The organism is Streptomyces sp. NPDC050564, assembly GCF_044457265.1.
Taxonomy (GTDB): Bacteria; Actinomycetota; Actinomycetes; order Streptomycetales; family Streptomycetaceae; genus Streptomyces.
The window spans coordinates 1-57,671 of record NZ_JBITGS010000032.1 but is presented as its reverse complement, the minus strand read 5'-3'; the positions used below and the strand labels follow the sequence as shown (position 1 = coordinate 57,671).

At 69.7% G+C, this 57,671-nt stretch carries 48 protein-coding genes and 4 pseudogenes (1 of these 52 running past the window's edge); 26 read left to right on the top strand and 26 right to left on the bottom strand.

Features of this window, described 5'->3' with window-relative positions; translation table 11 throughout:
- Together ACIBK0_RS38365 and ACIBK0_RS38360 are read left to right on the top strand one after the other, a co-directional pair.
- Positions 1-1,974: the 3' portion of an alpha-mannosidase gene (locus tag ACIBK0_RS38365; RefSeq protein ID WP_399090446.1), read on the top strand. It extends 759 nt beyond the left edge of the window; 1,974 of the gene's 2,733 nt are visible here — the last part of the coding sequence; its start codon lies off the left edge, out of view; it ends in the stop codon at positions 1,972-1,974.
- A gap of 83 nt (positions 1,975-2,057) precedes the next feature.
- Complete coding sequence (locus ACIBK0_RS38360) at positions 2,058-5,033, top strand: glycoside hydrolase family 2 TIM barrel-domain containing protein (protein WP_399090443.1); 2,976 nt, start codon at positions 2,058-2,060, stop codon at positions 5,031-5,033.
- 288 nt (positions 5,034-5,321) lie between these two features.
- Here ACIBK0_RS38360 and ACIBK0_RS38355 read toward each other — a convergent pair whose 3' ends face one another.
- Positions 5,322-6,260, bottom strand: a complete 939-nt coding sequence (locus ACIBK0_RS38355) for a DMT family transporter (RefSeq protein WP_399090440.1) — start codon at positions 6,258-6,260, stop codon at positions 5,322-5,324.
- 156 nt (positions 6,261-6,416) lie between these two features.
- Between ACIBK0_RS38355 and ACIBK0_RS38350 the strand changes: the two genes are divergently transcribed.
- The 3 genes from ACIBK0_RS38350 (at position 6,417) to ACIBK0_RS38340 (ending at position 8,622) form a co-directional block, all read left to right on the top strand.
- Positions 6,417-6,869: an Lrp/AsnC family transcriptional regulator gene (locus ACIBK0_RS38350; protein WP_399090437.1), complete on the top strand. Its 453-nt coding sequence runs from the start codon at positions 6,417-6,419 to the stop codon at positions 6,867-6,869.
- A gap of 480 nt (positions 6,870-7,349) precedes the next feature.
- Entirely contained in the window at positions 7,350-7,832 is a 483-nt protein-coding gene (locus ACIBK0_RS38345; RefSeq protein ID WP_399090434.1) for a transposase, read from the top strand.
- The gene (locus ACIBK0_RS38340) at positions 7,822-8,622 is read left to right on the top strand and encodes a PhzF family phenazine biosynthesis protein (protein ID WP_399090431.1); all 801 of its coding nucleotides are present in this window, start codon (positions 7,822-7,824) and stop codon (positions 8,620-8,622) included. Before ACIBK0_RS38345 ends, ACIBK0_RS38340 begins: the two co-directional genes overlap by 11 nt.
- A 969-nt stretch (positions 8,623-9,591) precedes the next feature.
- Here the strand turns inward: ACIBK0_RS38340 and ACIBK0_RS38335 are convergent.
- On the bottom strand, positions 9,592-9,735 hold the full coding sequence (locus ACIBK0_RS38335; protein WP_399090428.1) for a Scr1 family TA system antitoxin-like transcriptional regulator: 144 nt from the start codon (positions 9,733-9,735) through the stop codon (positions 9,592-9,594).
- A 173-nt stretch (positions 9,736-9,908) separates the two neighbouring features.
- Complete coding sequence (locus tag ACIBK0_RS38330) at positions 9,909-10,145, bottom strand: hypothetical protein (RefSeq protein WP_399090425.1); 237 nt, start codon at positions 10,143-10,145, stop codon at positions 9,909-9,911.
- A gap of 1,204 nt (positions 10,146-11,349) precedes the next feature.
- On the opposite strand from ACIBK0_RS38330, the gene ACIBK0_RS38325 reads away from it, so the two are divergent.
- Positions 11,350-11,787, top strand: coding sequence for a phage holin family protein (locus tag ACIBK0_RS38325; protein WP_399090422.1), 438 nt, complete (start codon positions 11,350-11,352; stop codon positions 11,785-11,787).
- Complete coding sequence (locus tag ACIBK0_RS38320) at positions 11,784-12,230, top strand: DUF3618 domain-containing protein (RefSeq protein ID WP_399090419.1); 447 nt, start codon at positions 11,784-11,786, stop codon at positions 12,228-12,230. The genes ACIBK0_RS38325 and ACIBK0_RS38320 overlap by 4 nt, the downstream gene beginning before the upstream one ends.
- A gap of 356 nt (positions 12,231-12,586) precedes the next feature.
- Here ACIBK0_RS38320 and ACIBK0_RS38315 read toward each other — a convergent pair.
- Positions 12,587-12,703, bottom strand: a pseudogene (locus ACIBK0_RS38315) (IS5/IS1182 family transposase); the annotation flags it as partial.
- 117 nt (positions 12,704-12,820) lie between these two features.
- Here ACIBK0_RS38315 and ACIBK0_RS38310 point away from each other — a divergent pair.
- Positions 12,821-13,822 (top strand): zinc-binding dehydrogenase, encoded by a 1,002-nt coding sequence (locus ACIBK0_RS38310; protein WP_399090416.1) that lies wholly within the window; start codon positions 12,821-12,823, stop codon positions 13,820-13,822.
- A gap of 95 nt (positions 13,823-13,917) precedes the next feature.
- On the opposite strand, the pseudogene ACIBK0_RS38305 reads toward ACIBK0_RS38310, so the two are convergent.
- Positions 13,918-14,091 (bottom strand): annotated as a pseudogene (locus ACIBK0_RS38305) (transposase); the annotation flags it as partial.
- 199 nt (positions 14,092-14,290) lie between these two features.
- Between ACIBK0_RS38305 and ACIBK0_RS38300 the strand changes: the two are divergent.
- The 3 genes from ACIBK0_RS38300 (at position 14,291) to ACIBK0_RS38290 (ending at position 23,286) form a co-directional block, all read left to right on the top strand.
- Complete coding sequence (locus tag ACIBK0_RS38300; protein WP_399090413.1) at positions 14,291-18,046, top strand: S8 family serine peptidase; 3,756 nt, start codon at positions 14,291-14,293, stop codon at positions 18,044-18,046.
- A gap of 345 nt (positions 18,047-18,391) precedes the next feature.
- Positions 18,392-22,165 (top strand): S8 family serine peptidase, encoded by a 3,774-nt coding sequence (locus ACIBK0_RS38295; RefSeq protein WP_399090410.1) that lies wholly within the window; start codon positions 18,392-18,394, stop codon positions 22,163-22,165.
- 116 nt (positions 22,166-22,281) lie between these two features.
- On the top strand, positions 22,282-23,286 hold the full coding sequence (locus ACIBK0_RS38290) for a helix-turn-helix domain-containing protein (protein ID WP_399090407.1): 1,005 nt from the start codon (positions 22,282-22,284) through the stop codon (positions 23,284-23,286).
- 277 nt (positions 23,287-23,563) lie between these two features.
- On the opposite strand, the gene ACIBK0_RS38285 is transcribed toward ACIBK0_RS38290, so the two are convergent.
- The gene (locus ACIBK0_RS38285) at positions 23,564-24,223 is read right to left on the bottom strand and encodes a TetR/AcrR family transcriptional regulator (RefSeq protein ID WP_399090404.1); all 660 of its coding nucleotides are present in this window, start codon (positions 24,221-24,223) and stop codon (positions 23,564-23,566) included.
- A 186-nt stretch (positions 24,224-24,409) separates the two neighbouring features.
- On the opposite strand from ACIBK0_RS38285, the gene ACIBK0_RS38280 reads away from it, so the two are divergent.
- Complete coding sequence (locus ACIBK0_RS38280) at positions 24,410-25,528, top strand: serine hydrolase domain-containing protein (protein WP_399090401.1); 1,119 nt, start codon at positions 24,410-24,412, stop codon at positions 25,526-25,528.
- A gap of 338 nt (positions 25,529-25,866) precedes the next feature.
- Positions 25,867-26,433, top strand: coding sequence for a hypothetical protein (locus tag ACIBK0_RS38275; RefSeq protein ID WP_399090398.1), 567 nt, complete (start codon positions 25,867-25,869; stop codon positions 26,431-26,433).
- Positions 26,434-26,586: 153 nt separating this feature from the next.
- Here the strand turns inward: ACIBK0_RS38275 and ACIBK0_RS38270 are convergent, their stop codons facing one another.
- Entirely contained in the window at positions 26,587-27,234 is a 648-nt protein-coding gene (locus tag ACIBK0_RS38270) for a class I SAM-dependent methyltransferase (protein WP_399090395.1), read from the bottom strand.
- A gap of 110 nt (positions 27,235-27,344) precedes the next feature.
- On the opposite strand from ACIBK0_RS38270, the gene ACIBK0_RS38265 reads away from it, so the two are divergent.
- The gene (locus ACIBK0_RS38265; protein ID WP_399090392.1) at positions 27,345-27,587 is read left to right on the top strand and encodes a recombinase; all 243 of its coding nucleotides are present in this window, start codon (positions 27,345-27,347) and stop codon (positions 27,585-27,587) included.
- Positions 27,588-27,862: 275 nt separating this feature from the next.
- On the opposite strand, the pseudogene ACIBK0_RS38260 reads toward ACIBK0_RS38265, so the two are convergent.
- The 3 genes and pseudogenes from ACIBK0_RS38260 to ACIBK0_RS38250 form a co-directional block, all read right to left on the bottom strand.
- A pseudogene (locus tag ACIBK0_RS38260) lies at positions 27,863-27,967 on the bottom strand (IS5/IS1182 family transposase); the annotation flags it as partial.
- A 113-nt stretch (positions 27,968-28,080) separates the two neighbouring features.
- Positions 28,081-28,983 (bottom strand): EamA family transporter, encoded by a 903-nt coding sequence (locus tag ACIBK0_RS38255; protein ID WP_399090618.1) that lies wholly within the window; start codon positions 28,981-28,983, stop codon positions 28,081-28,083.
- 425 nt (positions 28,984-29,408) lie between these two features.
- Positions 29,409-30,161: a helix-turn-helix transcriptional regulator gene (locus ACIBK0_RS38250; RefSeq protein ID WP_399090389.1), complete on the bottom strand. Its 753-nt coding sequence runs from the start codon at positions 30,159-30,161 to the stop codon at positions 29,409-29,411.
- A gap of 120 nt (positions 30,162-30,281) precedes the next feature.
- On the opposite strand from ACIBK0_RS38250, the gene ACIBK0_RS38245 reads away from it, so the two are divergent.
- From ACIBK0_RS38245 to folE, 3 genes are all read left to right on the top strand, one after another.
- A complete protein-coding gene (locus ACIBK0_RS38245; RefSeq protein ID WP_399090386.1) occupies positions 30,282-30,830 on the top strand; it encodes a DUF2231 domain-containing protein in 549 nt (182 codons plus the stop codon).
- Between the two features lie 76 nt (positions 30,831-30,906).
- A complete protein-coding gene (locus ACIBK0_RS38240) occupies positions 30,907-31,365 on the top strand; it encodes a hypothetical protein (RefSeq protein ID WP_399090383.1) in 459 nt (152 codons plus the stop codon).
- Position 31,366: 1 nt separating this feature from the next.
- Positions 31,367-32,023 (top strand): GTP cyclohydrolase I FolE, encoded by a 657-nt coding sequence (gene folE / locus ACIBK0_RS38235; protein ID WP_399090380.1) that lies wholly within the window; start codon positions 31,367-31,369, stop codon positions 32,021-32,023.
- Between the two features lie 487 nt (positions 32,024-32,510).
- On the opposite strand, the gene ACIBK0_RS38230 is transcribed toward folE, so the two are convergent.
- Positions 32,511-34,655, bottom strand: a complete 2,145-nt coding sequence (locus tag ACIBK0_RS38230; RefSeq protein ID WP_399090377.1) for an FG-GAP repeat domain-containing protein — start codon at positions 34,653-34,655, stop codon at positions 32,511-32,513.
- A 177-nt stretch (positions 34,656-34,832) separates the two neighbouring features.
- The gene (locus tag ACIBK0_RS38225; protein WP_399090374.1) at positions 34,833-35,285 is read right to left on the bottom strand and encodes a hypothetical protein; all 453 of its coding nucleotides are present in this window, start codon (positions 35,283-35,285) and stop codon (positions 34,833-34,835) included.
- 483 nt (positions 35,286-35,768) lie between these two features.
- Here ACIBK0_RS38225 and ACIBK0_RS38220 point away from each other — a divergent pair, with 483 nt between their 5' ends.
- Positions 35,769-37,601 carry an AMP-dependent synthetase/ligase gene (locus tag ACIBK0_RS38220; RefSeq protein WP_399090371.1) on the top strand — a complete coding sequence of 611 codons (1,833 nt, stop codon included), beginning with the start codon at positions 35,769-35,771 and terminating at the stop codon, positions 37,599-37,601.
- A gap of 13 nt (positions 37,602-37,614) precedes the next feature.
- Positions 37,615-37,821: pseudogene (locus ACIBK0_RS38215) on the top strand (hypothetical protein); the annotation flags it as partial.
- Here ACIBK0_RS38215 and ACIBK0_RS38210 read toward each other — a convergent pair.
- The 5 genes from ACIBK0_RS38210 to ACIBK0_RS38190 all read right to left on the bottom strand — a co-directional run bounded on the left by ACIBK0_RS38210 (position 37,795) and on the right by ACIBK0_RS38190 (position 44,652).
- Entirely contained in the window at positions 37,795-37,983 is a 189-nt protein-coding gene (locus ACIBK0_RS38210; RefSeq protein ID WP_399090368.1) for a hypothetical protein, read from the bottom strand. The pseudogene ACIBK0_RS38215 and the gene ACIBK0_RS38210 sit on opposite strands and share 27 nt — an antisense overlap.
- Positions 37,984-38,004: 21 nt before the next feature.
- Entirely contained in the window at positions 38,005-38,256 is a 252-nt protein-coding gene (locus ACIBK0_RS38205; RefSeq protein WP_399090365.1) for a hypothetical protein, read from the bottom strand.
- 361 nt (positions 38,257-38,617) lie between these two features.
- Entirely contained in the window at positions 38,618-39,595 is a 978-nt protein-coding gene (locus ACIBK0_RS38200; RefSeq protein ID WP_399090615.1) for a phosphotransferase enzyme family protein, read from the bottom strand.
- Between the two features lie 255 nt (positions 39,596-39,850).
- Positions 39,851-40,198, bottom strand: coding sequence for a hypothetical protein (locus tag ACIBK0_RS38195; protein WP_399090362.1), 348 nt, complete (start codon positions 40,196-40,198; stop codon positions 39,851-39,853).
- A gap of 53 nt (positions 40,199-40,251) precedes the next feature.
- The gene (locus ACIBK0_RS38190) at positions 40,252-44,652 is read right to left on the bottom strand and encodes an HAD-IC family P-type ATPase (RefSeq protein ID WP_399090359.1); all 4,401 of its coding nucleotides are present in this window, start codon (positions 44,650-44,652) and stop codon (positions 40,252-40,254) included.
- Between the two features lie 161 nt (positions 44,653-44,813).
- Between ACIBK0_RS38190 and ACIBK0_RS38185 the strand changes: the two genes are divergently transcribed.
- The gene (locus ACIBK0_RS38185) at positions 44,814-45,131 is read left to right on the top strand and encodes a hypothetical protein (protein WP_399090356.1); all 318 of its coding nucleotides are present in this window, start codon (positions 44,814-44,816) and stop codon (positions 45,129-45,131) included.
- Between the two features lie 103 nt (positions 45,132-45,234).
- Here the strand turns inward: ACIBK0_RS38185 and ACIBK0_RS38180 are convergent, their stop codons facing one another.
- Together ACIBK0_RS38180 and ACIBK0_RS38175 are read right to left on the bottom strand one after the other, a co-directional pair.
- Positions 45,235-45,648 (bottom strand): hypothetical protein, encoded by a 414-nt coding sequence (locus ACIBK0_RS38180; protein WP_399090353.1) that lies wholly within the window; start codon positions 45,646-45,648, stop codon positions 45,235-45,237.
- Positions 45,649-45,701: 53 nt separating this feature from the next.
- Entirely contained in the window at positions 45,702-46,607 is a 906-nt protein-coding gene (locus ACIBK0_RS38175) for a LysR family transcriptional regulator (RefSeq protein WP_399090612.1), read from the bottom strand.
- A gap of 146 nt (positions 46,608-46,753) precedes the next feature.
- On the opposite strand from ACIBK0_RS38175, the gene ACIBK0_RS38170 reads away from it, so the two are divergent.
- From ACIBK0_RS38170 to ACIBK0_RS38145, 6 genes are all read left to right on the top strand, one after another.
- A complete protein-coding gene (locus ACIBK0_RS38170) occupies positions 46,754-47,872 on the top strand; it encodes a PrpF domain-containing protein (RefSeq protein ID WP_399090350.1) in 1,119 nt (372 codons plus the stop codon).
- A complete protein-coding gene (gene dctA / locus ACIBK0_RS38165; RefSeq protein WP_399090347.1) occupies positions 47,869-49,284 on the top strand; it encodes a C4-dicarboxylate transporter DctA in 1,416 nt (471 codons plus the stop codon). Before ACIBK0_RS38170 ends, dctA begins: the two co-directional genes overlap by 4 nt.
- A gap of 248 nt (positions 49,285-49,532) precedes the next feature.
- Entirely contained in the window at positions 49,533-50,144 is a 612-nt protein-coding gene (locus tag ACIBK0_RS38160) for a hypothetical protein (RefSeq protein ID WP_399090344.1), read from the top strand.
- A gap of 587 nt (positions 50,145-50,731) precedes the next feature.
- Positions 50,732-51,331 (top strand): isochorismatase family protein, encoded by a 600-nt coding sequence (locus ACIBK0_RS38155; protein WP_399090342.1) that lies wholly within the window; start codon positions 50,732-50,734, stop codon positions 51,329-51,331.
- 10 nt (positions 51,332-51,341) lie between these two features.
- Positions 51,342-52,259 (top strand): GlxA family transcriptional regulator, encoded by a 918-nt coding sequence (locus ACIBK0_RS38150; RefSeq protein WP_399090339.1) that lies wholly within the window; start codon positions 51,342-51,344, stop codon positions 52,257-52,259.
- A gap of 36 nt (positions 52,260-52,295) precedes the next feature.
- Positions 52,296-52,481, top strand: a complete 186-nt coding sequence (locus ACIBK0_RS38145; protein WP_399090336.1) for a hypothetical protein — start codon at positions 52,296-52,298, stop codon at positions 52,479-52,481.
- 12 nt (positions 52,482-52,493) lie between these two features.
- Here the strand turns inward: ACIBK0_RS38145 and ACIBK0_RS38140 are convergent, their stop codons facing one another.
- From ACIBK0_RS38140 to ACIBK0_RS38110, 7 genes are all read right to left on the bottom strand, one after another.
- Complete coding sequence (locus ACIBK0_RS38140; RefSeq protein ID WP_399090333.1) at positions 52,494-53,108, bottom strand: dihydrofolate reductase family protein; 615 nt, start codon at positions 53,106-53,108, stop codon at positions 52,494-52,496.
- Between the two features lie 62 nt (positions 53,109-53,170).
- Positions 53,171-53,743 carry a dihydrofolate reductase family protein gene (locus ACIBK0_RS38135; protein ID WP_399090330.1) on the bottom strand — a complete coding sequence of 191 codons (573 nt, stop codon included), beginning with the start codon at positions 53,741-53,743 and terminating at the stop codon, positions 53,171-53,173.
- Between the two features lie 303 nt (positions 53,744-54,046).
- Positions 54,047-54,691, bottom strand: a complete 645-nt coding sequence (locus tag ACIBK0_RS38130; protein WP_399090327.1) for an FMN-binding negative transcriptional regulator — start codon at positions 54,689-54,691, stop codon at positions 54,047-54,049.
- A 34-nt stretch (positions 54,692-54,725) separates the two neighbouring features.
- The gene (locus ACIBK0_RS38125) at positions 54,726-55,682 is read right to left on the bottom strand and encodes a MerR family transcriptional regulator (RefSeq protein WP_399090609.1); all 957 of its coding nucleotides are present in this window, start codon (positions 55,680-55,682) and stop codon (positions 54,726-54,728) included.
- 69 nt (positions 55,683-55,751) lie between these two features.
- Complete coding sequence (locus tag ACIBK0_RS38120; protein WP_399090324.1) at positions 55,752-56,156, bottom strand: tautomerase family protein; 405 nt, start codon at positions 56,154-56,156, stop codon at positions 55,752-55,754.
- A gap of 26 nt (positions 56,157-56,182) precedes the next feature.
- Entirely contained in the window at positions 56,183-56,998 is an 816-nt protein-coding gene (locus tag ACIBK0_RS38115) for an MBL fold metallo-hydrolase (RefSeq protein ID WP_399090322.1), read from the bottom strand.
- 53 nt (positions 56,999-57,051) lie between these two features.
- Positions 57,052-57,666 (bottom strand): IS630 family transposase, encoded by a 615-nt coding sequence (locus ACIBK0_RS38110; RefSeq protein WP_399090606.1) that lies wholly within the window; start codon positions 57,664-57,666, stop codon positions 57,052-57,054.
- Positions 57,667-57,671: the final 5 nt, after the last annotated feature.

Sequence of the window (57,671 nt, the reverse complement as noted above, 5' to 3'; positions counted from 1 at the left end):
GATGAGGTGTCCGCCGTGGTCACCGGTGAGCTGCGCAGCCACGTGCGCGGCAACATCCTCCCGGGCGTACTCTCCGTGCGGCTCGGGCTCAAGCAGCGCATGGCCATCGCCGAGCGCACCATCGACCATGCCGAGCGGGTGAACGCCCTGTGGTCCCAGCGCGACGACGCGCCCTTCCTCTCGCTCGCCTGGCACAAGATCATCGAGTCGACCGCGCACGATTCGGTGGTCGGCTCCGGCACCGACGAGACCTGCGACCAGGTCGAAGCACGGCTCGCCGAAGCCGCGCAGACCGCGCGTGCGGTCCGGGACGCAGCACTCGCCGAGCCGGCCGCCCGGGTGCCGAGCGACGGCTACCTGGTCGCCAACCCGCTGCCGTGCCCGCGCATGGCACTGGTCGAGGTGGATGTCGTGGCCCCACCCGAGGGAAGCGCTCTGGTGGCGACCGCCGCCGACGGTTCGGCACATCCCGTGCAGCTGGTCTCCGAAGCCCCCACCGTGCTCAGCGACGAGCACATCGACGCCTCGCAGCTCGAACGCGTGCTGCGCCGCATCCACCGGCGCGAGCTGTTCGGCCGTCTGATCGACCGCTACGAGCTCACCCCGGGCTCGCTCGTCTTCCACCTCGCCGAAGTGCCGACCAGCGGGCCGTTCGACCTGCTGATCCTGCGTCGCGAGGTCGCCGCCGCGGCCGCCGCGCATCCGGGCCGGTGGCGTGTGCTGACGCTGGAGGAAGCCCGGGCCACCGCGCTGGTGCCCGTGCACGTTCCCGCCTGCGGGCTGGCAAGTTTCCGGGTGGCACCGAGCGACCGGGCTCCCGAGCCGTCGACGACGATCACACCCGTGACGGCGACCATCCACGCGCTGTCGAACGGGCTGGTCGAGGTCGCCATCGCGGCCGACGGCACCCTGGACGTGACCGGGGCCGACGGCACCGTGCTGCACCAAGTGGGCCGCCTCGTCGATGGCGGTGACCGCGGCGACAGCTACAACTACGCCCCTCCGGCGCAGGATGCGCTCGTGTCGGAACCGACAGAGGTCACCGTCGAACTCCTCGAGAACGGTTCGCTGCGTTCCCGGATGAGGGTCACCCGCGTCTACGAGTGGCCCGCCGCGCTCTCCTCGGACCGCGATGTGCGCAGCCGCCAGACCGTGCCGACCCCGGTGCAAACCCTCGTGGAGGTGCGCGCAGGTGAGCCGTTCGTGCGCGTGGCCATCTCGTTCCTGAACCAGTCCGCCGACCATCGGCTGCGCTTTCATGTGCCGCTGCCCACGCCTGCTGTCGGGTCCGCATCCGCCGGGCAGTTCGCCGTCACCGAGCGCGGACTCACCGCCGAGGGCGGCTGGGGCGAATATCCGATCCCGACCTTTCCTGCGAGTTCGTTCGTGTCGGCAGGCGACGCGAACGTCCTGCTCGACCACTGCAGTGAGTACGAACTCATCGACGACGGCCGCGAACTCGCGATCACTCTGCTGCGGGCGATCGGCTCGATCAGCGTCAACATCCATCCGCTCAGGGACGAGCCCGCAGCGAGCGAGATCCCCGCACCGGGCGCGCAGGATCTCGGGATGCGGATCGAGAACCGTTTCGCCGTCCTGCCCTCGGCAACCGGCTGGCAGGAGGCGAACGCGGTCGCTCTCGCCGAGGAGTTCCGTAACGACGTATGGGTTGCCCGCGGGACCGCACCCGCCGGGCGTCACCTGCCGCCCGACGCGACCGGCGTGCAAGTCGCCGGCAAGGACGTCTTCGTCTCGAGTATCCGCCGTATCGCCGACGGCGATCGAGGTGCCGGTACCGAGATGCGGCTGGTCGCGATGAACGATGCGGGAGCGACCGTCCGCGTGACCGGCGCGTTCACGCAGGCCACCACGGTCGACCTGCTCGGCCAGCCGATTTCCGAGTCGACACTGGTCGCGGACGGGCTCGAACTCGCCCTCGGCCCATGGGAGATACGCACGGTCGTCATCCGGTAATCGGCCCGGCCGCAGGCCAGCAAGACGCTCACGGCTACAGAATCCGGCCCCCCCTTTTGCTACCACGAAAGAGTTGTGACCTCTTGCCCTCCGAGCTTTCCTCCTATGTTTCCGACACCACGCCAGGGCACGGAGCGCTGCGCCCCGCACGCGCGTGGCTGCATTCCGACGCCCCCTCGCTGTCACTGAACGGTCCCTGGGGTTTCCGTCTGTCGCCGACGGTGCCGGCGGTCGAGGATTTCGCGGCCGAAGCCTTCGACGACAACGGCTGGGACAGCATTCCGGTGCCTTCCCACTGGGTGCTGCAGGGCGATGGCGCCTACGGCCGGCCGATCTACACGAACGTGCAGTATCCGTTCCCGATCGACCCGCCCCATGTTCCGGATGAGAACCCCACCGGCGACTACCGCCGCCACTTCCGCATACCTGCCGACTGGTCGCAGGCCGAGCGCATTGTGCTCCGGTTCGACGGTGTCGAGTCGCTGTTCAAGGTGTGGGTCAACGGCGTCGAGATCGGCAGCGCAGGCGGAAGCCGGCTCGCCCACGAATTCGACGTGACGGCGTCGGTACGCACGGGCGACAACGTCATGGCCGTACGGGTGCACCAGTGGTCGGCGGCCAGCTACGTCGAAGACCAGGACCAGTGGTGGCTCCCGGGCATCTTCCGCGATGTCACTCTCATCGCACGCCCGGCCGGAGGCATCGATGACCTCTGGCTGCGCACCGGCTTCGACAACGGTCACGGACGGGTCGAGCCGGAGATCACGGCCGATGCGGCAGCATTCCCGGTCATCCTGCGCATTCCTGAACTCGGCATCGAGCAGATCTGGGCCACAGCGGCCGACGTGGCTCCGCTCTGCGTCGATGGCGTGGAGCCCTGGTCGGCCGAGCAGCCTCGCCTGTACGACGCCACCGTCTCGACGGCCGCTGAGAGCATCGCCCTGCGGGTGGGTTTCCGCACGGTCGAGGTCCGCGGCGACCAGTTCCTGGTCAACGGCCGCCGCGTCGTCTTCCATGGCGTCAACCGCCATGAAACCCACCCCGAGCGCGGCCGCGTCTTCGACGAGGAACATGCCCGCCAGGATCTGGCCCGCATGAAGCGGTTCAACGTGAACGCCATCCGCACCAGTCACTACCCGCCGCATCCACGGCTGCTCGACCTTGCCGACGAACTCGGATTCTGGGTGATCCTCGAATGCGACCTCGAGACGCACGGTTTCGACAAACTCAACTGGATCGGCAATCCCAGCGACGACCCGGCCTGGCGGGGCGCGTATCTCGACCGGATCGAGCGCACCGTCGAACGGGACAAGAACCATCCCAGCATCGTGATCTGGTCGCTCGGCAACGAAGCGGGAACCGGCGCCAACCTCGCCGCGATGTCGGCGTGGGTCCACGCCCGCGACACCGGACGGCCGGTGCACTACGAAGGCGACCACACCGGCGACTACACCGACATCTACTCGCGCATGTACGCCTCGGTCCTCGAGGCCGAACAGATCGGCACCGACGGCTCACGCTCGACGCTGCTGAACTGCACTCCCGCGCAGAGCGCCCGGCAGCGCACCAAGCCGTTCCTGCTGTGCGAGTACGCCCACGCGATGGGCAACGGGCCGGGCGCACTCGACCAGTACGAGGCGCTGGTGCACGCGTATCCACGGCTGCACGGCGGCTTCGTCTGGGAATGGCGCGATCACGGCATCCTCACTACGGCCCCGGACGGGACGCCGTACTACGCGTACGGCGGCGACTTCGGCGAGGTGGTGCACGACGGCAACTTCGTGATGGACGGGATGCTGTTGAGCAACGACGTGCCGACGCCCAGCCTTTATGAGTTCAAGGCCGTCGTACAGCCCGTCCGCTTCACCTTCGACGGCGACAAGGTCGCGATCACGAACCTGCGGCACTCGGCCGACACATCCGACCTGCGTTTCCGCTGGCGCGTCGAGCACGACGGAACACCCGTGGACGCCGGGGACCTGGAAGTCCCCGTCGTCGCGGCAGGCGATTCGGGATGGGTGCCGCTGCCCCCGATCCCGGTATCGCCGGACTCGGAAACGTGGCTGACGCTCGACGCGGCACTGGCGGACAACACCGCTTGGGCAAGCGCAGGGCATGTCATCGCAACGGCCCAGCTGGACCGCTCGATCCGCCGCTCCCTTCCTGCCATCCAGCCCCGCACCGACTGGCGGCCGGACGCCGGAACATCGACGCTCGGAATCGCCGAGTTCATCGACGGCTCCCTCGTACGCCTCGCCGGCCGCGCCGTGACGGGCCCGCGGCTGGAACTGTTCCGTGCGCCGACCGACAACGACGAGAGCGCGTCCGACGAAGTAGCCGAGAGCGACGCCGACATCGCCGGGATGTCCAACGCCGACCTGTGGCGTCGCGACGGTCTGGACCGGCTCACCACACGACGCGTGTCCGTGGAACACACCGCGGAGGCACTGCGCACGATCGACAAGGTCTCCGCAGCGAACTCCGCCCTGTCGGTAACCGTGGAGTCCCTCTGGTCACTCGAAGGTGACGAACTGGAACTGCGGATGGAGATCGAGCCCTCACGCGGGTGGCAGACGGTGTGGCCACGGATCGGCATTCGCTTCGATCTGCCCGATGACGCGGCCGGCGTCGACGGCGCCGAGTGGTTCGGCCTCGGCCCGCTCGAGTCCTATCCCGACAGCCTCCGCGCAGCGCGCATCGGCCGATTCTCCGCCACCGTCCACGACCTCTCCGTGAACTACGCGCGCCCCCAGGAGACCGGACACCGCTCCCAGTTGCGGCACTTGGTACTGACGAGTGCCGGCACCGCGGTGCTCAGCATCACGACGATCCCCGACACGCAGGGGCGTCGCCCCGGCTTCACGCTCAGCCGCCACACCCCACAGCAGATCGCACGCGCTGGACACCCATTCGAGCTCGCCAACTCGACAACGAGTCACCTGATACTCGATGCGGCCCAGCACGGGCTGGGCTCGCGGTCCTGCGGACCGGATGTGTCGCCCGAGTTCGCGCTGCGCCCTGAATCCCGCACGATCAGGCTGCGCATCGCCGCAGGCTAGCGGCGCCGTCCACCGTGTCGGCAACGCTGCATCGCTGACGCTCTGTCAAAGGCGAGCTGTATCTGGGGCACTGGACGCAACGGTCCGACGCTTGCTGACGGAGGCCGAGAGGGCATCTTGTCTGGGGAGCTGCCTCCGTCAGCCGAGCTCGCGACCGTTCCGACGTGGATGGTGGGGCTACCGGGCTGGGAATGGCGCCTTGTCGACGGCGGTCTGCCGGTCGCTGGATGGTTCCCGGTGAAGCATGGTCGACCTCTCGGAGCTGGTACGCCCTGAGGACGGACTCCTTCAGACGCGCTCGCCGACCGGGGTCGGCTCGGGAACTGCGGCTTCCTCGACGGCCGTTCGGCGCTCGACCATCCCGAGTGCCACACCGACGATGATGATCACGCCGCCGAAGACCTGTGCGAGCCGGACTCTCTCTCCGTTGATCACCACGGCACCGAGCACACCGAAGACCGGTACCAGGTTGAGGATGTTGACCGCGACGCTCGAGGTCATCCGGCGCAGGCCGTAGTTGTAGAGGAGGAAGCCGCCGACGGAACACGCCACGGCCAGATAGGCCAGCAGCGCTGAGGCCGTGACGTCCGGCACCCGCCAGTCCCCGATCTCCAGGAGCGAGGCGAGCAGGAAGCCGGCGGCGCCCGCCACGGTCTGGTAGTAGGTGAGGTTCACCGCGTCCTGCCCGCGGCCCGCATACTTGCCCAGCACGTTGTACCCGGCCCACACCAGCCCGCCGAGCAGCAGCAGGACATCACCGAACCAGCGTGCACCGCCACCGACTTGCGCCCCGTTGCGTACGACCAGGAAGGATCCCCCAGTGGCGAGCAGCACACCACCGACCCGGAACAGCGGCATCCTGGTCCGGAAGAGCACCAGTTCCAGAAGCATGGTCATCAGCGGATAGGAGGCCACGATCAGAGAGGCGTCGGAGGCGGTCGACAGCTCGACGCCGATGTTCTCCAGCACGAAGTAGACCGTGATGCCGAGCAGGCCGCTCAGGTAGATCATCCGCCGTTGGCGGGCATCCGGCTGGGCGACAGAATTGCGGCGCATGCGCGCCATGATCCCGAGCAGCACGGCGGCGATCGTGAAGCGGATGGCCCCGATCGTCAGTGGCCCGACGTCCGCCAGCACCTCCTTGGTCACCGCGTACGAGCTGCTCCAGAACAGTGCGGCCGCCACGACCGAACAGATCGCCAAGACCCTCGTCTTCCGCTCGTCCACCCCTGATGCCCTCCCGTCCGAACTCCCCGACTCCGTCCGGACCGCACAGTGGAGAAGCGAATCATGAACGGGATTACTGCGGGCACGCTAGCAATGAGTCCGAGATGATGGCACGCTGACCGAATAGAATTCGGATCTCTGGGAGTGTGACGAAATATGGACGAACTAGATTCGGCGTTGCTGCGGCTTCTGCAGCAAGACGGTCGGCGCACCAACCGGGACTTGGCACAGGAGTTGGGCATCGCCCCCTCCACCTGCCTGGAGCGGGTGCGCTCCCTCCGTGAGCGCGGCGTGCTGCTCGGATTCCACGCCGAGGTGGACCTCCCCTCGCTCGGCCGGGGGCTGCAGGCGATGATCGCCGTGCGGGTACGGCCGCCGACGCGTGCGGTCATCGAGCAGTTCCAGGCCTTCGTGGCGCGGATGCCCGAGGTGATCGCGGTCTTCGTACTCACGGGCACCGACGACTTCCTCCTCCATGTGGCGGTTCGCGACACCGACCATCTGCATGCGGTCGTCCTGGACAAGCTGACCGAGCGACAGGAGCTCGCGGACGTACGCACCTCGGTGGTCTACGGGCACCTGCGGAAGAACGTCATCGAGCCGATTTGAGGCCCTCCAAGGTCGATCAGCAAGCGTTCGCCTCCAGGCTCCAGGCTGCCGACCATGATCCGCAGTCCGGCACCGGATACGTTGCGAACCACCGGCCCGCGCTGCTCAAGTGCAGCAGCGAGCGTGCCGGAGTCCTCGCCGAGCGGCATCGAGCGGCATGCAGAGGAAGTTGAAGTCGAACTGCTCGACGATACGGTCCATGAACTGCAGGTTCCCGCGGCTCGCCGACGACCAGGGGGTCGATCAGGCGGCGTCGTCGAGACCCATAGGGCATCCAAACGCTCGTGATCGAGGACCTGACCGTCCGCAACATGGGTCCGGATACTGCACCGTCCCCTGCACGGCTGACACCAGCCCTACCGCATCGTGCAAAGCCGCCCGCGTTGGGACGCCCGCACGCAGGGTCTTTTCGCACACGGGACAACTCGCTTCGTGCCAGGGAGCTCGGGTCGTCGAGGCAAGCCCCCGAAGATCAGCCGGGTGCTGGCGCTGCCCTACCTCCACGGCCTGCCTGCCGGTGACTACGTGCCTGCGCTGGAGCAGTTCCTGGGCAGTTCGGCCAGGCTCTCACCCGCGACGGTCACCTGTCTCACACAGCAGTGGCAGACCGACCACGCCGCCTTTCTGGACCGTGACCTGGCGGAGGTCGACTACGTGTACATGTGGGCCGACGGTATCCACCTCAACGTCCACCTGGAGGAGGCTAAAGCCTACGAGCTCGTCCTCGTCGGCGTGCGCGCCGACGGCTCGAAAGAGCTCGTTGCGCTGAAGGACGACCACACCGCGCCGGGGCCCCTTCGAACGCGGTCAGCTCGTCGAGCGCCCCGGGCCCGGCGCCGTCTGAGTCTGTCCGACGGATCTGCTTCCTTGCTAGCCTCCCGGTTCCATGAGTCTCCAAGTTGCGGTCGTCTACGCCTGTCAGCGTGCTGGGCAGGGCGGGAGCCCGACCGCGGTGGTCGATGACACGCTGCTGAGTGACGCCGAGCGTTGCGCGGTCCCGGTCGCGGCGGGCACGTCGCATGCCGTGTTCATCTCGGCCGAGGAGCACACGTCCGGCCGTCCGGTCGTGTCGCTGCGCTTCTTCACCGCTGCCGGAGAGCTGCCCGCCTGCGGGCATGGCACCGTGGCTGCGCTCGCGGTGCTCGCCGAACGCGCCCAGGCGCGGGAGCGGGAGTACGAGGCGGTTCTGCGCTCGGGGAGCCGGACCTTCCTCGGCCGCGCCACCGGCGGCGACAACCGGTACGAGGCCGTATTCGATCCCGGCCCTGTCGAGCTAAGCGACCCCGCCGCCGGGGACGGCGAATTGGTCCTTGCCGCCCTGGGCATTGATTCGTTGGAGGCGTCGGCACGATGTCGTATTGCTTCGGTGGGACGGCCCCGGATGCTGGTTCGAGTCGTTGATCGTCAGGCCCTGGCGGATCTGGCGCCCGACATGTCCCGCCTTCGGGAAGCTTGCGACCGGCTGGGACTGCTGGGCTGCTACGTGTACAGCATGCCATTTCCCGATGGCCGCGCCGCAGCCCGCATGTTTGCCCCCTCCATCGGTGTCCCCGAAGACATCGCCAACGCCAACAGCACCGCCTGCTTGGCTGCAGACCTCGCCGACCACGGCTTCTCCGCACTGGACGTCGACATGGGCGACTCGCTCGGCGAACCCTCAACCATCGCTGCGAGTATGCGTCGCGATGCCTCAGGTCCGCTGGTTCGAGTTGGCGGCACCGCGACGATCGCCTCGGGCATCTCCCTCATCTGATCGATTCGCGGCACCGGCCGGGCATTCCCCCGGGCGGACCGGTCCCGGAATTCTACGATGGCCGAGGGCCCGACTCATCCACAGGCAGCGACAATTCCTCGCATGAAGGCTCCATCGGTGTCATCGCTGCTGACGCAGAAGCGCAAGAGTGTCGGCGGCCATGGCCGTCAGCATGCACGTGGAGTGGGCATGGGCCTGCGCCACATCGCCCGCCACCTGGGCTGGGGCCGACACACTGTCCAGCGGTGCGCCCGCGCCGCCCGTCGGCAGGACATGGTCATGGGTCGCAAGGCGCCAACTCCCAGCAAACTCAGCCCTCTCAGGCCCTACCTGGCCTCGCGCTGGGCCGAAACCGCAAGGAGGTGGCCATCCTCGATCTCCACCAAGAGATCACCGCACGCGGCTTCCGCGGCCACTACTCCACCGCCCGCGTCTAGACCCAGTGCGACCTGCCGCAACAGGAAGGTTTCACCCCCGCCACCGCCGTGGGTACGGCAGATGACCGGCCGCCCCGCGGCCTTTGCCGGCCGCTGGGAACGCGGGTCCCTGGCGGTCCACACCTGGTCCACCGGCTCCGGGTCCGCGGTCACGGTGCGGCAGATGACGCGGCGGGCTAACCGTCTCACCCACACCCCAACCACCCACCCCCAGCTGCGCAGCTGTGGCAATGGCTCGAGACGACCAGCGGCAGCGGCCAGTCCCTCTCCTGGTCGGCGACGTCGCGCCGAAGCAACGACGCCCGGACCGCTGGGGGTTGAGGACTAGCTCTTGCTTCACGAACGGCACGCCCTTGGCGCCTTCGTAGAGGGCGCGCCGCGATGAAAGAGCGCGACCTACTCATCCACGACATCCGCCCAGCCTCGGGCTCCAGCGTGCGCTTGCGTCCCCGCCTCGCCATCAACACACCCCTAATGATCAGGGAACGCTGCGACAAGTGTTGGAACCCAAGCGTCGCTACTGGTCCACTTTTTAGCCGTCGCCGACGCACCAGGACTGTGGGGTTGAACGCCGCCCGTACATGATCTGCACCTCTACGTTGTCCCGAGAGCTGAGGTGGACGATTTCCGCGTGCTGTGCGCGCATCACCTCGGGCGATCCGATGAGAGTGCGCAACGTGTTCTCGAACGAACGTCACCGGGAGCCTCACCGCGCCCAGCTGGGTGATTTCCCCCAGCCTGGCCACATACGGATGATCGTGCCGCCACGGACTCGAGGAACCTCCTCGCTACGTTCCCTTAGGGTCGGCGGAATGGTCGGCCGTAATCTGTTCACCCGTGAGGAGCTGGTCATTCATGGCCGTTTGCGAGGTCTGCAACAACGACTACGAGATGGCGTTCGAGATGCACGTCGCAGGAGGAGCCGTCCACACATTCGACAGCATCGAGTGTGCCGCCCAGAAGATGGCACCGACCTGCGGCAACTGCCAATGCCGCATCCTCGGCCATGGCCTTCAAGCGGGGGGCCAGTTCTTCTGCTGTGGACACTGTGCGCGCCAGAAAGGCTTTGCAGAACTCGTGGATCACGCTTGAAAGCCACGTCCCGCAGTGCCACCCACCATACTGTTGACGTCAGCCGGACCCGGATGGCTGGTCGGTGATGTCGGCACGCAGGTGGCGCCCTGGCGCGGCAATTCGCACTGGACGAGGGCATGCGGCATGGCACGTGGGCCGCTATCTGCTTGAGTGACCAGTGCCGCGCAGACGCCCGCCGCAGGGTCATGCCCATCGCGATGGGCATGACCCTGGACCAGGAGTGCGCGACCTCCCACAGCCGGTCTGCCTCCGCGAGTAGCAAACCGGCTTGTTCACGAGCCACCCCGACCACTCCTGCCTTGGGGCATCAGCAACCTCCAGCCCGCCTGCCATTGCACGGCAGGCGGGAGAGCCGCTTCCAGGGTGAGACTGCGTCTGGCGGCGTCCGGGCGCACCGGACCGGGCCCGTCAGGACTCGGTGATTTCGACCGCATCGAGGACCGGTTGTCGGCCAGGTCGCGGACGGCCCCCACGCCCGGGGACGTCACCTGCCCCTGGTCCTCAACGCCGGCCTGTCCGGCTCCGAGCGCAGTCCGGCTGGGCTGACCGCGACGCCTCGATGCAGCGTGACGCTGCCGCATGGCAGCTCACGATCCGAGTTACCCGCCCCGGCGCGGGGTTCGGAAGACAGCCCAGTCGAGCGCTCCGGCACCGCTCCGGGTTGCCCGAGCGGTCCGACGCGAGGGCGGGGGTTCAGGCGGGAACTGCCCGAACGACCAGGAACGCATCGACGCCGAAGGCGTCGAGGAAGGCGACCGGCGCGGCCCGTGACAGGGCGTCTGCATCGCGGACGCGGGCCGACCCGCTCGAAACTGCTGAGCGGGCCGACGCTGTGTGCCCGCAGCCTCAGACCGCCGGGCACACACGGAAAACCAGCCGGGGGCCGCTGCCGCGGCTCCCCAGAGGCCGCACCGGGCGGGTAACCCGAATCCCAAGGTGTAACCCGGCTGTGCCGTGGCTCGTGAGGCTGCCGGGGCAGACCCAGTGCGGTGCCGCAGGGTCTGCATCCCAAGGTGTGCAAGTCGGTCTGATGGCGGTTGTCGAGTGCTCCGTGCACCCCATGACGCTGCCGCGCTGATAGACGACTTCTGCGCCGGCTGCACCACTGCCCTGAACCGCGGCGTTCGGGGTACTCGCGGGCCATGTGAAGGGGTCGGACTGCCCGGCCCGCAGGAAGGGACGGGAGGTGACCGCCATGACGGGCACGCAGCCGTACGCGTCCGGGCCCGACCGCAGCCCGCACCACTCCGGCCAGGAGCCGGTGAGCGAGCTGGTGCAGCGAGCCTCGCAACAGCTGACGGAGCTGGTGCGCGGTGAAATGCGCCTGGCGCAGGCGGAGATGAAGCAGAAGGCCAAACGCTACGGCAAGGGCGGCGGGCTGTTCGGCGGCGCCGGAGTGATCGGCTTCCTGATGCTGCAGGCCCTGGTGGCCGCCGTCATCGCGGCGCTGGCCGTGCCGCTGCCCGTGTGGGCTGCGGCGCTGATCGTGACCGCCGTGCTGGGGGTGATCGCCACGGTGATGGCCGTCAGCGGTAGGAAGCAGGTCAGCCAGGCTGCGCCGCCCACCCCGGAACAGACGATCGAGAACGTGAAGGCCGACGTGGCCGAGATCAAGGAGAGCGCACGGCGATGACCCAGCGACCCCACGACGAACCCACCGCCTCCAGCCCTGAGGAGCTGCGCGAGCAGGTCGAGCAGACCCGCGCCGAGCTCGGCGAAACCCTCGAGGCGCTCGCTGCCAAAACCGATGTCAAAACACGCACCCAGGAAAAGGCCACCGCGGTCACGGAACAAGCCACGGTCAAGGTCCGTGAGCTGAAGACCAAGGCCGCCGACCTGGCCAAGCAGGTGCAGGACAAGCTGCCCGAGCCGGTCCAGGGCACGGCGGCCCACGCCGCCGAGCAGGCCCGCGCGAAGGCGGCCCAGGCCGGCCAGCTGTGGCACGACAAGGCCCCCGAACCAGTACAGCAGAAGACCGCCCAGGGTGCGCGGATGGCGCGGGACCACCGCACCGTGATGCTGGCGGCCGCCGGTGCGGTCGTGCTGGTGTGGCTGGCCTGCCGCCGGAAGGGGTGAACCGGATGAAGGCATCGAAGCTCGCGCCGCTGCCGTGGGCACCGGCCAAGTCCTGGCCGGCTGCGCGGCCGTGGTGGTCCTGGCCACCACGGCAGCCCTGTTGTCACCGCACGTACGGAGTTTCCCTGCCCGGGCCGGTCAGGGCGCCCTCCTTTCCGTAGTGCCGGACGGTGTTCGCCGAGTTCCAGTTCCCCATGGCTTGGAGCCCGCCGTGGATCTCCCGGCGCAGGCCGGGCCAGGTGAGGCGGTCAGGACTGTGACGGTGCCTGTCGCGAAGGCGCTATCGGGACACGCCCACCGGTCCGGCGGCAGCACGCACCGCCTCGAACAGTGGTCGGCAGATCAAGCAAGCGGAAACCGCGCGGCAGCTGGTGCCTGGCTTGGTCGCGCTTTTCCGGGATGGTGAGCGGGATCCGGCGGCGTCGCAGGTAGGCGCGGATGCGGCGGGAGGAGTAGGCGCGGTCGGCAAGGACATGATGGGAGGTGAATCTCAACAGGCGGAAATCCGGGGCGAGTCGGGAATGAACCCGCCGCGGCTGCATGTTGACCACCGCCGACCGACTCTCCTGCCCCGGGAAGAAAGCAGGCTCATGACGTCCTCGCCGACCACTATGCGCGCCGTCCGGCTCTCCGCTCCCGGCCCCGTGGACAACCTCCGGCTGACCACGCTCCCGCTCCCGCCCGAGAGGGACGGCTGGGTGCGCATCCGCGTCGAGGCGTTCGGCCTCAACCGCTCGGAGCTGAAGCTTCGGCTGGGTCTCAGCGTGGGCGTCAGCTTTCCCCGGGTGCCGGGTATCGAGGCCGCCGGCATCGTCGACGCGGCCCCGGCCGGCAGCGGGCTGGCTCCCGGGCAGAAGGTCGTCGCGATGATGGGGGACATGGGGCGCACCTACGACGGCGGCTATGCCGAGTACACGTCGGCGCCGCTGTCCCAGGTCATCCCTGTCGACACCGACCTGCCTTGGGAGGTGCTGGGCGCCTTGCCGGAGATGGTGCAGACCGCCTACGGCTCGCTCACCATCGGCCTGGACCTGAAGCCCGGTCAGTCCGTACTGATCCGCGGCGGCACATCCTCGGTTGGCCTGGCAGCCGCCGCGCTGGCCACATGGCGCGGCGCCACGGTGCTGTCCACCACACGGCAGGCCGGCCGCCTCGCTCTGCTGAAGGAGCACGGTGTCGACCACCCCCTGCTCGACACCGGTGAGGTCGCGCGCGCCGTGCGCGAGCTGTACCCGCACGGCGTCGACGCCGCCCTTGATCTCGTCGGCACACCGACCCTGCCCGACACTCTGCGCGCGGTGCGCGTGCACGGCACGGCCTGCTTCGGCGGCAGCCTCTCCAACCAGTGGACGGTGCGGGACTTCTCCCCGAACGAGTACCTGCCGAAGGGTGTGCGCCTGGCGGGCTACTTCGGCGACGCCGCCGACCTGCCGCGGGAGGCCTTCCAGGAGATCGTCGACGCGGTCGCGGCCGGCCGGCTGGACTTCCCTGTGGACCGCGTCTACGACGGCCTGGAGCAGGTGCCGCAGGCCCACGACGACATGGAGCACGACCGCGCCACCGGCAAGCTCGTCGTCCGCGTCCAACATTAGGACCCGTTGAAATGTTGATCAAGGTCGTGGAACGAGATCGATGTGGTCGTGGGGATCTGACAGACCAACAGTGGGAACGGCTGGAGCCGCTGTTGCTTCTTGAGGAGCACGGCGTGCAAGCGATCCCAGCCGCCGGCCTCGTGCCAGGCGGTCGGCCGTCGCCAGCAGGTCATGCCCGAACCTAAGCCCAGTTCCTGCGGCAGGTACTCCCATTGAATGCCGGTGTGCAAGACGAACAGGATCCCGCGCAGGGCCTGCCGGTCCGGCACTCAAGGTCTGCCCTCGACCAGCTTGGGCCCGGGCTGCGGCGGATGGGGCCGATCACCAGGAAGGGCGGACCGACGACCGCGCGCTCCACCGGCGGCCCCATCCCCTGCCATGTACCGCCTCCGCCCCGGTGGTAGCGCAGTTGTGCCATGACGCAGCCGCGCCAGCGGGAATCCATTGCCGTAGGCCGAGGGTGCCTCCATGATCCAGATCAACTCCCGTTCCCGGTTCCCCTGGAGGCTCTCCTTGCCCGAAATCCCCTTTGCCAGACCCAGGTTGATCGCGCTCGGCGCGGTCGCCGCCCTGGTACTCGGAGTCGTACCGGCCACCGCCGCTGTGTCCGCGAACCCGGTCACCCCTGTGCCCGCCGAAGCCGCACAGCGGTCACCCGCCAACAGCGGCACACACACCGTCACTCTGATCACCGGTGACAAAGTCACGATCGGCACCGCCGCCGACGGCACCGTCGTCCGGTCCTTCGAAGCCGCGAACGGAGCCACGGCGGGCTTCCACCGTGCCGTCATCGACGGGGCGACGTACGTGTATCCCGACGCCGTCCTGCCGTATGTCGGTACCGGAAAGCTGGACAAGCAGCTGTTCAACGTGACCCGGCTCATCGCCGACGGCTACGACGACGCGCGCGCCTCCCGGTTGCCGCTCATCGTGAGCTACACCGACGCCGCCACCAGGTCCCGCACCCGGCCGAAGGTGGCCGGTTCGAGCGTCGTCCGCCGGCTGGACATCATCCAGAGTGCCGCCCTCGCGCAGAACCGTAAGCAGGCCCCGGCGTTCTGGTCCGCGCTCACCGGCGGTCCCGGCGCGGCGGCCCGGACGGCGAAGCCGGCCTTCGCCGGAGGCATCGCCAAGGTCTGGCTCGACGGCAAGGTGAAGGCCGACCTGGCCGACTCGACTGCTCAGATCGGCGCGCAGCAAGTCTGGGCGGAGGGGAATTCCGGCAAGGGCGTGAAGGTCGCGGTGCTCGACAGCGGCGTGGACGCCGAACACCCGGACCTGACCGGCCAGGTCGACACCAGCGCCAGCTTCGTCCCCTACGAGGAGGACACCGCCGACTACAACGGTCACGGCACCCACGTCGCCTCGACCATCGCCGGCACCGGCGGCGCCTCGGACGGCAAGGAGCGGGGCGTTGCCTCCGGTGCCCGGCTGGCCATCGGCAAGGTGTTGGACTCCGACGGCAGGGGCCAGGAGTCCTGGATCATCGCGGGCATGGAGTGGGCCGCCCGGGACCAGCGGGCCAGGATCATCAGCATGAGCCTGGGCGGTGGCGGCGACGCCACCGACCCGATGAGCCGGACGGTCGACACGCTCAGCCGCGAGACCGGCGCGCTGTTCGTCGTCGCGGCCGGCAACGGCGGCCCGCACGCCATCAGCAGCCCCGGTGCCGCGGACGCCGCGCTGACCGTCGGCGCCGTCGACTCCGCGGACCAGCTGGCCGACTTCTCCAGCCAGGGCCCGCGTGACGGCGATGCCGGGCTGAAGCCCGAACTCACCGCACCCGGCGTCGACATCGTCGCGGCGCGCTCGCACTACAAGCGGGGGTCCGGCTACTACACCACGATGAGCGGCACGTCGATGGCGACGCCGCACGTCGCCGGCGCCGCAGCGTTGCTCGCCTCCGAGCACCCCGACTGGACCGGTTCGCAGCTGAAGGAGGCGCTGGTCAGCAGTGCCAAGGCGACCCCGTCGTACACGCCGTACCAGGCGGGCGCCGGTCGGCTCGACGCGCTGGCGGCGGTGCACGCCTCGGTCTTCGCGACCGCCGAAGCCTACTCCGGCTTCCACACCTGGCCGCAGAAGCCGGGAGAGACCGACGTCCAGAAGGTGACGTACACCAATGTCGGCGACGCCCCGGTCAGCCTCGGCCTGACGGTCGACGGCACCGTCCCGGCGGGGTTGTTCTCCCTCTCCGAGGACCGGATCACCGTTCCCGCGCACGGCACCACAACGGTCGACCTGACCGCGCGACTGGACCGGCTGACGGCCGACCAGCCGGTCAGCGCCATGGTCACCGGTACGGACGGCACCGGCACGGTGCGGGCCCGGACCCTGATCGGCGGCGCCCGCGAGGGCCAACGTCAGAATCTGACCGTCGTCGCGAAGGACCGGTCGGGCCATCCGCTGGCGGGCAGGGTCGTCCTCACCGCCGAGCACCTCTTCACGGTGATCGACCTCGACGACTCCGGCACCGGTACGGTGCGGCTGCCCGTCGGCAGCTACAGCGGCTGGCTCACCGCCGACGTGCGGGGGGCCAACGGGCCGCACTCGCGGGGCATGGCACTGCTCGCCTTCAACGACGTGCAGCTGGACCAGGATCGCACCGTCACCCTGGACGGCCGGAAGACCCGTCAGATCCTGGCACGCGTGCCGCAGCAGACCACGGCTGTCGCACCGCGCCTGGACGTCCACCGGTCGTTCACCGACAGCCTGGTCGAATCGTCCATGCTGCCCGATCCGTCCTACGACAGCATCTGGGCGCTGCCGACCGGCAAGAAGGTCACCGACGGCGAGTTCGAGTTCGGTGCCCGCTTCCGCCTGGAGCAGCCGGCGCTGACCCTGGGCACGACCTCGAAGACCTACGCCGACCCGCTGGTCAAGCGCGCGGCCGAGCCGCTGCCGGCCGGCACCCGGACGCTCACGGCGGTCTATGCCGGCGAGGGCACGGCCGAGGAGTTCGCGCGCCAGAACGTGCGCGGCAAGGCCGTCGTGGTCCGGGGCAGCGACCCGGCCGGGATCGAGGCACAGGCGAAGGCCGCCGCGGCCGCGGGCGCGCAGGTACTCGTGGTCGTCAACGACGGAATCGGCCGGCTGCAGCCCTGGGACGAGACTCCTTGGAGCCCGCAGAGCCCGGCCCCGCTGACGGTGGCAACCCTCAACGCCGACCAGGGCGCCGACCTGATCGGTGCGCTCCGGCACGGAGCGGTCAAGCTGAAGGTCACCTCGCACCCCACCACCGACTACGTCTACGACGTGGTGCATCACTGGTCCGGCGCCGTCCCGGCGGATCCCACCTGGCAAGAGGAGCCGAGGGACCTGGGCAGGGTGGATGTCTCGTTCCGCAACTACCGGCCGGGCAAGGCGATGGAGTTCCGCCCCGATGTCTGGCGCGGCTGGGCCGTCGGCAACCAGCTCACCACTCCCGCCCAGGGTGAGCGGACCGACTGGGTGACCTCCGCCGCCACCTGGCTGGACGACGCCTTCATCCAGGGCGAGACCGGGCAGCACTCGATCGGCGTCCTCCGCTACCCGGCACGGAAGACCGGCAAGGTCAGCTGGTTCGGGCCGATCCAGCGGCCCCGGATGGGCCCGATGGGCTACCAGCCGGTGCGCTACCTCGACACGATGTACATCACCGCGCCCGGCTGGGGTGACTCCGGCGCCGGCCATGTGGGCGAAGCCGGGGCCAATTTCGACGTCAAGGACTGGATGTCGCTGTACCAGGGCGACCAGCAGCTCGACTGGGGCAACGCCGAGTGGCTGCAGGTTCCCGCGCTCGCCGCGGAGCGGCTGCCCTACCGGTTGGTGCTCGACAACGACCGAGGTGCCTGGGCCAACCCGTACTCGACGCACACGCTCACCGAGTGGGACTTCACCTCCGCGGCCACCGGGACCGAGTCGACGCAGGCCCTCCCGCTGATCCAACTCGACTACGGCGTCGACACCGACAAGGCCGGCCGGGCCGATCGCCATGCCAATGTGACGGTGACCCCCTCGCACCTGCCCGGTACCACGACCGCCATAGTCAAGCCCTCCTTCGAGGTCTCCTATGACGACGGCAAGACCTGGCTCCGGAGCGACCTGACCCGCACCGGCGACGGATGGCGGACGAGCCTGCGCGCACCGAAGTCGGCGGACTTCGCCACCCTCCGGGTGACCGCCCGGGACAACGCCGGCAACGCCGTCTCCCAGACGATCACCCGGGCGTTCGGCCTGCGCTGACGTCGGCGAGCAGCACGAACCGGGCGGGGCTGCGATCGGCGGCCCCGCCCGGCAGCATTAACACCACGTTGTTCCGGTGCAAGTCCGCACCAGCCGGGCCACGGTGGCGGCGGCCGACGTTCCTCGTGGCCGAGCGGGGCAATCCGTGGCACGGCTCGCGAAATCCCGGCCAGAGCCGGCCTGCGGTTGCCGCGGACGCCTCCCGGCCGCCCGGCGCCGAGCGGTGGCACCGTTGCGACATGTCCCACCTGTGCCACCGGAATCGAGTGACACCTCATCCGCCTCCAGCTGATCCTTTCCAGCGCATGAACACCACACTGCGGGCCGAGGGAAGGCACAGGACTGATGAGACGGATCCGCCTAGTGGCGGCGATATCGACAGGCTTTGCGCTGGTTGCCGGAGCGGCGGCCCCCGTGTCCGCGGGCGCAAGTAGCCCGCGTGGAGGCGCCGTTGCGAGCACCTCGGCCGACGCCACGGCGACGGTGCGACTGATCACGGGTGACCGCGTGACGGTCACCAGGGCCTCGAACGGCCGGCAGATCGCCTCCGTCACCCCGGGCGACGGGCGACGGGGTGTCCTCTTCCGGACCCAGGAGCAGGACGGGCATCTGACGGTGCTTCCGTCCGACGCCGGCACCCTGGTCGCGTCCGGCCGCCTGGACCGGCAGTTGTTCGACGTGACGGCGCTCGTCGCGCAGAAGTACGACGAGGCCCACACCGACGCGCTGCCGCTCATCGTGGGCCGGGCGGACGGGGTGGCGGCAGCTGCCGTCAAGGACCTCACCGCTCTGGCGGCGAAGGAGTCCCCCGTCCGCAGGCTCGCCAGCATCGACGCACGGGCGATGCGCGTGTCCGACAGCGACCTCGGCCGGTTCTGGAAGGAACTGGTCCCCGCCGACGGGCAGTTGAGGGCGACCGAGGTCGCCGCCACCCCGCGGGTGTGGCTGGACGGCCGGGTGGGCGCGTCCCTCGACCGCAGCACGGCACAGATCGGTGCCCCGGACGTGTGGCAGGCCGGTTACCGGGGCGACGGGGTGAAGGTCGCCGTCCTGGACACCGGTGTGGACCAAACCCACCCCGACCTGGCCGGGCGGGTCGCCGAGGCCAGGGATTTCTCCAACAGTTCCGGTACCGGGGACGTCTTCGGGCACGGAACCCACGTCGCCTCCATCGTCGGCGGCAGCGGCGCCGCGTCCGGCGGCAGCCGCAAGGGAGTCGCGCCCGCCGCGGAGCTGCTCGTCGGCAAGGTCCTCGGCGACGACGGCTACGGCAGCGCCTCGCAGGTGATCGCCGGCATGGAGTGGGCGGCATCGCAGGGAGCCAAGGTCGTCAACATGAGCCTGGGTTCTGAGGAAGCCTCCGACGGCACCGATCCCATGAGCGAGGCGCTCAACGACCTGAGCCGGACCACCGGCACCCTGTTCGTCGTGGCGGCGGGCAACAGCGGGCAGCAGGGCGCGAGCACGGTCGGCTCGCCGGGGGCGGCGGACGCCGCGCTCACGGTCGGAGCCGTCGACCGGGACGACTCGCTCGCCCCGTTCTCCAGCCGCGGACCACGCCTCGGCGACGACGCGGTCAAGCCCGATGTGACGGCACCCGGTGTCGGTATCGTGGCGGCCCGCGCGGCCGGGACCACGATGGGCGATCCGGTGGACGAGCACTACGTCGCCGCCTCCGGCACGTCCATGGCGACCCCGCATGTGGCGGGTGCCGCCGCTCTGCTCGCCCAGCGCCACCCCGACTGGTCCGCCGCGCAGTTGAAGGACGCACTGGTCAGCACGGCACGTACGGTTCCCGGTCAGGAGGTCACCGAGCAGGGTGGCGGCCGGATCGACGTGCGCGCCGCGGCCCTGGGGTCGGTCACCGCCACCGGCACCCTCGCCCTCGGCCCGTTCTCGACCGGCGGCGGTGCGGGCGGCACGTCGACGCTGCGGTACACGAACACCTCCGACCAGGACCTCACCCTCGCGCTCACCGTCAAGCTGGCCACCGCGGGCGGCAAGACGCCCGCCGACGGCACGGTGCGCCTCGGCTCCGGGTCGGTGCGCGTCCCCCCCGGAGCGACGGCGGAGGTCCCGGTGACCGTCGACCCGGCCCGCGCCGGACAGGGCAAGTTCTACGGCTATGTGACGGCCGCGTCGACGGACGGGAAGACCAGTGTGCACACCACGCTCAGCCTCGTGGTGCACGGGCCGACCCACCGGATCACGGTGAAGACGATCGACAAGGACGGCAAGCCGGTCCCGGCCCTGCCGACCATCTGGGGAGCCGACGGGTTCGTGGGCTACACGAGCACCGAACCGGCCGTCGCCGAGGTCGAGGAGGGCGTCTACCAGCTGAACACCAGCTGGCTGGACACGGCCGGCGACGGACAGGAACTGCGCGAGGTGGTGCTGCCCGAGGTGAAGGTCACCAAGGACACGACCGTCACCCTCGACGCCCGCAAGACGGTCCCGGTGGACATCCGCACGCCCCGGCCCGCGGAACAGCGCGGTGTCCTCAACTACCAGACGTACCGCAAGCTCGACGGCCACAGCCTGCTCCAGGGCACCATGTACTTCGACGTCGCCAAGCGTCTGCTGGTGAGTCCGACCGCCAAGGTCACCGAGGGAACCTTCGAGTTCGCCTCGCGCTGGCAGCTCGTCGCCCCGCTCCTGCAGACCCGGGTGCCCGGCGCCGACCTGGATCTCAACGCCTACTACATGCCCGACTCGCCGCTCTTCGGGGACCGCGGGGCCACCCTGACCGCGGTCGACGCCGGTGATGCCGCCAGCCCCGACTTCCGGCACGCCCGCGGCCGGCTCGCGGTCGTCAACGACCCGACCGGCGCCTACGAGAAGGACCTCGTCGCACAGGCGGCCGCGGCAGGCGCGCGCGCCGTCATGCTCGTCCACTTCAGCGACATCGCATGGACCCGCTGGAACCCGCAGGGTGAGCGCTGGGCCGTGCCGACCGTGAGGATCGGCGCCAAGGCCGGAGCCGAACTGCTGGCACGCCTCGCCGACCGCACCACCACGGTGAAGTTCTCCGGCACCGCCCGCAGCCCGTACCTGTACGACGTGATGCAGGTGTCCGCACAGCAGATCCCCCGGCATGTCGTGCACACCGTGTCCGACCGCAACAGCGCGGTCGTCCCGAGCACGTACGCCGACAACGGTGGCACCGGCTGGGCGAGCGAGCAGCGCTTCGGCTGGCGGCCGTACCAGGACACGGCCTGGCTCCAGTACACCCGGTTCGTGCCCACAGGCGTCGCCCGGATCGAGTACGTCAGTGCCGGTGACACCATGTGGCAGCACCTGGTGCACCACACCACGACGTTCGACGTCGACATGCCGCTCGCCGTCGGCATGCGCGACAACCCGCGGACCTACCGACCCGGTGCACAGCCGCACGAGACCTGGCAGGGCGCTGTCGTACGGCCGTCGATTCCGGCCGGCACCCCCACCGCGACGGTGCGCGACGGCAACGTGCTGCGACTGCGCATCCCGGAGTTCACGGACTCGCAGGCCGGGCACTGGTCGCGGGCCGTGGCCGGCGACGGCGGCGGTGTCGGCACGTCCGCCGCGGACCCGGTCGGTGACGCCACCGCCGCCGTCCTGTATCGCGACGGCCAGAAGATCGAGGAGATGAACGGCGCCTGGTCGGACGTGGAGGTGCCCGCCGGCCCGGCCCAGTACCGGCTGGATCTGACAACCTCGCGGAATGCGCAGGACTGGAAGTCGGGCGTCGCCACCAGCACCTCCTGGTCCTTCCCGTCGGGCCGGACGGACACCGCCACGCCGTTGTCGCTGCTCCAACTCGACTACGACGTACCGGTCGACGCGCACAATGCGATACGCGCCGGGCGTGCACACACCATCGGTGTGCGGGTCCGCCTCCAGGACGGGCTGTCCGTTCCACGCGGGGTGACGGTCCGCGTCGAGGCCTCCTACGACGACGGCCGCACCTGGCACCGGACGGAGGTGAGCGACCGTGGTCACAACGCCTTCCGGGCCGGGATCGAGGGGCCGTCGCGGAGCCGACCCGACTCCTGGGTGACCCTCCGCGTCACGGCGCGTGACGCGGCCGGCAACTCGGTCCGGCAGACCGTGCAGCGTGCCTACGCCCTGCACCCGTAGCGCCCCGCCGGGGGGCGTACGGTTCGCCGTACGCCCCCCGACTCCTCCCCCTGGTGTAGTACGGTCTTCAATCACCAAGTTCAACCATTGAATCCAGGGGCCGGGGAGGGACATTCGTGGTGCTGGAGGCCGCAGGAGTCTCCCCCGAGGAGGAGTCCGTCTATGGGCTGCTCGTGACGTCCGGCCGCGCTACGACGGCGGACCTCGTCCAGCGGGCCGGTCTGACGGAGCTGGAGGCCGAGCGGATCCTGACGTCACTGACGTCCAAGGGTCTCGCCAGCCATACAGACGCGACCCCGAGGGTGTTCCGGGCGGTCCCCCCGGACGTGGCGCTGCTGCCCCGGCTGAGGCGCAGCGCCGACGCACTGGACCTGGCCCGGGTCGAGGCCGCTCGTCTGGTCGAGTCCTACCGGGAGACGATGCGCCGGCACGACGCCGGCCAGTTGCTGGAGGTCATCACCGGGGCCGAAGCCCTGCGCCAGCACCTCCGGCAGATCCAGACCAGCACACAGGACGAGATGCTGTGGTTCTGCAAGGCCCAGTACGTGGCCATGCCGTCGGGCAGCAACGCCGAGGAGTTCCAGGCACTGACCCGGGGCGTACGGTACCGGGTGCTGTACGAGAAGGCGTTCTTCGACGACGAGGGTGCCGTGGACAACGTTGTCGCCGGCGTCCGGGCCGGCGAGGTCGCCCGCGCCGTACCGCACTTGCCACTGCGCCTGGCGATCGCGGACCGTTCTGTCGCGATTTTCCCCCTCGTGGCCGGCGGACCCCACGGCAGCCCGGAGGAGCCCACCACCGCGCTGGTCAGGGACAGCAATCTGCTCGCCGCCCTGATCGCCCTGTTCGAGCGCTACTGGGAGGACGCCGTCCCCCTGCACGTCGACGACGCCGGCGCGGTCTCGAGCACCGACGGCGTCGGCGGGGCCAACTCCCTCTCCCCCACCGACCACAAGCTGCTGTCCCTGCTGGTGGCGGGCGTCGCCGACAAAGCGATCGCCTCGCAGATGGGGCTGAGCCGACGGACCGTCCAGCGCCGTATCCAGAGCATGATGGAGCACGCCGGCGCGACGACCCGTATGCAACTCGCCTGGCAGGCGGCACGCCGCGGTTGGCTGTGAACCGGCGCCCTCCGCAACGTTCGCTCCGGGTCCGGGCCGCGCACGCTGCGCCGCCATGGCACGCGGCGGCCGCCGCCGGGTGAGGTGGGGGGCAGTACACAGCGGCCGCCGTCGCCGCATCCCTCGACGACACCGCCGACGCACGGCCCGTCAGCGAGCTGTGGGCCCACCTCGACGGGCGGCGCAGCGCCACGTGAGCCGATGGACCGTCCTCGTACCGCCCAGGCTGTACGAGGAGTTCGCGCACCTCATTTGTCGACACTCCCGAGCCGGTCGGCTAGCCCGGGGAGATTGCGGCCTCGATGTGGGCGAGTTGGGCGGCGAGGATCTCTTCGAATGCGGCGCGGCGGTCTGCCCCGAGGGGGCGGACGTCACGGGCGAAGTAGGCCAGTGCGGGGAAGCGTTCGGGGTCGGCGCCCAGTACCGCAACGCGGAACAGCTCCATGCCCTGTTCGTTCTCCTTGGGGGTGATGGCGCTGACCCCGGCCTCGGAGGTGATCAATGCGGTGAGGAGGACCGCGATCCGGTGGTAGTGCGTCGGGATCTCCTCGTCGGGCAGCCCCGACGCTCGCAGGGCCTGCAGCACCTCTTCCATGACCAACCGGGAACCGGCGCCACTTGACGCGTAGCGTCCCCAGACCGCTGCGAGCTGGGGCTGCTGGCCGAAGGCCTCTCTCACGCGCAGGGCCAGGGTGGTGATGCGCTGCTTCCAGGCACCCTCGGGGCGGTAGCCGTCCATGGCGGCCAGGAGGATCCGGTCGGCGACCGCGCGCAGCAGTTCCGTCTTGCTGCGGAAGTGCCGGTAGAGGCTGGACGAGTCGGTCCCGAGGGCTACGGCGAGCTTGCGCAGGCTGAATGACTCGGCGTCGCTCGTGCGCAGCATCTCCGCTGCCGCATCCAGGATTTCCTCGGTCGACCAGCGCCTTCGGCCTGCCATATGACTCCTTTCGCCGGGTCTCAGCCTAACCTATGCACTTGGCGTTGCACGCACCGCGTGCATAATGGTGGCATGGCGTGCCGAGCGGCCCGGCAGGAGGCGGGTCGGCGTGCCACTTGTGCCCTGTTACCTGGGTCAGGCGACCGATGTGTCGCTCACCCCGGGGAATACGAAAGGACGCTTGTTGTGAGGAACCCACTGGATTCCGCGGAGCTGAACGCCGCCATGGAAAACGTCCACCGCGCCGGGATGCCGGGCCTGTTCGCCGAAGTGCGTGACGGCGACCAAATCTGGCGCGGCGCCGCCGGGGTCGCCGATGTCACCACCGGTCGCCCCGTCACCGCCGACATGCGGCACCGCGTCGGCAGCATCACCAAGACCTTCACCGCTGCCGCGGTTCTGCAGCAGGTCGAGAGCGGTCAGATCGGTCTCGACACGCCGATCGGCCGGTACCTTCCGAGGCTGGTTCCGGGAGAACGTGGTGACGCGATCACAGTCCGGATGTTGATCAACCACACCAGCGGCCTCGCCGAGTACCTCCCTTATGCCTACCCCTCCCTCAAGGCGTTCCCCGCCCTCGCGGAGACCGGGCCCCAGAGCCTGGACGACAACCGGCTCACGCGGTTTCACCCCACCGAACTGATCGAGATGGGGGTCACCGCACCCGCCGTCGGCTCCCCGGGCGGCAATCCGGGGGTGTACTCCAACACCAACTACCTGCTCCTCGGCGAACTCCTGGAACAGGTAACCGGCACTACGGCCGAGCGGTACATCACCCGGAACGTCATCGAGCGCGCCGGGCTCCGAGACACCGAACTCCCCACCGAGCCGTACGTCAACGGGCCGCACTCGCGGATCTACGAGGCGTGGTTCGGCATGATCGACCCGCCGCGCGACTACAGCGTCTACGACATGTCATGGGTGGGCCCGGCGGCCTCGCTGATATCGACCGTCACGGACCTCAACCGCTTCTACGGCATGCTGCTTGCCGGCGAGATCGTCAGCCCGTCGTCGCTGGCGCAGATGCAACGCACCGTCCCGGTCATCTCCCAAGAGGGAAAGACGATCGACTACGGCCTCGGCCTGCACCCGATGGAGGCTCCCGGTCAGGGCACTTTCTGGGGCCATGGCGGCTCGGCCTGGGGTGCTGGGGCGCTAGCCATGACCAGTGCCGACGGCAAGCGGCAGATGTCCGTCGCGGTGAACCTGCAGAGGTGGAACAGGCTCGACTCCTCGGGCAAGCCGCAGCCCCATCCCATCGACGACGCGCTTGCGGCTCTGTACCGCGTGGCGATGTACGGCTGACCGGGCTGGAGAGACGACCCTGCGGATCGCCCGGTGAAGGCCCGGTGCAGCCCGTGAGCCCTCCATGCCGCCTCGTTCCCCCGAGGGCCGGTAGCCCTGGAAGTCGTGGAAGTGTGGTGATGCAGGAGACCTACAACGCCGAGGACCGCGGGCAAACCGAGGACCGCGGCCACGCGGAGAAGGCGGTCGAAGCGTTCACGAAGACCTACGGGACGAAGTGACCGGAGGCCGTCGCGAACATCACCGACGATGCGGAGCTGCTGGCGTTCGACGACTCCCCGGCCGAGCACTGGATCCGCCTGCGGACCACGAACCCCATCGAGTCGACCTCCTCGACCGTGAAGCCTCGAACCAAGATCACCTGCAGTGCGGGCAGCCCGGCTGCCGCCCTGGCAATGGTGTTCAAGCTGGTCGAGTCCGCCCAGGAACGCAGGCGGGCGATCACCGGGGCCCACCTGGTCGCGCTGGTCCGCTCCGGCGCGAGGTTCGAGAACGGCGCCCTGGCCGAGCCCACAGAGGAGGTCAACCGACCTGACCGACGCCGACGGCGAGCCCCTCACCTTCTCGCCCCACGACCTCCGGCGGATCTTCGTCACCGACGCATCATGAACGGCCTGCCGCCACACATCGCCCAGCTGATCTGCGAACACAGGCGCATCGACACCACGATGGGGCACAAAGCGGTCCACCCCGCCGAGACGATCGAGGCCCACCGAGCGTTCATCGCCCGCCGCCGGGCAACCCGCCCCAGCGAGGAGTACCGAACCCCGACCGAGGAGGAGTGGGACGCTTTCCTCGCCCATTTCGAGAGCTCGGAGAAGTCGAAGGACGACAGGTCAGCCTGGTCGCAGCAGAAGAGAAGATCGCCCAGCTCGATGCCCGCCAGGAGCGCAGGTCATCGATGATGTTCCTCGAAGTCCCCTCGTTCGGCCAAAGAAGTCCCCTCGTTCGACCAAAGCGAGCTCGAACGGGCGGTGAGCCATGATCACGAGTCGACGCCTGGAGCCTGACGGCTCCCCGTTCCGATGCGGTCATGTGCTCGGGCAGACAGCTCCTGCCTAGGCTTTGCGGGCGAGCAGTTGAACCTCCTGGAACTGCCGTCGGTCGGTGCGCTGAGGCTCGCGAACCATCCGGGCCACCTCGACCAACTCGGACTTGCGCAGCATCGCTGCGAGGTGATCCGGCGACCACCGATAGGCCGGCGCGACTGTGTGATCGAAGACCTGCGTGGGGTGAGATGGATCATCGCTGGCAGAAAAGCCGACCAGGAGGTGGCCGCCAGGCGCCAGCACACGGTGGAACTCCGCCAAGATGACGGGGAGTTCTTGCGGTGGAGTGTGAATGATGGACCAACGTGAGAGTACGCCGCCCAGCACGCCGTCAGCGATGTTCAACGCGGCCATCGAGCCCACGTCGAACCGCAGACCCGGATAGGTCTCTCGAGCCAACTTGATCATCGCAGGAGAGGCGTCAACGCCGAACGCCACCAGCCCTAACTCGTCCAGATAGGAAGTGATATGGCCAGGTCCACATCCCAGGTCCGCGACCTGACCGTCGCCACTCGCGCTTACAACCTCGGCGAAGGCACTCAAGATGGCGCGGTCGAGAGGCCTGTCACGCAGCTCGCCGCGGAACAGCTGCGCATACACGGGGGCAGCAGCGTCGTAGGCCTCGCGGGTGGCACTGAGGGCATCGTGTTCGACCATGCTCGCGACAGTAGTTCCTGGCGCTGAGACGAGCCGGGAGAATCGCGATCTTCACTCCCTCCCGTTCGCCTGGCTGTCGCTGGTTCAGAGAAGCCTGCATCCGCTGCCCGATGCTGTCGATCAACCCCAAGATGTTGCCCCGCCTCGACGAACTGGAGGCAGACCTGCTGGCCCGCCGACTACGAGCGATCGACGAGGGCCGGCGTGGTGAGGTCGAAGGACTCGACCTCACCCTGAAGTTCCTGCGCACCAAGCGAGCCCGAAGCCACCGCACCGCCAGGATGGGCCGGGTGGACCTGGGCATGCCCACCCTGCCCCGGCAGCAGGCCGGCTCGGGGCGGCCCACTGGCTGATTGCTCGAGGTCGCCAGTTCCGGCTTCTTCGCAGTTGGTCGGGGAAGATCGCCCGGCCCCTACCAATTCCCCTAACGGGTCGAGAGAGGCGTCCTTGATGCCATCGGTGAACTTCCGGGTCTTGCTCGCGCAGCGAGGCGGCGTAGACCGCTCCCGGAACGGCCACGTCGAGCAGGCGGCACACACGCCTTGGCGCTCTCAACCTGGCGAGCAGTCTCGCCGGACAGCTCGGCGCTGAGCGTGCGCTGCTGCGAGCTCTGACCGGGTCCTCGCCCAGGGCGGATCCACAGGCGGACAGCGGCGGCGGTTGCCGTGCCATGAAAGACGCAGGCTCTCTTGTCGGAACGAGTTGCCATCGCGCGGAAGATCTTCAGCCCGATCCGCCGCAAGCGGTCGGTCCTTCGGGAGTGGGCTTCCTCATGACGCCCATGATGCTTCAGCTGCCTGCCTTACGTCTCGTCAGGGCGGCCAACCCGTGGAGCACGGGGCTTAGTTAGAGGTCTGCGCGGGCACCGCGTGTGGCGCCCGCCGATGCGGCCACCACGCACAGCACCGCGATCCATTGCGACCAGTGCAGCGACTCCTGGAGCACGACGAGGCCGATGAGGGCCGCCATCGCTGGTTCGAGGCTCATCAGGATGCCGAACACGCGCGGTGGGATCTTGCGTAGTGCTTCCAGATCCAGCGAGTACGGGATCACCGACGACAACAGTGCCACGCCGAGCCCCGCAACCAGGACCCACGGCTGCATCAGTGCCGTTCCGCTGTCGGATACGCCGAATGGCACAGCCACCAGTGCCGCGACGGCCATTCCCAGAGCCAGACCATTGCCTTCCGTGGTGTGGCGGCCCAGCGCCGCGCCGACCAGGATGTACAGGCCCCAGCACGTTCCTGCGGCGAGGGCGAACAGAAAACCGGCAAGGTTGAGGTCGCCGCGTCCCTCCATCAGCAGGACCACACCGCCTGCCGCGAGCACGGCCCAGAAAGCGTCCAGCCATCGCCTCGACCCGGCCAGGGCCACCGCCAGCGGCCCGAGGAACTCGATGGTTACCGCGATCCCGAGCGGGAGCCGGGCCAGCGCCAGGTAGAAGCACAGGTTCATCAAGCCGAGAATCACGCCGTAGCCGAGCACTACCGTCCAGGTGCGACGATTCATGCGCAGTGACGGCCGCCACAACGGCATCAGCACCGCCGCCGCGAAGAACAGTCGCAACGCGACTGTGCCGAAGCTGCCCACCGCGCTGAACAGGTGCTTGGCCAATGCCGAGCCCACCTGAACGCTGACGATGCCAAGCATTACCAGTGCCGTTGGCGGGATCGCGCCGAAGGTACGTTCGGCCGACGCGGTCAGGGAGGATCGGGGGGACGGGCCGCGTTCAGTCCTGTCCACGTTCATGGTGGCCACGCGTGGATTCTCGACGATCGGGCGCCGCACGTCATGTGATTTTTCTTCACCCGGAATGTGCCTCCGACGGGGCGGGAACAAGGGCCTGGACAATCCTCTTTCTCGCCGGTCAGAGGCACCTCTGCTGAGTTGACCACTTGTCGGACAGCCCGCCTCATGGAAGCCCGAGGTGAGTTCGGAGAAGATCCCGTCTGGACGACTGCGACCTCGACCGGACCGACATCGATACCGGATACGTCCTGACCTGCCGCTCCCGCCCCCAGGACGACACCGCCGTCATCGACTTCGATCAGAACTGAGACTGCCGTTACCCGCGTCGTAACGGTGTCAGTGCGGTGAAGTCCACGCTGTTGCTCGGCGTCCCCGCGGCCATATGAGTAGCCCGCGCACCCCCTGGCACGACCGTGCGGCCGACGTCAGTCGTCGTGAGCCGCCCGGTCGTCGCGATCGGTGTCGCCCGGGCGCAGGCGCACACAGCATTCCTCGGGCTCGGGGGCCAGGACGGCCTGGACTCCGTTGACCTCAAGGCCGTTGAGGTAGCCGCTGAGGAAAGCCTGGTTCATGCCGCACACCAGATCCGGAGCCCTCGCCGCCAGCGGGTGGAAGGGGCAGTTGCGCAGCCGCAACTGGGTGGGACCCTCCCGGACGGGTTCATAGCCGTACCGGTCCAGCAGGCGCTCGCAGACGGTCAGCCCACGCTCGGCACCCAGACGGCCCGGGCGGGTCTCGTCCCGCGCGGCCTCGCCCATCTGCCGGCCGCGCTGCTCCGCAGTCCGCAGGGCTGCCTGCGCGGCGCTCTCGTCGGATCCCTCGCTCAGGACGGCATCCAGGAGAAGGTCCGCCAGCAGTTCGTGACGGCGGTCGGGAATGCTCACGGTGATCTGTACGTCGGTGGGTTCGTACACCTTCGGCTGCCTGCCGACCTTGCGGATACCGCCGGGCGTCTCGTAGCGGGTGCGCAGCAGGCCGGCGTCGACGAGCTTGTCGAGGTGGAAGGCGGCGAGCTTACGGGAGATGCCCACGCTGGCGGCGGCCTCGTCGCGGGTGACGGCGCGGCGGGCACGCCGGATGAAGGCGAACATGCGCCGCCGCGAGTCCTCACTCAGAACGCTGACGGAGTCGATCGCGGTGTCGGCCGCGTCGGCCGGCGGGGTCGGGTCGGAAGCCACCAGGCCACGGTAACTCCAACCTGTGTAGGCGCAAGTGTTCTTTGGCGTTGTGTACTGGCCATCTTGACGCCACTCCCGAATAAGACCAAGATTTGTTGGTGAAACTACTGGGAGGTTGCGATGGCCAATAAGTCACAGTTTCGGGCGAAGCGTCCGGTCAGCGCCTCGCTCGCCGGCCCGTACGGGCACCCGTTCCACCCGATTCTGGTCACCGTGCCGATCGGCGCCTGGGTGACCAGCCTGGTGTTCGACATCGCCTCGCACGTCGTGCACCACCCGGGATTCCTGACCCAGTCCTCGGAGTGGCTGATCGCCGTCGGGGTGATCGGTGCGCTGCTGGCAGCCATGGTCGGATTCCTCGACCTGTTCGCGATTTCCTCCGGCACCCCGGCCTTCCGCACCGCCCTGGTCCACATGACGCTGAACCTGCTGGTGACCGCCGCGTACGCGGTCAACTTCCTGTGGCGCTACAGCACCTACACGGACGGCGGAAGCGTCGGCCTCGGACGGCTCGCCCTGTCCGCGCTCAGCGTGGCGGCCCTGGGCGTGTCCGGATTCCTGGGCGGCAAACTCGCCTACCGCTACGGCGTCCGCGTCGCCGACGAGAACACCCAGGCCGAGGGATACACGTCCCACGGCAGCACGAGGCGCGCCCGCTCCGCCGTGTGACCCCACCCGCGCACCCGCCACGGCGGCCGGTGTCCTCCGGCCGCCTTCACCACCGTCATCCCCTTGGGAGTCCCCCATGGACATCGCCGCTCTGATCACCTGGGTGGTCACCGCCCTCGGCGGCTTCTACATGCTCGGCACCTGGATCCAACGCGGCGGAATCCGCCAGCAGGAATCCGGCACCAGCCGCCTGCCCGCACCCGCCGTCTTCGGGCACTTCGCTCTGGCCGCGATCGGGCTGGTGGTGTGGATCATCTATGTCGTCGCCGACAAGACCGCCCTGGCCTGGACCTCGTTCGGCCTGCTGCTACCCGTTGCCCTGCTGGGATTCGTGATGCTGGCCCGCTGGATCCCCGTCTACCGCGACCGCGCCACCGCCGGAGCGCCACCGGCCGCCGCAACGGTTCAGACAGGCGAAGCGACCGTCCCTGCCGAACGGCACTTCCCGCTTGCCGTGGTGCTGGCACACGGTCTGCTCGCCGTGGCCTCCCTCGTCCTGGTCCTGCTCACCGCCCTGGGCATCGGGGGCAGCTGACATGACCGAGCGCCCACGCCGCACCGCCGCCCCGATACATCTCCATGCCGAGGAAGGGACGGCACCCGCAGGACCTACCCTGCGGGTGGTCCACGAGCCCGGCGGTATCGACCTGGTGGCCGCGGAAGCCGCGGCCGGCCAGTTCCTCACCGCACTTGGCATCTCCACCGCCTCGGAGAGTCTGCGCGGCACACCGGGCCGGATGGCCCGCGCGTATGCCGAACTGTTCAGCCCACGCCCCTTCGACCTGACCACCTTCCCCAACGACGAGAACTACGACGAACTCGTCCTGGCCCGCCGCATCCCCGTCCGGTCGGTCTGCGAGCACCATCTGCTGCCGTTCGTCGGCACCGCCCACGTCGGCTACCTGCCCGGTGCCCGCATCCTGGGCCTGTCCAAGCTGGCCCGGGTCGTCGAGCACTTCGCCTGCCGCCCCCAAGTGCAAGAACGTCTGACCAAACAGGTCGCCGACTGGCTGCAGACCCACCTGGAGCCCAAGGGTGTCGGCGTGGTCATCGAGGCCGAACACTCCTGCATGACCCTGCGCGGGGTTCAGGCCACCGGCTCCAGCACCATGACCTCCACCCTGCTCGGCCTGCTCCGGTCCGACGCCCGCTCCCGCAGCGAATTCCTCGCCCTGACCGGCGCAGCCACCTGACTGCGCACCCAGGGGCCGGCGCAGCGATTCACGCGCTTTCAGGAGGCCGAGGTCCCGTGGTCATCAGGGAAGAGGCGGCGAGAAGCGACAGTCAGCACCTGTAGGCGAGTCGACGGGTGGGGTAGCGGGAAGAAACTGGCCCGGCTGCGCCACCACCTCGGCGAGGCCGGACTGAGCCAGGATGCCTGGCGCAAGCGGTGGCGGGCGGCGCGGATGTTCCTGGCCGCGAACGGGGAGTCCGCCCAGGCCGCAGCGGAGACCCGCGGGCGTGAGGGACTTGATCACGCTGTCGGAGGTGACGACGTCGAATCGTGTCCGCGGGCAGCGGCCCACGCCCGACCGGTGCGTGAGTGCCCGTGAGTGCGAGTACGTAGGACGGGCCCGCCCGATCCACCCGCCCTTTCGGGGCGCCGTGGTCCGGGCGGACCGGCCGGAACCGGACGCCCCCGGGACCCCTTGGTCCCAAGTGGCCCCCGGACCGGCGCCGTTAGGAGATGCGGATGTCCGACCAGTTCGTGGCCTTGCCGACCTGCGACCGGTTGTCGAAGCCGCCCTGGCCGTTGCCCCGGTTCAGCCAGGCGCGGCCGTCCTTGTCGAGCGAGATCAGGTCGGCCCGGCCGTCCCCGGACAGGTCGAGCCCGCCGACCACGTCCTTGTAGGAGGTGCCCCAATCCTTGAAGACCAGCGACCGAGGCTTGAAGGTGCCGGCGCCGGTCCCGCTGAACCGCCACAGCTCGTTCGACGCGTCGAGGGCCAACAGGTCGTTCTTACCGTCTTCGTCGAGGTCCCCCGCGGCGATCAGCCTCTTGTAGCCGCCGAAGCCGGACCCGGCGAGCGTGCGGGCCTTGAAGCCGCCCGCGCCGTTGTTCGCGTACACATACAGCTTCCCGGTCGAGGCGGACCGGGTCACCAGGTCGGCCAGGGCGTCGCCCGTCACGTCGCCGGGCGAGACGACCGCGTCGTACCCGCTCCAGTCCGAGGAGACCTTGACGTGGAACGACTGCTGGTCGGGCAGCCCGCCGCAGATCGTCGGGTAGACGCGGGCCTCGCCGTTCGGGTAGCGGACGAACACGTCGTTGCAGCCGTCGCCGTCGAGATCGCCGAACGGCAGCACCAGTGTGCCCGTCGGCCAGCTGCTCGTGCGCTGCCCCGCGGACAGTTTCGTTGCGTCGCCCGCGTACACCTTCAGACCGGCGCTGTCCCGGCCGAACAGGTCGGCCTTGCCGTCGTCCGTGTAGTCACGCCACTTGGGCAGCGCGCGGCTGGTGGTACTGGCCTGGTAGACGCCTTCCAGGGCGATGCTGTTCGTCTCCGTCAGCCTGTACTCGTCCCACAGCACGACGGGCCGGCCGAGCGCGTCGGCGGCCACTTGGGGCGCCCCGGTGGACTGGGCACTCGTCGCGCTCAGCCGCCGTGCGGCGGACCAGGTGCCGCCCTTGAAGACAGCGGCCATCGCGTATTCCTGGCCCGAGTAGCCCTCCCGCCATGTCACCGTGACCGTGCCGCCCGAGGTGGCGGCCGCGCCGACCGCGCGCACCTTCTTGTGCGTGGAGAAGCCCTGCGTGTACGGCTGCCAGACGCCGGTGGCCGCGGAGCGCACCGCGTACCAGGGGCCGGTCGAGTAGCCCGGCCCACCGGCGACGAAGAGGTCGCCGTTGGGCAGGTAGACGGGCGCCGTCATCCCGTACGTGCTGCCATAGTTGGCGGCGGACCGCGGGGTGCTCCACTGGGTGGCGCCGGCGGGTCGGCGCGTGTGCATGAGCTGCGCGAGGTTGTCGTAAAACACGTCGAAGCCGCCCTGCGGACTGGCGAACACCTTCGGGCGCGCCAGGTCCACGGCCGGGACCGGAAAGCCCTGGACCGCGGTCCAGGCGGCCGCGCCGGGAGCCTTCTCCAGGGCGACCACGGCCTTGCTCGCCTGCCACTGCCACACCAGCAGGGCGGTACCGTCCTTGGCGAGGGCCAGGTCCATGTTGGAGATGTCCCGGCTGCCGGACGGCGGCTGCTCGTTGAGGTCGGCCGGAGCGGTCCACGCGGCCTGCGGGCCGGACTTCTCGGCGGCCCTCACGACACCGGAGACCGACCACACAGCCATCAGCCGGCCGTCGGGGGCCGCCACCAGGTGGTGGTAGCCCTTCTCGGGGACCGCGGCAACGTACTCGGGCTCGGAGAAGGCGGTCGCGCCGGGCGTGAGGGTGGCCACCTTCAGCCAGTAGTTGTTGTGATCGTCGGCGCGCTTGGCCCGCCAGACCAGGCGCACCGAGCCGTCGCCGAGCGAGACCAGCTCGGTGTTGTACCCGCCGGCGTCCGGCCAGGTCTGCGGGGCGAGCCAACGGGTGCTCTCGGCGGGCCGGATCCGGGTGGAACGCGAGAGCCCGTCGCCGGTGAGGGAGACGAGCGCGCCGTTCCCGGCCGACACCAGGGCGTTCAGCCCGCCCGAGGCGGAGGCGGGGTTGGGGTTCGGGGCGTGCAGGGCGCGGGTGCCCCACGGGCCCGGCGCACGCGTCCCGACGGTGGCCGGAGCGGTGTCGGCGGCCGTGGCGGTGGTATGGGCGGCAGCCGGGGCCGCGGCCGCCAGGGTGAGAACGGGAGCGAGCGCGATGCCGAGCACCGCGCGGGACTGCGAAGTCATGGGAATGCCCCCCCGGGCAGAGCGAATCCGGTGGCACAGATTCGCCGGTCTGTTCGAGCAAGTCAGGCGCAGCGTATATCAACCAAGATCGTCCCGCGTGGGAGATTTCCCTCCCCCTTCCCAGAGAAGTTCGGCCGGCGCGTCCAGCACGCGCAGCACCTCGCGCCCGGACCGCTCCTAGAGGGCGCTAGGGGGTAGCAGGTGCGGGGCGCGGACGCGGAGGATGCCGAAGACCTCGTTCTTCGCCGGGCCCCGCAGCTCCGCCACGAAAGCCTGGTCCACATGGCCGGTCCTGGCCCAGATACCGCCAAGGGACTCCGCGCAGTGCTGGGCCAGCACGCTGGTGAAGTCCTCGGCGCGGATGATCCGGGCCAGGCTCGATTCGACGAGCGGGCCGGAGAAGACCTCCAGGTACATCGCCGCGCCGTACTTCTCGTTCTCGCGTGCCGTGGGGTCGTCGACGATTCCGACGAGCAGAGCCGCCCGCTCCTCCGGCGAGATCTCCGGCGGGGTCTCCGCCCGGCCCTCCGGCGGGGTCTCATCCGTGGTGCGGGCCGTCCCTTCCCGAACAGCCCCTCCAGCCAGATCCTCATCCGGAACAGCTCCTCGGTCCCGTCCACAATCCCTCACCGATGCCGCTGCCGACCACGCCGCCGATCACAGTCCCGACACGGCCGGCGACGGCGCGATCTCCGCCCCGAACTCGGCGCCGTGGCCCTCACCCGCGAGGCCGCCCGCCAGGCTGGCACCGTCACGGTTGGCCGTCTGGGTGCTCACCGCTCGGTGCGGTCGCCACATGGTGGACGTCGTGGGCGACGGCCGCGGCGATCAGCAGCCTGCCGCCGACCTTGGCGGTCGACTTGGCCAGGTCGATGGCTCCGGGCGTCGCCCACAGCTCGTCGAAGGGGAGTTCGAGGTTCGCGCCGGGCGCGCTCGACTACGGCAGCAGGTCGATCTTGGCTCCCTTGTTCCCCATGAAGGGGGCAGCTGCGGTGCCCGGTCGTGACGATTTTTAGCATGGTCAAGCCCCTAGGCAGCCACATCAGTGGCCGGTATTTTTCGCCTCTGGCCGTCGCGGGACGGGGTACGGCGGTGGTTCAACGAGGGGGTACCGTGCGCGACTTCAGCCTTCCGCCGATCGTGGGGCCCCTGCCAACGGGTGGTCTTGCGGACTCGGTGTACGACGTGGCCGAAGCCGACCCGAAACTGTTACAGCTGTCCCGGCGCAGCAGCGGACCGGACGGTGACGAGTGGCTTCCGGTGACCGCGGCCGAGTTCCGTGACGAGACCATGGGGCTGGCGAAGGGGCTGTTGGCCGACGGTGTGCGGTTCGGAGAGCGGGTCGCCGTGATGTCCCGGACGCGCTATGAGTGGACGCTGTTCTGCTATGCGCTGTGGTCGATCGGCGCGCAGGTCGTGCCCGTCTACCCCACCTCCTCCGCCGACCAGGTCCGGTGGATCCTGTCGAACGCGCAGGCGGTGGCCGTCGTGGTCGAGCACGAGGACCACGCCATGACCGTGGGTGCGGCCTGCGACGGGCTGCCGCTGCTTCGCTCGATCTGGCAGCTCGACGCCGACTGCGTAAGGCGGCTGACGGACCGAGGAGAGGACGTCCCGGACACCGTGGTGCACCGTCACCGCCGGGCGGTGGAGCCGCAGTCGGTCGCCACCATCGCGTACACCTCGGGCACCACCGGACTGCGGCCCAGGGGCTGCGTGATCACCCACGCCAATCTCGCGGCCGAGTGCGACACCCTGTACGAGGGCTGGCAGGGGATCCTCGCCGAGCCGGGGGAACAGCCGTCCGTCCTCGCGTTTCTGCCGCTGTCCCACATCTACGGCCTGATGGTGCAAGTGGTCTGCATGCGGGGCGGCATACAACTGGGACACCAGCCCGACCTCGCGCCCGCCGCGCTGCTACCCGCCCTCGCGTCCTTCCGGCCGACCTACGTCTTCGCCGTGCCGTACATCTTCGAGAAAATCTTCCACAAGGCGCGTCGTACGGCCGAGGAAGCGGGGCGGGGGGATCTGTTCCGCCGGGCTGTTGACGTCGCGGTGCGCCATGCCGAGGAAGTCCAGCTTCGGGACAAAGGCCAGGGCCCGGGGCCGGGGCCGATGCTCAGGGCCGCGCACGCGGTCTTCGACCGTCTGGTGTACGGGCGGCTGCGGGACGTGCTCGGCGGCCGAGTCCGCCATGCCACCTCCGGCGGGTCGACCCTCGACCGGGAACTCGGCCTGTTCTTCGCCGGGGCCGGCATCACCATCCACGACGGATACGGGCTCACGGAGACCACCGCCGCGGTGACCAGCCAGCCGCCGGGCCGCCCCCGGTTCGGCACTGTGGGCAGGCCGCTGCCGGGCTGCGCCGTCCACATCGCACGGGACGGGGAGATCTGGGTCCGGGGCGATGTCGTCTTCTCCGGCTATCACGACGATCCCGAGGCCACCGAGGCGGTGCTGCGCGGCGGCTGGCTCGCGACGGGCGACATGGGCTGTCTCGACGACGGCCATCTCGTGATCACCGGACGCAAGAAGGACATCATCGTCACCAGCGGTGGGAAGAGCGTCAGCCCACAGATCCTGGAAGAGCGGCTGCGCCGACATCCCCTGATCTCCCAGTGCCTCGTGGTCGGCGACAACCGCCCCTTCATCGCGGCCCTGATCACCTTGGACCCTGAAGCGTCGGAGCACTGGCACCGATTGCGCGGGAGGCAGTCGCCGCCCGTGCAGGGGGTGACTGCCGACGACGAACTGCACGCGGAGATCCAGCGGGCCGTGTCCGTGGCGAACAGCGCGGTGTCGCGGGCCGAGTCCATTCGGGCGTTCCGGATTCTTCCGGCCGAGTTCAGCATGGCCGACGGCCTCATGACACCGTCGCTCAAGTTGCGGCGGGGCGCGATCGTGCGGGCGTACGCGTCGGACATCGAGGAGCTCTACGCGCCCTAAAAGAGGGTTTCCCCCCAACAACACCGTGCAGCCCCAGGCAGTGGACGCGCGCCGACGCAACGCCCCCGCCCGCCACCGCGACGTCCTGGCCGCCGAAAGCAAGGAACGCGCCCGCATCCGCGGCGAGCAAGGCATCCGCTGGGGAGGACGGCCTCTCAAAACCGCAACCCGGCGAACCTGCGCGGTCACGCCACTAGAGGTGGATAAGGATCTGTCGTAGGGGATGCCCGAGCGCGTCCGTGACGGAGGCCAGTTCCTCGTCGGTCAGCCATGCCCGGTTCGGATACAGGACCTCGATCCTGAACTGCGCGAACCCCATCGGCCAGTCGTACACCAGCTCGTTGAGCGACGTCTCGGCGTCACAACAGGGAACCGTAACCATGAGCGTCGAAAAGCTTTCCCTTTAGCGCTCCGAGACGACCTCCCCCCACCAGCCAGGTGCGAACTCCGCACTGCAGTGTGGGCAGGAAATCTTCGCCAGGGTGGCGCCGCAGAAGACCACCTCAACGCTGTCATGCCACTTGGCTTCCATGCCACGGCGGGCATCGTCGTCGGGAAGCATCCCGTACAGCACGGCCTCAGCACGATCCGCCGCATCCTGACTGGGCTGCCAGTACGGATCAGTCGGGATCACCGTCAGATAATTGACACTCATCGCCCGCCTTCCCGCGCCGGCCAGGGTCGCTCCTTGTCCGCCAACCCGGCACACCTATCCGGTCAGAGCACCAGCCGATGGTGGGAGCTCAACGAGCGGGCTGCACAACGAGTCAGCGGATCCTGCCGGATGACATTGCTGCGCCGCTCGATGCTGTCGCCGCCAAGTCGGACGAGCTGAGCCTCCCGAGGGAGGCCAAGCATATGTGGCCGCCCTCAGCACCATCTCGCCATCGTGTGCAGCGTCATTGCCCTGCTCATCCGTGCGATGCCGGAGGCTCGGGGTGGATCTGCTCGACGCGGTCGCGCTTGGTGAACATGTCCCAGTAGTGCAGCTGGGCCGAGGCCTAGCGGATACGCGGTCAGACCCCCTCAAGCAAGGCGGTCAACCGGGAGACGGCTGCTAGGTCCGGCACGCGGCGCAAGGAAGCGACGACCTGGTTGCTCGCGAACTCGCGTTGCGCGGCGGTCACGGTGGCGTCGACGGCACACTCGGCCTGTACGTGAATGAAGTTCAAGGCCGTCGCGAAAAGCATCGAGAACGACTGCGGACCCGTGATGGCGGCGCGGCCTCCGGCGCTGCGATAGGCCCGCGCCAATCGCCGGGCGGAATCAGTGTTCACCTGGTTGCCGCCCGACCATACGTACACAGCACGTGCGAGCTCTCGTTCCGCCGAAATGGGCCCGGCATTGTCCCAGTCGAGCAGCACCGGTCCGTTCGGGGCTACGAGAACGTTCTGGGGTTGCAGGTCGAGATGTGACGTCACCAGATCGCCGGGGTCGGACGCGGTCACCCAGTGCGCCAGCTCTGCCGCGGATGTGTCGATGAACCGGCCCAGCGTGTCCGACCACGGCAGGCCGGCCTGGTGAACCTTCTTGTACAGGTCTTTCCAGTCAGCTTCCTGAGGGCACTGCTCGTACCAGGAGTCCGGTGTCTCGCTCGCGCCCTCTCCCGCCGTGTGGAGGAGAGCCATGGTCCGGCCGAACCAGTCCAGGATGTCCGGGTCGGATGCATCCGCCTGGGTGCCGTCGATCCAGTCGTACAGCTTTACGTAGGACCCGGCTGAAGAGGGGGTGAGCTGTGAGACGTGTGCGCCGTGGCGATTGGGGATGAGCCGTGGTGACGCGATTCCCAGGTGCTCCGTGGCATGCCGTAATGCGGCTTCCCGACGGACCTGCTCTTCGTCGCAGCCGAAGAGGAGTTCCTTTATCGCCCATGAGGAGCCGTTTCCCGACAACTTCCAGATCCGGCCCAATGCGCCCCGGGTGATGGGTGTCATCGTCCACGGCCCGGCGCCGAGCGCGTAGGTCTCCGCAATGAATGCGACTGTGTCGTGCATCAGGTACCTCTCCGGAGGCTGATGGCCAACGGTGACTATTGCATGCCGAGCCTTGGGGCAGCGCCAGAAGTGCAAGACCGTTCCGTCAGGGGAACTCTCTGTCATTCAGGTGAAGACGTTCGAGGGTGTCCTGTCGCCGGCGTCGAACATCAAGGTGCGGCAGCTCATCGCAGCCGACGGCCACTTGGTGGTGGATGCGGCGGCATGCGGCACGCCGGGCAGGTGTCCGCAGTGCGAGCAACCCGCCACGCGTGTTCACAGCCGAACCTGGCGTTTCCTGGGGCTGGGCAGCATGTCCCGCTCGTGGAACAGCGCCAGCCCACGGGCGGCGGCCGCGACCTGGACCAGCAGATCGAAGGCCGTGTCCGGGGTGGGGCTGACACGGCTCGTGACCGGCGTCAGATCGTCGTGCAACGCGCTCCCCGCCGCGGCGAGTTCGGGGTGCCGACTCTTCTCGAGCCCGGCCAGGAAGGTGATGTGGAAGAGCGCGCCCTCTTCCGCGGCGAACCACACGTAGGCGAGGGCGAACTCAGCCAACTGCTCCGCCGGGTCCGTGTGGGCGGCCAGTGCGGTGCGGTAGCCGCGCTGGCTGCTCCTGGTCACCCTTCAGGGCCACAGGAGCCAGCACTTACCGCACGACGGTCATCGGCAATCGGCTACGACTGGGATAGGGCCGATCGCTGGTCACGAAGCGCTGTGTGGACGCGCGCGATCAGCGGTGGAAGGAACAGTGAGCTGACCGTTGCCCCGGCCGCGGCGGACAGGGCGATGCTCCAGGCGATGGGACCGAGGGGTGTGCAGCCGAAGAAGTGGCTGAGGACGGGGGTCTGGACGACGGCCGCCAGTGCCGCCAGGGAGCCGAGCGAGGAGATGACGATCGCTCTGCTGCGGCCCCCGACCAGGAGGGTCTGGCCGAGCTGCGCGCCGACGAGCGCAACCAGGGCGACGGTGCGGGCGCGGGTGGCGCGGCCGGTGAACCGCGCGGCGAGCCAGCCGGCCGTGGCGCCCAGGGTGGTGGCAACGGCGCGGCACACCATCTCCTCGCTCAGAGCCGTGCCGAGCGAGACTTCGGGTCCTTCGTGGAGCATGCGTTCGGCGGCCTCGGGCTTCGGAGGGCGCAGGGCGACGGCCATGGCCGGGGCCAGGTCGGTGAAGAGGTTGACGAGCAGGAGCTGGCGGGCGGTCAGGGGCGAGGTCCCGGTGGCGGCCGCGCCGAGGAGGGTGAAGGCGATCTCGCCGAGGTTGCCGCCGACCAGGATCGCCAGGGCCTGCCGTACGGAGGCCCACATCGCGCGGCCTTCCACCAGCGCGGCGAGCACCGTCTCCAGCCGGTCGTCCGTGACGACGAGGTCGGCCGCCGCACGCGCGGCCGGCGTGGCCCGTGTTCCGAAGGCGATCCCGATGTCGGCGAGCCGGATGGCGGGCGCGTCGTTGGCGCCGTCGCCGGTCATCGCGACCGTACGGCCCAGGCGTTGGAACGCCTGCACCACGCGGACCTTGTGCACGGGGGTGCCGCGGGCGACGACACCGACGTCGGACAGCAGCCTGTCGAGGGCGCGGTCGTCCAGGTCGTCGAGTTCGGTTCCTGTCACCACCCGTCTGCCGTCCAGGACACCCAGCTCGCGGGCCATCGACTCGGCGGTGCCCGGGTGGTCTCCCGTGATCATCACGATGTGCACCCCGGCGTCCGCGAGTCGGCGCACCGCGTCGCGGGCGGTGCCGCGCACCCGGTCGGCGAAGGCGAGGAAGCCGAGGAAGTCGAGGCCGTCCACTGCCTCGTCGGTGAGCTTGCCGCCGGGCGCGTCCGGGAGTTCGGCGACCGCGAGGATCCGGTGGCCCTTGGCCGCCAGCTTCTCGCCGGCTGCGAGGATGGCCTTCCTGCCCTTGCGGTCCAGGGGTCGGCCGTCGTGGGTGGCACAGCGCTCCACGACCTCCTCCGGTGCCCCTTTCACCGACAGGATCCGCCGCTCGCCACAGCGGCCCCGCGTGGCGTGGAAGCCACGACTGGGTTCGAACGGCAGGCTGGAGGTGCGTCGCCAGCCCGGTGCGGCCGTAGTCCGGCTCGCTCCCGCCTCCTGAGCGCCCTCGGTGACCGCGCCGTCGGTGGCGTGTTCCAGTTCTCCGCCGTTGTGCGGGCGTGGTGTCGCCCGCAGCGCCGCGGCAAGGACGGCGCGCTGCTCGTCCTCGAGCCTTTCGAGGGGGCGGCTGTCGCCGTCGGCGGCAACGGCGACGAGGGAGATCCGCCCCTGGGTGAGGGTTCCCGTCTTGTCGAAGCACAGGACGTCGGCGCGGCCGGCTGCCTCGATGGTGCGGGGATGCCTGAGCAGGGCTCCGCGCGCGGAAAGCCTTCTGGCGGAGGCGAGTTGGGCGGCAGAGACCAGAAACGGCAGTCCCTCGGGCACGCTGGCGACCGCCAGCCCCACACCCGCCCCGACGGTGTCCCGGGTGGGGCGCCCGCGCAGCATGCCCGCCGCCACCACGGCAGCCGCCGAACCGAGGGCCACCGGCAGCGTGGTACGGGTGATCCGGGCGAGTCGGCGCTCGACCCCGGCGGGGGGCGCCGCGCCCCGCCCGCCCACCGCGGCACGGCCCGCCTCGGTGGCCGTGCCGGTCGCGATGACGACCGCGCGGCCGCGGCCGGCCGCCACGGTGGTGCCCTCGTAGAGCATGGACGTACGGTCCCCGAGGTCCGAGGCCAGAACGGGCGCCACGTCCTTGGCCACCGGCAGCGACTCGCCGGTCAGCGCGGATTCGTCGACCTCCAGGTGATGCGCCTCGAGCAGGCGGCCGTCCGCCGGCACCACGTCACCCGGGTTCAGGTTCACCACGTCGCCCACGGCCAGCTCCTCGGCGGGGGCAATGGTCTCCTCCCCGTCCCGCACCACGTTGGCCATGACGGCCGACTCCCGCCGCAGCTGACCGACCGCGCGGTCGGTACGGTACCGCTGGAAGCCGCCGAGGAGCCCGGACAGAGCGGTGACGGCCACGATGACCACGGCGTCGAGGACGGCGCCCACCGACGCCGACATGGCCGCCCCGGCGCCGAGGACAGGCGTCAGCGGGTTCACCATCTCGGACAGGTAGGCCCGGCCGAGCGACGGCGTCGGTGCCTGCTCACCGGTGGTGGTGGCCCGCGCCCCTGCCTCCTCGGCCGTCAGCCCGCCCTCGCTGCCACCGGTCCTGGCAAGCACGGTGGCCGGGTCCATGGCATGCCACGGGTGCCGCGAGGTGGTCAGCGGCGGGGGCCGCCGCAGCAGCCGTACCGCCGCCCAAACACCGATCGCGGTGCCCAGTGCAGCCGCCGCATTGAACGCCGTCACGCCCCGAGCGGCCGGCCGCCGCGCCCGCCCCGCCAGCACCGCCGTCGCGCCGACCACGGCCGCGGCCTGGGCGAGCCGCACGCCCCGGCGCGCGGTGTCCCGCGCGGTGCGGCAGGCCTCCACGATCACCACGGCCGACGCGGGATCGCCGTCCAGGTACAGGTCCGCGCCCCAGGGCGGCGTCCCTTGCGGGTCGTCAAAGCCCACGCCGACATCGGCGGCCAGGAGCGCGTGCCGGTCGTGCGAGAGCAGCAGCACGCCGTCGCCGTCGCGCTGCAGAGCGCGTACGGACTCGAGCAACCGATCGCCGCCTCCCGCACTGACCGCGTCGGCCTCCCGCACGGACGCGTCGGCGGTGTGCGTACCCGCCGCCACGACCTTGAGCCCGGCCGCATGCGCGGCCGGGACGAAGGAGCTCGCGGCGTCGTGCATCTCGGGCAGCACGCTGATCACGGCGAGCAGGCGCTCTCCCTGCGCCAGTCCCAGCACGAGCCGCGCACCCTCCTGCCGCAGACGCTCCCGGGCTCGCTTCCCGTTTCGCCCCTGCAACGCCAGCCGGTCGACCGGCCCCAGCGCCCACTCCCCGTCCCGCTGTACGCGTTCCGGGTCGGAGCCGTCGAAGAGCCGGTGGGCCGTCGCGGCGAGTTCACCCGCGGGCGCGTCATCGTCGAGGGCGACCAGATCGGCCGGCCGATGGGAACCGGTGGTCAGTGCGTCCGTGTCCAGCAATAGGGTGCCGATCCTGTCCAGCCTCCGCAGCGCCCCAGGGTCGGCCACGACGATTCCCCGGCGGGCCAGCCCCCGGCCGAAAGCGCACGCGAAGCCCTCGCGCGCCAGGAGCGGCGCCTTCGGGATCGCCGCCAGCGCCGCACCGGCGGCCCGCCCGGGGCTCCGGGTGACCAGCAGCGATCCGGCGTACGACGCCGCCGCCACGGCGAGTGCCTGGTCGGCGTAGCGCTCGATGGGCCCGGGCTTCAGCCGCGTCTCGCGGGGAGGCGGCGCGGGCGCCGTGCGATGGGCCCCGGCGGCGGCGCTGCCCGCGAGGCGCGGCTCGGCCGCAGCCCAGGCGGCGGCCTCCGCGTCGGCCTCCATCGCGCTCAGGGCATGCCGGAGAGTGTCCACGCCGACCCCGGCGAGACCGCCGGAGCCGGCCTGGCCCAGCGCGGCGAGCGAGGCCAGAAGCGCTCCGGCGTTGTGGTGGCCGACCGCCTGCTCCACGAGACACCGCAGTCGGGGGTGGGCGTCGACGAGCGGGGCAAGCGCCGCGATGCCCGCAGGGATGGGGGTGCGGCCCGTCAGGCCGGCCAACGCCGCCAAGGGTGCGGCCGCCAGGTGCAGGGCCATGGCCGAGGCTGACCGGCGGACCGCCCCACCCGACACGGGATGCTCGGACAGCGGATGCGTGACACCGTGGGCTTCTTCGACTGCCTCGACCGCCTCGACCAGTGCATCCGCGATCGTTTCGGTCTCGAACCCGGCCTCGGTGCCGACGACGGCGTGACCGAGCACGGTGTTCACCACGGCCCAGTCCACCGAGGGCAGGGCGGCGAGGCACCGCTCGACGTCCTCGGCCAGCTTCGTCGCCGCGGCCTCGGGCAGGTCACCGGGGCGCAAACCTCGTACGGCGACGTGCGCACGCCTTCCGAAGACGCGTACGCGTGCCCGGGCCTCGTCCTCCAGCGCACGGGCCGCGGACGACACCACGGCCCGCAGCAGTCCGCGTCCCGTCAGCGCCACAGCGCATCACCAGCTCCCTGCGGCCCGACACTCCCTCCGCGTGCACGGGTAGACCGGACCCCCTCTTTCCATCGCAACCCCTCCAACGCGCACACGCCACCGGAAGCGCGCGAGAATTGAAGAGGCACACCACACCGACTCCGATGAAGGGAGGAGGGGGGATGGCCAAGTCAGTGGAGAACACCCCACAGGAAACCCATGCGCGCGATGGCGCGGGTCTGCACCTGCACATGCGCACACTGCATCCTCCGGTGCCGATTCCGTACTTCACCAAGGAAGAAGTGACGACCTCGGCCCAGGCTGCGACGAACCGTATGCCCGCCATGCCGCCCGCCAAGGATCTCGCGTTCTACGGAGGCCTCGGAGCAATGGCCGTGGCCGGGGCTCTGGAATGGCCGGTCGCCCTGGCGGTCGGCGGAGCCACCTGGCTGGTACGCAGTGGGCGAAAGGAGAAGCACGGCGGAGGCGACCAGGCATAAGGGTCCAGTGGCGCCTGGGGCGGTCGCTCAGCAAGGGAGGCCGCCGGACGAAGCCACAACCCAATGGCGCGCGGTAGCGTGAGCGCTGCCGGGCGTCGGGCCGTTATGCGGCGGCCGGTATGAAGGCCGGACGCAGAGAGCGTGAGTAAGCGGCCCACAGCTCCCACGCGAGGCGCAGGATGATCGCCTCGGCGAGCGCAACGGCGATCTTCGTTGCCACAGCTGCAAGGATCTCGACCATGTTGGCTGACTTTCTGTGCTGGGATACGGGTGCCTGAAACCAGACAATGCAGCCTTTTCCTCCGCTGCAAGTGCTTCTCAGGCGTACTTCTGATGTCGCTTGGATGAACAAACGGGGGTTGACCCACCGCTCGGAGCGCCGTTTGCGACACACCAAAGCCGGTTCTGCGTCGCCCTTCACCGCAGCCGCCTCCGGCCACGTCGCTTGCACACCCCGCTCACGTTCGGGCGCGGCGCCGGGTTGCGTGGCGACCAGGCCCTCCTCGAAGGCGCGCACGAGGTGCTCGTCGTGCGGCGCACATGCGGGTGGTGGGCCCAAGTGGTTCGGTGTCAGAGGGTTCGGGCCGCAGCGGCGTCGCGGAGGAGTCCGGCGAAGGTCAGGGCGGCGGGGGTGAGCGAGTGGTCGGCCATGCGAACCAGGAGGATGCGGCGGATGGGGGCCGGCGGCTGGAGAGGCTGGACTTTGACTCCGGGTCGGATGCCCTCCAGGGCCAGGGTGGGGGCGAGGGCGACGCCGATGCCGGCGGCGACCATGGCCTGGGCTTCCTGGTAATCGTGCGCCTCGTAGGCGATCTGGGGCTCGAAGCCGACGGCGCGGCAGCCGCGGACGAGGGCTTCGGCCACCGGGTGATGTTCGGCGCGGGTGATCCAGGGGTCGTGTGCGAAGTCGGCGAGTGAGGCGGCGTCGCGGCCGGCGAGTGGATGGTGGTCGCTGACGAGAAGGGCCGGCGGGTCATCGAGGAGAGGGGTGACGACGATGTCCTCCCTGTCGATTCGGCTCCAGCCGTAGTCCCACATCAGCGACATTTCGATCTCCCGGTTCTCCAGCATCGTCCGGAGTCCGGCAATGCGGGCACTGCGGACGGTCAGCCGTACGTCAGGGTGGGCGTCCCGGAAGGCGATCACGGCCTGCGGAAGGAGCGAGGCGCCGACGGTGGGGAAGGTGCCGATGCGCAGGGTGCCCGCGCGCAGGCCGGCATAGTCGGCGAGTTCGTTTTCCGCGGCCTGCAGTTCGCGTGCGATCCGTTGCCCTCGCTCGGCCAGCGCCCGTCCGGCGTCGGTGAGGGTGACACCCCGGGCGTGGCGTTCCAGCAGGGGCTGGCCTGCCTCCGTTTCCAGGCGGCTGATCTGCTGCGATACCGCTGACGGGGTGTAGTTGAGGGCGCGGGCCGTCGCGGTCACCGAGCCACGCCGGGCGACCTCCGTGAACAACAGGATGCGCCGGACGTCGAGCATGCCGCCACCTCCAGCGTTCACTTCACCTTAATAGCCATGCAGATTTCCGAGATTGTACTTCACGCTGCCGTAACCCACCGTGGAGGACACCACGCACGGCGAGACCGTCGGTGGACTTCCCCTTCCATGGCTGTGAGGAGTCAGTTGTGCTGCGTCTGCAGGGCGAGATGATCCGCGGAGGAACCAGCAAATGCTGGATCTTCGACCACCGCGACGTGGCCGCCACGGGCGTGGACGTCGATGCCCTCCTGCTCGCTGCCTTCAACGCCGCCGACCCCCGCCAGATCGACGGCGTGGGCGGCGCCTCCTCCACCACCTCCAAGGCCGCCGTCGTACAGGCGTCGACCCAGGCCGGCGTGGATGTCGAGTACGCCTTCGCGCAGGTGGGTATCGGCGACGAGCGCGTGGAGTGGGCCAGCAACTGCGGCAACTGCGCCACCGCCGTGGCCCTGTACGCCGTCCACCACGATCTCGTGCCGATCGCATCGGACACCACCACGGTCCGCATGCTCAACGTCAACACCGGGGCCCGCCTCACCGGCACGATCCCCACCCCCGCGGGCGTGGCCCCGGAGGAGGGCACGGCCGTGGTGCCGGGTACCTTGGCGCCGGGCGTGCCGGTCCTGCTCGGGTTTCAGGACCCGGTGGGCTCGACGACCGGCCGCGCACTGCCGACCGGCCGGGCACTGGACGAGCTGACCGGCCCGGACGGTCCCGTCGAGGCATCCCTGGTGGACGCCGGCGCGCCGGCCGTGCTGTTCGAGGCCAAGGCGTTCGGCCTCGACGGCACGGAATCCCTCACCGCGTTCGCCACCGCAGTGCCCGCGCTGACACTGCTGCGCCGCCAGGCAGCGCTGGCCATGGGCCTGGCCCGCGAGGGCGATCCGGTCAGCCACGCGGTGCCGAAAGCAGGCATCGTCGCCCGCCCCGCCCCCTATCGCACCACACAGGGCATACTCGTCAACCAGGACGAGTACGACCTGGCCGTGCGCATGGTCTCCATGCACGCCCCGCACCCGGCGATCGGCCTGACCTCCGCCGTGGCCCTGGCCACCGCCGCCGCCACCCCTGGCACCCTCGCCCACCGCGTCGCCCGGCAGAACGCCGACGGCACGCTGCGCCTGGGCACCCCCGCCGGCGTGGTCACCACCCAAGCCGTCCCCGCACCGGACAGCGCGTCCCCCACGGTGCTGCTGCACCGCGCCGCCCGGCGTATCGCCCGAGCCGAACTCCTCGTTCCCGTCCTGGAAGGACGCCCCGCATGAGCCGCAACGACGCCGCCCCGGGTACCGTCACCGCACCACCGGGCCGCATCCGCCGGATGCTGTCCCACCTCTACATCCAGTGCCTGATAGCCGTCCTCCTCGGCGCCGCCGTGGGCGGGCTGTGGCCGTCCGTCGGCACTGACCTCAAGCCGCTCGGCGACGGCTTCATCGCGCTGGTGAAGATGTTCATCGCGCCGATCATCTTCTGCACGGTCGTCCACGGCATCGCCTCCATGGGCAACGCCCGCGCAGTCGGCCGCGTGAGCCTGAAGGCTCTGGTCTACTTCGAGGTGCTGACCACCGTGGCCATGGTGATCGGCCTGGTCGTCGTCAACGTCGTCAAGCCGGGCAGCGGTCTGCACATCGACCTCTCGACCCTGTCCACCAAGGGCCTGCCACCGGAGGCGACCACGGCCCACGAGGGCTTCGCCGAGTTCCTTCTCGCCATCATCCCGGCCACCCTGGTCAGCGCCCTGACCGGCAACGAGATCCTGCCGGTGCTGCTGGTGTCGGTGCTGTTCGGATTCGGCCTGCACGCCAGCGGAGAGGCCGGCCTGAGCATCGCCCGGCGCATCGAGAAGTTCTCCACGGTCCTGTTCACGCTCATCCGCTGGATCATGCGGCTCGCCCCCATCGGCGCGTTCGGCTCAATGGCCTTCACCATCGGCAACTACGGCCTGGGCACCCTGCGCCACCTGGCCCTGCTGGTCGGCTCGTTCTGGCTGACCGCCCTCTTCTTCGTCCTGGTCGTCCTCGGGACCGTGATGCGCCTGAACGGACTGCGACTGCTGCCCTTCCTGCGCTACATCAAGGAAGAACTGCTGATCGTCCTGGGCACCTCCTCCACCGAGCCCGTCCTGCCGCGCATGATGGCCAAGCTCCAGCACGCGGGCGCCTCGAAACCGGTCGTCGGCATCACGCTGCCCGCCGGGTACTCCTTCAACCTCGACGGCACCGCCATCTACCTGACCATGGGCTCGGTCTTCCTCTCCCAGGCTCTCGGCATCGACCTCAGCCTCACCCAGCAGCTGGCCATGCTCGCCGTCATGCTGCTCACCTCCAAGGGCGCCGCAGGCGTCACCGGCTCCGGCTTCATCGCCCTGGCCGCCACCCTCAGCGCTGTCCCGCACGTCCCGGTCGCCGCCCTCGCGCTGATCTTCGGCGTCGACCGGTTCATGTCCGAAGCCCGCGCCCTGACCAGCCTGGTCGGCAACGGCGTCGCCACTCTGGCTGTCGCCCGGTGGGAGGGCGAGCTGGACGAGGACCGCGCCAAGGCCGTCCTGCGCGGAGAGATCCCCTACGCCCCCACCCCCGCTCCCTCCGCGGTGACAGCCGAGCCCGATCCGAAGCAGACGCCCGCACCCGAGGCGATGCCCGAACCAACCCGCGACCCGGTGCCCACCGCAAGCTGATATTGCGTGGGCGGGCCGGCCCAGAGCAGATGCTCCGGGCCGGCCCGCCCACGTCTCAACAGGACGTCGTACTCGCCGTCCGGGCTGATCAGGAACGTCTGGCCCTCCGGTACGCCCAGTCTTCCAACCGCTGATCAAGTCCGGCGAACGCCGCGCAGAACCCCCGCGTCGTCTACCGTTTCGGTGATCAGGGATCCTCGGATTTCCCGGCGTGAGCGAGGTACCTGTCCGTACGAACCGGGCGGGAGGTGCATCAGGTGGCCAGGGATGCGGAACCGGACCTTCATGGACTGATCACGGCCCGCAGGGTCGAACTGGAGCTGCAGGCAGAGAAGTTGAGCCAGCAGCTTCAAGAGGTGCGCGACGAGCTCGAGGAACTCACCGTCGCCGAGCGGGTCGCGCGTCGGCTGGCCGAGCAGCTGCACGCCGAAACCAGGACGACGCCTGGGGGTGTCGGCCAGATCGCGGGCCGCGCGGTGCTGCTGGTGCCGCAGCGCGAGCGCGGCACCGACGAGACGGTACTGCCGGAGGAATACCAGCAGATCATGGACGTGGTGCGACGGGCGGATACGCCGGTTATGGTCAAGCAGGTCTGCGGTGAGCTGGGGATGTCCAAAGAGCCGGCCCGCTCGGAGGCGATGCGCTCGAAGCTGAACCGACTGGCCGAGCGGGGCTGGCTGCGCAAGCTGGCCGCCTGCGGGCCGTCGAGCTGGGTGCCATCGGTGACCTCGGCTTCGTCGGCCTGGACGACGACCCGGACAACCCCGTGGTCCTCACGGGCTGGGGCGCGGCCTCCGCGATGGCCGTCGAGAAGGGTTGTATGTCGAGCTGTGGAACGGGATGCGGTACAGGCATGGTGACCTGCGGAGGAAACCCAGGGTCGTCCTCGTAGACCAGAACCGTCGGGATCGGGGCTTGCTGTTGTTGCACCGTCATGGCGCCTCACTGAGAGGGGAGAGATTGCGGATGATGGCCCCCACCACAGGGAACTTGTGATCAAAAGTCCCTGAAGTTCAGTACGAGGTCCCGGTAGCCCTGTGTCAATTCGAACAGGAGTAGATGGGGCCGCCTCCAGCCGACGGTTGCAGCGGACGAGCGGGCGGTCGCTCTTGACCCGTGGCCGGTGCGCACGTGCCACCAGACCCGGCGACAGGTTACTGCCATAGAGGACTTCAACGGCCAGCCCGGCGGCGGCGCTTGGGTGGAGCGCCTCAGGCCGGCGCATGGGAGCGACGCAGGTGTACCCCGGTGGTTCGGGCACGTGGCCAGCCGTGTGGATGAACGACTTCGGCAAGCTCCGCCGCTGCAGCCGGCGACGAACATCGAGTTCCTCATCGCCCCGGCCTCGGTTGCGCTCAACTACCTGACCAACTGATGACCGGATCAGTCCGCTGCCGGACCCGATGCGGCCTGTCGTCGCCCCGCGCGCGCAGCTCAGGCTTGGGGCATGACCCGAGCACTGATCGTCATCGATGTCCAGGAGTCCTTCCGCGCCCGTCCGCTGTGGGAAACCACCTCCGACCTGAAGATCGCCGACCAGGTGAACCGCCTGGTCCGGCTCTCCCGCCAGGCGGGAGACCTGGTGGTGTGGATACTGCACTCCGAGCCCGGCACCGGCGATGTCTTCGACCCCGCCCTCGGCCACGTCCGGCTGATGGAGGAACTGGAACAGGCGGACGGGGAGCCGTTGATCCAGAAGACCTCGCACAACGCCTTCACCACCACCAACCTGCAGCAACTCCTCACCGAGCGTGGCATCCGGGAGCTCACCGTCTGCGGCATCCGCACCGAGCAGTGCGTGGAGACCACCACCCGCCTCGCCAGCGACCTCGGCTACCAGGTCACCTTCGTCATCGACGCGACCGCCACCAATCCCATCCCGCACCGCGACGCTCCCGTCGACCAGAGCGTCGCCGAGCTGATGGCCGACCCTCGCACCCTGCCCGCCGAAGAGGTGATCAGGCGCACCGAGTACGCCCTCGCCGGACGTTTCGCCACCATCGCGACGGTCGACCAGCTGGAGGCCGCGGCCGGACCTCGGGCATGATGACCGAATCGTGAGCCACATCGTCTTCTTCCTGGTGCCCGGAGTCCACTTGCTGGACCTGGCCGGCCCCGCGCAAGTCTTCTCCACCGCCGCGGACTTCGGGCACCCCTACACGCTCGCCTACGTCGCCGAGCAGTCACAGGTCACCACCGCCCAGGGGTTGTCACTCGTGGCTGGGCTCGACTGGCCGGAGCTTGGGCCCAAGGATCTGATCGTGGTGCCCGGCTGGCGAGCCGGCACCCTGGCCGACAGCCCCGCCGTCAGCGCCGCCTCCCTGCAGGTCCTGCGCGACCACCACGCCAGGGGCGGGACCGTGGCCAGCGTGTGTGCCGGAGCCGAGGCGCTCGGCCGGGCCGGCCTGCTCGACGGCCGGCGCTGCACCACCCACCACGACGTGCAGGAGGAACTGGCCCTGCGCCACCCCAGGGCGGTCGTCGTCCGCGACGTCCTGTTCACCGCCGACGACCGGGTCATCACCTCGGCCGGCATCGCCAGCGGCATCGATCTGGCCCTGCACCTGGTCGCCACCCGACACGGCCCGGCCGCCGCCGCGCAGGTAGCCCGGGACATGGTGGTCTACGCACGGCGCAACGGCCATGAGCCGCAGTCCAGCGCGATGCTCCGACACCGGTCCCACCTCGACGACACCGTGCACCGCGCCCAGGACCTCATCGACGCCCGCTTCGACCAACCACTCCCCCTACCGGCTCTGGCCTCGGCCGTCGGCGTGAGCGAACGCACCCTCACCCGCCTCTTCAGCCGCGCCACCGGGCTCACCCCACTGCGCTACCAGCAGACCCTCCGCCTCGAGCGCGCCCAGCACCTCATCAGCCACGGTGCGACGATCGACGCCGCCGCCCGTTCAGTCGGCTTCGAGGACCCACGCATGCTGCGCCGCCTGCGCGCCCGCACCACCTGCGTCAGCTGACCGAGCTCGCCTGGGTGGTACATGCAGCGAGCTCCGGTGCCTGCCCACGACGACGGCCCGCCGAACGGCAAGTTCGGTGAAGACGCTGCCGCTGAAGACACTGAGAACCACAACGCCACAGTCCCCGTCCTGCTGCGTCTCCTCGCCCTGACTCCCTCGAACTGGCACAACCACGAGACCGGTGAACCGGTCATCCGCTCACTAACCTCCTACGACCACTGACCTTCGCATCAATCATCGGGTCGCGACCGGCTGGTACCGCACGTTCACCGCGGCCGAGTGGTCATCGCCGTTGAGCAGCTGGAGTCGTACGGGAGCGCCTCCAGGATTGTCGAACAGCCGGATCCCGTCGCCGAGCAGCACCGGCACGATGTGCAGGTCGATCTCGTCGATCAGTCCACGCTCGAGGAGCTGTCGGCCGATCGCGGCCGAGAAGACCTCGAGGTTCTTGCCGCCGGCGGCCCCCAGCGCGATCCGGACGGCCTCCGCCACATCGCAGCTCAGGAACGTCACGCCGGCGGCGGGCTCCGCGTCGTCGGGATGGTGCGTGAGGACGAACACCGGCCCCTGCCACGCGCCACCGTAGATGCCGCTGACATCGGGGTAGGCGTCAAAGCCATCCCGACCTCCCAGCACGGCGCCGGTCGTCTCGGCATACTCCTCGACAAGGCCGGGCCGGAACGAGAAACCCGTCATCCAGTCCACCGTATGGTTCGGCCCTGCCACGAACCCGTCCAGCGACATCGTGAAGTGCCAGAGCACCTTGCCTCCGGCGGTCTGCCGTTCAGTGTCCGCAGAAGGCGGGGTGGACGTGGTGCCGAGGCTCCGCGGGGTCTCTGCGGTGGACATGATTGTTCGTTCCTCTCTTCAGCGGTCGCTGTCCCGTGCCGTCCCAAAGGCGTCATCACTCGCTAGCGGCGAACTCGATACAGCAGGTGCAGCACCCGATCGCCCTGGATCACCGCGTGCGGGTCCTCGAGCAGATGCTGAGCATCGACCGACCCGAAGTACCGCTTGCCCGAACCGAAGACCACCGGCACGACGTCCATCGCCACCTCGTCCACCAGGCCGAGGACGAACGCCTGCCCGCCGACGTCGCCTGCCGCCACGGCTACGGTGCGCTCCCCTGCGAGCTCCTTGGCCTTCGCGATCGCCTCTGCCACATCGTCGACGAAGTGGCAGGACGCCTCGGGGTGCCACCCGTCGGGCTTGGGCCGGTGCGACACCACGACCACGTGCTCGCCCGCCGGCGGTGCCCCCTCCCAACCGTTGGTGATGTCGAACAGGTGACGCCCGATCACCATCGCCCCGATGCTCGCCCACATCGGCTTGACGTAGTCGGCCGAGACCTCTGAGACCTTGCCACCTGCGCCGAGTTCGGTGTCGCCGTTGGAGTACCAGTCGAACAGGGGGCCGACCTGATCCTCCGCATCGGCGATGAAGCCGTCCACGGAATCGACGTTGTGCATCACCACGTTGCTCATCACATCTCCTACGTGTCCTTCGGGCTTCGGGCGGCTCTTGTACACATAGACCCAGCACGCCTCCGAAACTCATCGCTGTGCCACCAACCTCTGGCCGCGTCACCCCCCGCACTTGGCCTCACAGCGACGGTTCGGTTCGGCCCAGGGCCGGTTTGCGCAAGGTCCGCAGCGATGAGTTGTTCGAACCGGCCGGCGCCTGTGCGGACGGTGCGGTGAGGTGCGCGGTCGTGGCTCGCAGGTAACGAGGTACGAGGTCGCAAGCGACTGGTGGCACGGGCGGCACGGTGACGCGGGCACGGTTGCTCAGGAGGGTTGGGCGTACGGGTTGTGGGCGCGTACTGCCGCGGCGACGACCGTGTCCTCGGACTCAGCGCGGTCTCCGAGGCCCGCGATGACCCCCTCGATGTTCGCCCGCGGCTGGTTCTGGCTGAGTTTGAACTTGGCCTCGATGCGGCTGATGACGAGCTCGATGCCGACGATGGCGCGCAGTTGCCCCTGGATGAACTTCGTCGGGGCCTGATCGACCGACCAGGGCTCGGCGCCGGCCGCTTCGTGCCGGTCGGTCAGGCGGCGTATCTGTGCCTCGGCCCAGGCAGGGTCGTCGTGGACGACCATGCGCCCGTACACGTGCGCCGTCACATAGTTCCAGGTGGGCACCACCCGGTGGTGCTCGGCCTTGGTGGTGTACCAGGACGGCGTCACATATGCCTCGGACCCGCGGACGATCACCAGGGCTTCGCCCTGAACCGGCTCGCGCCATTGGGTGTTGTTGCGGGCCATGTGGCCGAGGAGGGCGCCGTGTTCGCCGGCGTCGGGGTCGCACTCGAAGGGCAGGTGGGTGGCGAGGAGGCCCTGCGGAGTCATGGTGATCAGGTCAGCGGCGCCCTGGCTGTCGAGCAGGGTGCGGACTGCGGTTTCGTCGGGGGCGAAGGGCTTGGGGATGTACATGGCGGCCTTTCGACTCCGTGCTGCGGGGCTACGGCTACAGGGGATTGGCGCGCAGCCAGGTCAGAACCTGTTGCGCGTGCTCATTCGGAGCGAAGACCGGGTAGAAGGTGTGCTCGATCACGCTGTCGCGGACGACGAGGGTCAGCCGCTTGAACAGCCGGGTCCCGCCGCCTTCGAAGGTGGGCAGGCCGAGGATGTCGGCCAGGCTGAGGGCGGGGTCGGACAGCATGTCGAAGGGTAGTCCGAGCCGTTCCACGACCTCGGTCTGGTAGTCGCTGTCCTGGCTCGACAGGCCGTACACGCGGCCCGCGCCCGCTTCCAGGAGGTCACGGAAGTGGTCGCGGAAGGCGCAGGTCTCGGGGGTGCAGCCGCGGGCTCCGGGGATGGAGTTCCAGCCCTCGGGCAGGTCGGTGCCGGGGCGGCCGGTAAGAGGATAGATGTAGATCACGGTGCGGCGGGGGCCGAGCGAGTCCAGGCGGATCTCCCGGCCGGCTGTGTCGGAGAGGGTGAGGTGCGGCAGCTTGGTGCCGTTCAGGTGGCCCGCGGCACCGTCGTCCTCGGGGGCGGGCAAGTGCGCGGGCAGTGTCAGGTAGTCCTCGCTCCCGGTTCCGATCCGCTCGGGCGGTGCGACGCTGCTGCCCCGGTGTGCCGCGGCGGTGAGGTGGGTGATCAGCGTCGCCCGGCGCGCGGCCAGCGCCTCGATGCGTCCGGTGAGCTCGTCGATAGCCTCCCGGTAACTCGCCAGCGAGGCGGGGCAGTCGTCCGCGTAGGCGCTTCCGGCGGCCAGGCACTCCAGGAAGGGCCGGGTGCGTTCGACGGGGATGCCGAGCTGCTGCAGGGTCTTGATCTCGCGCGCGAGGCGCACGTCGTACTCCGCGTAGTCCCGGTAGCCGTTGGCGAGCCGCCCGGGCGCGATCAGCCCCAGTGATTCGTAGTACCGGATCGCCTTGGCCGTCACTCCGGCCCGGCGGGCGAGCTCGCCTATCTTCATCTGGATCACCTCGCTCACACGCTAAACCTTGCCCCTGGGGGCAGGGTCAAGCGAGGCGCGGGGGCGCGCTCAGCGTCCGGGGACGGGGAGGTCGCCCTCGACGTACTGCGCGCGGCCGTCGGCGCACGACCAGTCCTCGGGGCCGTTCTCGTAGTAGCTGACGAACAGGTCCTTGCCGTCGACACCGACGCCGGCGAGCCGTTCGGCAAGCGTGCGGTACAGGCGCCGCTTGTCCTCGGTGCTGCGGCCGCGCTGGGTGAAGATGTGGACGATGACGGTGCCGGGGGTGCGCTGGAAGCCGAGTCCGGCGTCGAGGGCGATGATCTCGTCGGCGTCGTGCTGCGTGATGATCTGGAACCGGTCGCGCTCGGGGATCTTCAGCACGTCGATGAGCGACTGCTGAACGGCGTCGGCGATGGCCCTGACGGCCTCCGGGCCGCGTCCGCGAATCGTGTCGATGCGTACGAGGGGCATGCTGGAACTCCTTCGGGTGGTGGGGGTCAGGGCAGCAGGGGCAGCCACGTGCCGTGGTCGGCGACGCGGAGTACGGGGGTCAGGCCGGCGTCGTCGAAGGCGTGCTCGATGGCGTCGCGGCCCTCGGTGAAGTGGGTCCAACCGGAGTAGTGCGCTGGGGTGTTGACCCGGGTGCCGAGGACGGCGGCCGCTGCGGCGGCGCGGATGCTGTCGAGGCTGACGGCGCGGTCGCGGAACTTGCCGGAGATGCGCGCCGCGCCCGCATGGAGGACGGCGGCGTCGATGCCGGGGATGCTGCGGGTGATCTCGGCGACGGTGCGGAGGGAGGCGTTGTCGCCGCTGATGTAGACGGTGGGCAGGCCCTCTCCGGCGCGGACGAAGCCGATGGCCTGGCAGTTGATGTTGCCATCGAGGTCGCAGTCGCCGTCTTCGGGGCCGTGGACGGCGGTGACGGCGGGGACGGCGGTGACGGTGAGCTCCCCGTCGCCGTCCGGACGGCTGAGGGTGTCGGTGTTCCAGGCGGCCAGGCCGATCGCCGGCGCGCCGAGGCGCTCGGCGCCGCCGGTCGTGGTGAGGAGCTGCGGGACAGCCATGGCGAAGGCGCGGCCGCGGTCGTCGAAATTGTCGGCGTGGTTGTCGTGACTGACCAGGACCAGGTCCACGGCGCCCAGTTGGTCCTCGGTGACGGCCGGACCTTCGGTCTTGGTCAGGTAGCCGTGCGGGCCCGGGTCATCGAAGGTCGGATCGCTGACGATACGCAGGCCGCCGAGGTCGAGAACGGTCGTCGGGCCTCCCACCACCAACACCGCACAATCTTGGCGGGGCAGTACGGATGGGGTCATGGCGCGGGGTCCCTTCGGGGCGGGACGGGCGTGTTCAGCACCCGAAGTAGACGTTACTGAGCTCTTCGGATTGTTGTCGGCTGGTGGGTGAGCGTGAGTCCGGTGCCTGCAAGGCAGCCGTCGATCAGGTCGGGGCGGAGCTGGATGTGGCGCAGGCCCCGGCGGAGGGTGCGTTCGAGGTGTTCATCGTCGGTGAAGGCTGTGTTGGCCAGTGGGCCGCGCCGTAACAGTGACCAGACGCCCTCGACCGGGTTCAAGTCCGGTGCATATGAGGGCAGTTGGATGATGGTGAGCCAGTCGTGTGCGGCCGCGTAGTCGCGCATTCCGGAGGCCCGGTGGGTGTTGAGATTGTCCCAGATCAGCACGATGGGTGCCTGGAGCTGGATGTGGGCGCGGACGACCAGGTCGCGGTAGTCGCTCCAGGCGAAGGTGTCACGTCCTTTGCCACGGTGCTTGCGGTGACGGCGCGGCCGGCAGATGAGCCGGGAGGTCTCGCCCGGCTTGTAGCAGCACATCGCCGCGATCGACCAGCGGCGCCAGGACCGGCCCCGCACCCGCACCACCGGCGTGTGTCCACGCCGGCCCCAGGTGCGGGCGCGTGGCGGCGTCATCGAGAATCCGGCCTCGTCCTCGAAGACGATGTACGCCCCCAGCGCCGCCGCAGTCATTCCGC

Excerpts from the sequence above, each read along its gene's own strand:
- ACIBK0_RS38175 (WP_399090612.1), bottom strand. The coding sequence starts at position 46,607 with ATGCTCGACGTCCGGCGCATCCTGTTGTTCACGGAGGTCGCCCGGCGT.
- folE (WP_399090380.1), top strand. The coding sequence starts at position 31,367 with ATGACCGAGCGCCCACGCCGCACCGCCGCCCCGATACATCTCCATGCC.
- ACIBK0_RS38245 (WP_399090386.1), top strand. The coding sequence starts at position 30,282 with ATGGCCAATAAGTCACAGTTTCGGGCGAAGCGTCCGGTCAGCGCCTCG.
- ACIBK0_RS38300 (WP_399090413.1), top strand. The coding sequence starts at position 14,291 with ATGATCCAGATCAACTCCCGTTCCCGGTTCCCCTGGAGGCTCTCCTTG.
- ACIBK0_RS38325 (WP_399090422.1), top strand. The coding sequence starts at position 11,350 with ATGACGGGCACGCAGCCGTACGCGTCCGGGCCCGACCGCAGCCCGCAC.
- ACIBK0_RS38350 (WP_399090437.1), top strand. The coding sequence starts at position 6,417 with ATGGACGAACTAGATTCGGCGTTGCTGCGGCTTCTGCAGCAAGACGGT.
- ACIBK0_RS38295 (WP_399090410.1), top strand. The coding sequence starts at position 18,392 with ATGAGACGGATCCGCCTAGTGGCGGCGATATCGACAGGCTTTGCGCTG.
- ACIBK0_RS38320 (WP_399090419.1), top strand. The coding sequence starts at position 11,784 with ATGACCCAGCGACCCCACGACGAACCCACCGCCTCCAGCCCTGAGGAG.
- ACIBK0_RS38130 (WP_399090327.1), bottom strand. The coding sequence starts at position 54,691 with ATGTACATCCCCAAGCCCTTCGCCCCCGACGAAACCGCAGTCCGCACC.
- ACIBK0_RS38210 (WP_399090368.1), bottom strand. The coding sequence starts at position 37,983 with ATGGTTACGGTTCCCTGTTGTGACGCCGAGACGTCGCTCAACGAGCTG.
- ACIBK0_RS38185 (WP_399090356.1), top strand. The coding sequence starts at position 44,814 with ATGGCCAAGTCAGTGGAGAACACCCCACAGGAAACCCATGCGCGCGAT.
- ACIBK0_RS38285 (WP_399090404.1), bottom strand. The coding sequence starts at position 24,223 with ATGGCAGGCCGAAGGCGCTGGTCGACCGAGGAAATCCTGGATGCGGCA.
- ACIBK0_RS38200 (WP_399090615.1), bottom strand. The coding sequence starts at position 39,595 with ATGCACGACACAGTCGCATTCATTGCGGAGACCTACGCGCTCGGCGCC.
- ACIBK0_RS38270 (WP_399090395.1), bottom strand. The coding sequence starts at position 27,234 with ATGGTCGAACACGATGCCCTCAGTGCCACCCGCGAGGCCTACGACGCT.
- ACIBK0_RS38120 (WP_399090324.1), bottom strand. The coding sequence starts at position 56,156 with ATGCCCCTCGTACGCATCGACACGATTCGCGGACGCGGCCCGGAGGCC.
- ACIBK0_RS38205 (WP_399090365.1), bottom strand. The coding sequence starts at position 38,256 with ATGAGTGTCAATTATCTGACGGTGATCCCGACTGATCCGTACTGGCAG.
- dctA (WP_399090347.1), top strand. The coding sequence starts at position 47,869 with ATGAGCCGCAACGACGCCGCCCCGGGTACCGTCACCGCACCACCGGGC.
- ACIBK0_RS38155 (WP_399090342.1), top strand. The coding sequence starts at position 50,732 with ATGACCCGAGCACTGATCGTCATCGATGTCCAGGAGTCCTTCCGCGCC.
- ACIBK0_RS38140 (WP_399090333.1), bottom strand. The coding sequence starts at position 53,108 with ATGTCCACCGCAGAGACCCCGCGGAGCCTCGGCACCACGTCCACCCCG.
- ACIBK0_RS38255 (WP_399090618.1), bottom strand. The coding sequence starts at position 28,983 with ATGAACGTGGACAGGACTGAACGCGGCCCGTCCCCCCGATCCTCCCTG.
- ACIBK0_RS38240 (WP_399090383.1), top strand. The coding sequence starts at position 30,907 with ATGGACATCGCCGCTCTGATCACCTGGGTGGTCACCGCCCTCGGCGGC.
- ACIBK0_RS38230 (WP_399090377.1), bottom strand. The coding sequence starts at position 34,655 with ATGACTTCGCAGTCCCGCGCGGTGCTCGGCATCGCGCTCGCTCCCGTT.
- ACIBK0_RS38265 (WP_399090392.1), top strand. The coding sequence starts at position 27,345 with ATGCTGTCGATCAACCCCAAGATGTTGCCCCGCCTCGACGAACTGGAG.
- ACIBK0_RS38125 (WP_399090609.1), bottom strand. The coding sequence starts at position 55,682 with ATGAAGATAGGCGAGCTCGCCCGCCGGGCCGGAGTGACGGCCAAGGCG.
- ACIBK0_RS38135 (WP_399090330.1), bottom strand. The coding sequence starts at position 53,743 with ATGAGCAACGTGGTGATGCACAACGTCGATTCCGTGGACGGCTTCATC.
- ACIBK0_RS38310 (WP_399090416.1), top strand. The coding sequence starts at position 12,821 with ATGACGTCCTCGCCGACCACTATGCGCGCCGTCCGGCTCTCCGCTCCC.
- ACIBK0_RS38115 (WP_399090322.1), bottom strand. The coding sequence starts at position 56,998 with ATGACCCCATCCGTACTGCCCCGCCAAGATTGTGCGGTGTTGGTGGTG.
- ACIBK0_RS38110 (WP_399090606.1), bottom strand. The coding sequence starts at position 57,666 with ATGACTGCGGCGGCGCTGGGGGCGTACATCGTCTTCGAGGACGAGGCC.